Origin of the sequence: Streptomyces sp. NPDC018045 (assembly GCF_044327445.1) — a bacterium.
GTDB lineage: Bacteria > Actinomycetota > Actinomycetes > Streptomycetales > Streptomycetaceae > Streptomyces.
Genome location: NZ_JBIRFL010000005.1, coordinates 459,480 through 516,591 on the forward strand (window position 1 = coordinate 459,480; position 57,112 = coordinate 516,591).

Genomic DNA, 57,112 nt, shown 5'->3' on the forward strand with positions numbered 1-57,112 from the left:
TCTCAGCGGTGCGCTGCGTACGGAGGGGGAAGCGGAGGAAGGCGGTACGGACGCGGGGCGGGGCGGTCGGGCCGGGTAGGGCGGGCACGCCGACAGGGCGGGCACATCGGTCGGGCCGGGCACGCCGGTCGGCCGGTCGGCCGGTCGGGCCGGGCAGGTTCCCGCCTCCGTCCGAGCGCTCCCGACATGCGGACCCGTCCGGTCGCGCCAAGAGTGGTGTCAGACGCCCGTGCCCGGAGCAGGCGTACCGTGACCGATCTTTCCGAGCAGACCGCTGGAGCCGCAGTGATGGACGAGAACGTGCTGTTCATGGACCTCACCAGCGCCGGTGACGGCGCCGCGCGGCGCGCCTTGGACGCGCTGCGCCACGAGGACGCCGAACACCGGATCACGCTGCGCGAGGCCACCGTGATCGCCCGCGACACCGACGGCAACGTCACCTTCCCCGAGAACGAGGACCACACCGGCACCGCGCGCGGCTTCGCCGTCGGCGGGCTGCTCGGCGGGCTCATCGGCCTGCTGGGCGGGCCGCTGGGCGTCATGGTCGGCTTCGGCGCCGGCGGCCTGCTGGGCGGCGCGCACGACGCGCGCCGGGCCAGCGCGGACAACGCGGCCGTGGACATGCTGGCGGCGGAGGTGCCACCGGGCAGCACCGTCCTGGTGGCGGAGGTCTCCGAGCCGGCCAGGGGCCCGGTCGACGCGGCGCTGGCGGGCATCGGCGGGGAGGTCGTCCGCTATCCGGCCGCCGAGCTGCGCAAGCACGTGGAGGAGCTGATCGCGGAGCGCCGCTGAGCGGGGCGGGCCACGGAGCGCGGGGGCGGGCCGGACCGCTGAGTGAGGGCGGGCCGGACCGCTGGGAGCCGGGGCGCGCCGGGCCACGGAGCGGGACGGCCGCTGCCGGGGCGCTCAGCCGGCCGGATACCGCTCCTCCACCGCCGCGTTCAGCAGCGCCTGCACGTCCTCCCTGCTCAGGCCCTGTGTGCGGGCCTTCTCCAGCCACGTACGGAGTTCCTCGCGCAGCAGCGCGTCGGAGTCCGCGGCGGATTCGGGACGGGCCAGCGACCGGCTCACGAACGTGCCCACGCCGGGCCTCGGCTCCACCAGGCCGGCACGCTCCAGCTCCCGGTACGCCTTCAGCGTCGTGTTCGGATTGACCTTCGTCGTGGCCGCGACCTGCGCGGCGGTGGGCAGCCGGTCGCCCTCGACCAGGATGCCCAGCCGCAGGGCCTGCTGGACCTGCTGGACGATCTGGAGGTAGGTGGCGACGCCGCTGCGCCGGTCGATGCGGAACTCCACCGCGTTCACCACCTCCCGGTCTTCCGTGCTGCCCGGTCCGGCCGCCGTTCCGGCTTGATGATCGGCCCACCCGTACGGAGTGTCAAAGCGGTGCCGCTCAGAGTGGCCGCCGCCGTGCCCACCAGACGATGAACACGGTCACCGCCGCGGTCAGCGCCAGCAGGATGCCGGTGGCGAGCCACTGCATGGCCGCCATCTGGTCGTAGCCGTAGTAGTCGACGGCGCGGTTGACGATGCCGAGCTTCGCGCGGCACGCCGCCGTTCCGTCGGTGCAGTTCCCGATGCCGAGGACCTTGCCGTCGGCGGTGGCCAGCCAGTCGTCCATCCGCACGGCGCCACCGGGGAGCTGCGGGTCCCCCTGGTCGTACGGATACAGCTTGCGGCGCAGCGGGGCCAGCAGCGGCCAGATCCCCTCCGACCACACGGTGCTGAACCCGAAGCCGAGGACGAAGACCAGCGCCATCGAGGCGACGACACGGCGCAGGAGCATGCCGACGGCGATGCCGACGACCGTCAGGAACAGCGAGCGGGCGACCGGGACCGGGCCGGTGGCCTCCAGCAGGCCGCTGGTGTACCAGTCGCCGTACGCGGCCAGCTCGTGGGCCGGCTCCCACAGCCAGGTGAACGCGGCCGACATCAGCGACGTGCAGACGAACACCAGGGTCAACGGCACGCCCAGCTTCGCCGCGATCCACCGGCCGCGGGAGACGGACTGGGTGGTCGCCAGCCGGATGGTGCCCTGTTCCTGCTCGGAAGCGATCAGTGGGACGCCGACGAACACGCCGAGGAAGACCGGGACCCACTTCAGGAAGCCCACGTCCCTGTCGAACAGCGAGCTGAAGGAGTCCTGGAACCTCATCAGCAGCTCCCCGTCCTCGCTCGGCGAGTGGCCCATGGTGTGCGGATGGGCCGTGACGAAGTCCATGACGCTCATGCGCTGGTAGGCGAAGAGCGCGCAGGCCGCGGCGGTGATCGCGAAGCCGGCGAGGAAGGTGCCGCGGTGGCGGCGCCAGACCAGCCAGGTCACGCCGTGCAGTACGCCGCGGGGCGCGGCGGCGTCCTTGCCGGCGGTGCCGGTGGTACGGGTGAGCACGCTCATGCGGCGGCCTCCCGGTCGTCGCCCGTGCCGGGGCCGGTACCGGCGTCCGGTGCCACCCGCGCCTCCTCGGCGATCAGCGGCGGTGCTCCGGGGGAGCGCAGGTAGGCCAGCAAGACTTCCTCCATGCTCGGTTCGTTCGTCTCCCAGGCGTCGGGGAGCGGGCCGCCGGGGCGGATCAGGGCGGTGAACTGCCGCCCGGCGACCCGGGACTCGACGACGGTGTGGTGCCCGGCCAGTCCGGCGGGTACGCCGAAGGTCCCGGCCCCGGTGCCGTCCTGCTCCGCCAGCCCCGTCACCAGCAGGTGGCCCGGCACCAGCTCCTCGGTCCGCCCGGCCATCCGTAGCTGTCCTTCCGAGAGCATCAGCAGGTAGTCGCACATGTCCGCCATCTCGGAGAGCAGGTGCGAGGACATCACCACGGTCGTGCCGTGTTCGGCGGCCTCCGCCATCAGCAGCCCGGACAGCTCGTGCCGGGCGAGCGGGTCCAGGTCCGCCATCGGCTCGTCCAGCAGGAGCAGCTTCGGCCGCTTGCCGAAGGCGAGGGCGAGGGCGACCCGGGTGCGCTGGCCGCCGGAGAGCGTGGCGACACGGGCGTCGAGGGGGATCCGTCCGGCGCGGACGATCCGTTCGGCGGTGGCGTCGTCCCAGCGCGGGTTCAGTTCCCGCCCCATCCGCAGGGTCTCGGCGACCGTGAAGCGCTCGTACAGCGGCTTGTCCTGGGCAACGTAGGCGATGTGTTCCAGTACGGCCGGGTCGCTCACCGGCACCCCGAACAGCCGCAGGGTGCCGGTCGTGGGCCGCACCAGCCGGGTGGCGGTGCCCAGGAAGGTGCTCTTGCCCGCGCCGTTGGGGCCGACCAGTGCGCACACGTGACCCGCCGGGAGCCGGAAGGAACAGTCCCGCAGGGCCCAGCCGCGCCGGTACTTCTTCCCGAGGCGGTGCGCCTCGACCGCCCATGGGCTCGGGTCGCTCACCCGAATCCCCCCCTTTCACTAGTTCATTAGTGGAATGAGTATGCGGAGCTGCCCCGAACGATGTCAACGCGATCTTGTGCCCGGCCGTCCGCACCGGCCGCGACCGCCCCTACGCGCTGTGCGCCCGGCCCCGCGCCCCGGCCGGCGCTTCATCCCCTCCCACCAGCGACTTCGCCATGCACCGGCTGTCCTCGTACGTCCGGTACAGGCCGAACTTCGACACCATCCGATAGCCGGACGACGCGTACAGCGCCAGCGCCTCGGGCTGTTTGACGCCGGTCTCCAGCACCATCCGGGTCCGGCCCGCGGCGCGCGCGTCCGCCTCCAGCGCCGCGAGGATGCGGCGGGCCAGACCGCGCCCCCGGGCCTCCTCCACCACGAACATCCGCTTGATCTCGGCGTCCCCGTCCGCGTACCCCTCGGGGTTGGCGTCCTGCGACCGCCAGCCGCCGGTGGCCAGCGGGCGGCCGTCCTCGTAGGCGAGCAGATACCTGCCGTGCGGCGGCCGGAACATCGCCGGGTCGAGCGGGGTCATGTCGCCCTCGCTGTCGTACCGCTGCGCGTACTCGCGCTGCACCAGCCGGTCGAGGGCGACGGCGTCGGCGTGGTCGTAGGGGACGGGACGGATCTCCATCCACCGCATCGTACGGACGCGCGGGCGGCGGGACGAGGCCGCGAGGTGAGAAGGGGCGCGGAACCCGGCCGCCACGGCCGCCCCTCCTCTACCGGACCCCGCCCCCGCCCTCCCGCCGCATTCGGCGGTTCGGCGGAGCCAAAGCACCCGATGGGGGTGTGTCGGTACGGAATCGGACAATACGGGCCGCCGGCGGGGAACGGCTGCTGCGCCACTGACGCCGAACCGAAGGAGAAAGCCATGCGTCTGCGTCCTGTGCTGGCCACTGCCGCCGCCGTCCTCTCCCTGTCCGCCACCGGTCTGACCGGAGCCGCCCTCGCGGCTGCCCCGGCCGACCCCGCGCCGCCGGTCACCTTCGGCAACAACTCGGGCAACGACGGCCGCGGCGAGCAGGACCACCCCGGCACCATCGGCTGGGGCCACAAGCCGTACCAGTTGCTCGGCGACCGCGACGGCAGGTATGTGATCACCGCGGTGAACAAGACCGACAGCGACCGGCTGCCGACCTGCTACCGCGACCTGTACGCGACACCGTCCTCCTCGATCTGCCACTGACCGGGGCGGCGCACCGCGATGCCCGGCGCTCGTCGCGCCGGGCATCCGTGCGTCCACCGAGCCGGGCCCTCGCGCCCTCGGCGCCGAATCGTTTCCGTCTCCTGTCATCGCGTAGGCTGCGCTGCCGCCAGCGCGATGAGGGAGCAAAGAGTGCTAACTGTGACAACCGTCAACGTCAACGGCCTGCGCGCCGCGGCCAGGAAGGGCTTCCTTCCGTGGCTGGCGGAGACGGACGCCGACGTGATCTGCCTCCAGGAGGTGCGCGCCGAACCCGGCCAGCTCCCCGCCGAGGCCCGCGAGCCCGACGGCTGGCACACCGTGCACGCCCCCGCGGCCGCCAAGGGCCGGGCCGGCGTCTCGCTCTGCACGCGCCGCGAGCCCGACCGCGTACAGGTGGGCTTCGGGTCCGCCGAGTTCGACACCAGCGGCCGGTACGTCGAGGCGGACCTGCCCGGCGTGACGGTGGCCTCCCTCTACCTCCCCTCCGGTGACGTGGGCACCGACCGGCAGGACGAGAAGGAACGGTTCATGGCCGAGTTCCTCCCGTACCTCGCCGCGCTGCGCGAGCGGGCCGCCGCGGCCGGCCGCGAGGTCCTGGTGTGCGGCGACTGGAACATCGCCCACCAGGAGGCCGACCTGAAGAACTGGAAGGCCAACCGGAAGAAGGCCGGCTTCCTCCCGGAGGAGCGCGCCTGGCTCACCCGCGTCCTCGACGAGCGCGACGGCGGCTACGTGGACGTCGTCCGCGCCCTGCACCCGGAGGCCGAGGGCCCGTACTCGTGGTGGTCCTACCGCGGCCGCGCCTTCGACAACGACGCGGGCTGGCGCATCGACTACCACATGGCCACCCCCGGCCTCGCCACCCGCGCCATCAAGGGCTTCGTGGAACGCGCCGCCTCCCACGACACCCGCTGGTCGGACCACGCGCCGGTAACGGTCGCCTACGATCTCGGCTGACGCCTGAGCCGATGGGGGCGGGGGCGTCGCCTCGCCCTGGCGTCCGGCTGCCGGCACCGGCGGGACAGGGACTACGCGGGAGCGTCCGCCGGCTCTGAGCAGCGCGGAGCGACCTCGCCGGTGACTGCGCAGCGTCACGCTTTCGGCGTATGGGCAGTACCGATGTCACGTGACGTGGGCATATTGCGTCATATGTGCGTACGACCGTGCAAGAAGCGTTCGACGGCCCCTGGTGTGCGGCCGCCCCGTCGGCCAGTGGTCGCGCCGTACGGGCTGGATGAGGCTGGTCCCGGGGCGCGCCCGGTGGTGTCGTGATCTCGCCGGAAGGCGCCCGGGTGGCGCGGATCTTCGACGGCCTCGGCATGGAGTTCGAGCATGCCTTCGCCGGCCGGAAGCAGGCGCAGACCGACGCCGTCGAGGACCTGGCGCGCCGTCTCGCTCCCGGCGCACGGGTGCTGGACGTGGGCTGCGCCACCGGGCGCCCGACCACGGAGCAACTGGTCGCCAAGGGGCTGGACGTCACGGGTACCGACGTCTCCGAGGTGATGCTGGCCCACGCGCGGCGCCAGGTGCCCCGAGCGCGCTTCGTGCTGGCCGATCTCTTCGGCGAGGTCCCTGCCGAGCTGGGGTTGTACGACGCCGTCGTGTGCCTGTTCTGCTTCGTCGACCTGCCCGAGCCCTCCTTCGTGGAAGGGCTGCGACGGCTCGCGGCCCGCACCGTGCCGGGCGGCACCCTCCTGCTCGCGGTCCTGGAGCGCCGGGACGCCGAGGAGGCGCGGTTCCTCGGCCGTACCTACCGCGCCGCGCGCTGCCTGCGCGAGGACGTCGACCACTACGCCCGGCTCGCCGGGCTGGAGGTCGAGCGCGTGGAGGTCCGTGTCGAAGCCCCGGCGCGCGGCCCGGCGCCGTCCGAGCCGGAGAACAGCCTGTACCTGTGGGCGAGGAGGCCGGTGTGAACGCGCATGCGGACGTGGACGTGGAATGGCCCCTTTCCCGGCGGGGCGACGTGGTCCCGGACGTCTGTACCTGGCTGCGCGAGCACAAGCCCGTCGCCCGGGTCCGTACCTTCACCGGCGACCCGGCATGGCTGGTCTCCACGCACGAACTCGCCACCCGCGTACTACAGGACGACGCCTTCAGCATGTCGGCCCTGGCCGCACCGGGCGGGCGCCTGCAATACGCGCCGCTCTTCCCCGCGTCCAACCGCAGCAGCGTCAAGGACATGGTGGGCGTCGGACTGCGCGACACGGTGATGCAGACCTTCTCCCCGCACGCGGTGAAAGAGGCCATCGGCGCTTTCCGCCGCAAGGCCGGTGAACTGCTCGACGACATCACGGCCGAGGGTCCGCCGGTGGACTTCCGGGCCCGTTTCACCCAGCCCTACACCGCCTCCGTCATGGCCACCGTCATGGGCCTCTCCGAGGACCACGGGCGGCTGCTGATGGACGGATTCGACATCAGCATCATGACCGTGCCGCGCACCTTCGAAGGCGCACAGGTCAACCTGGAGAAGTGCCTGGCCCGCACCCGGGCCCGCCTGCTGGAGCCCGACGCCGTCGACGCGCCGGGCCTGCTGGGCGCGCTGGCCCGGTTCCGTACCGAGCACGGCACGACACCCGAACTGGACGACGAGATCGTCCTGATGCTCAACAATCTCTTCGTCGCGGGCGGACTGAGTACGGCCGCGTTCCTGCTGCTTTCCCTCCTGCAACTCGCTCTCCACCGCGACCAGGCGGAATGGTTGCGCACCCACCCCGAATCCATGGACCGGGCGGTGGAAGAACTCCTCCGTTACAGCCTCGCCATCGGCGACGGGCTCCCGCGTATCGCGGTCAGGGACACCGAACTGGGCGGTCAGCCCATTTCCGAAGGCGACCTGGTCCTCGTCCTCGTGGAAGGCGCCAATTACGACCCCGCCGTATTCGACGACCCGAACCGACTCGACCTGACCCGCAACCCGAAAGAACACGTCACCTTCGGCGCGGGCCGCCACTACTGCGCGGCCACCTGCCTCGCACGCACCCACGCCACCGTCGCCCTGTCCGCCGTTCTGGAACGTCTGCCCGGCCTGCGCCTGGCCATCCCGCCGGAGGAAATCAACTGGCGGTCGGGCTGGATCAAAAGGACACCGGAACGCTTGCCGCTTCTGTGGTGAGGGGGTGGGGGGCACCGCCCGTTGACGCCGAGATCGACTCCGTCGCGATGTCCGGGACGGCCTGGGAGATCACCGCCGCGTGCCGCCGGCAGCTTTCCTGGTCCTCGGCGCGGGCGGGGCGGCTCGCGCAGTGCAGTCCGGTTGTGCCGGTCCGCAGCCGTGCGTACCGGCGTGGCGACCTTGCGCAGGGTCGCGAACCCGCGCTTTCCCTCGACGTCGCGCAGCGCCGTATCGGCAAGCGCGGACATGTCCTTGGCCATGGCCGCGCACGATGCCGTGAAGAGGCCCGCTTTCCCCGCACTGCACGGCGACTTGACGCCCGCCCGGCACACCCTAGGAGGCGAGTCGCCACACAAAGGCCGGTAGAACCACCCAAAGGGAAGAGGGAGGCCAGGCCCCATATGGTGGATGAATCACGGGTGTGCCGACCGGCCCCGTGCCCCACCGCCCTGTCACTGGTGGCAGCCCCCGTCTCCGTACTCGGGGCTCTTCCCGGCCGAGGACGGGGGCCGCCCCGAGTGACCCGAGCGGCCGGGCACCGTGAAATAGCAGGTGACCATCTGCCACCTGCCACCCCAGGGGAACCATGCGCATTCAGCGGTCCTTATGCGTCCTCGCGCTCGTCACGGCGCTCACCGGCACGAGCGCGCTGCCGTGGGCTGCCGCCGCACCGGCGGACGGCCCGCCCGGCGCCGGGGACGACAGCCGAGTACGGGTACGCCGGCACCTTCTCGAACTCGCCCGCAGTGGTGCCGTCGGAGTGCAGGTACGGGTGACCGACCGGCGCGGCACGTGGACGGCTCGCGCGGGGAAGGCGGGGACGGGTGGCGGCGCGCCCGTGCCGGCCGGCGGACAGTTCCGCGCGGGCAGTGCCACCAAGATGTTCACCGCCGTCACCCTGTTGCAACTGGTGGGAGAGGGCAAGGTGTCGCTGGACGCGCCCCTGAACCGCTACCTCCCGCCGGGACTCGTCCCCGCCGCCGAGAAGATCACGGTGCACATGGTCCTCCAGCACACCAGCGGCCTCCACGACATCGCGGAAGACCTCCCGCAGAAGGAGGAACTCGTTCGCACCCGCTTCCGCCACTACGACAAGGCCGCCCTGATCAGCGAGGCCACCTCCCACCCGGCCGCATTCCCGCCCGGCACCGGCTACAAGTACTCCAACACCAACTACCTCATAGCCGGCCTCATCATCGAACGGGTTACGGGCCACGCGTACGCCGAGGAGGTGCGCAACCGCATCATCAAGCCTCTCGGGCTGGGCGACACCTCCGTACCCGAGGACAGGACGACCATCCCGGGCCCGCACGCCCACGGCTACATCAAGCTGGGCGAGCCTGATGACCCTTCGGCGGCGCAGCGCCACGTGGACATCACGGACCTGAACCCGTCGATGGCGAGTTCCGCCGGGGAGATCATCTCGTCCACACGCGACCTGGACACCTTCCTCACCGCCCTCACCAAGGGAAAACTCCTGCAACCGGCCGAACAGAAGGAGATGAACCGCACCGTCCCCACGGGCAGCGCGGGCGAACGCTACGGACTCGGCCTCAAGCACCGCCGATTGAGCTGTGGTCGCACGGTCCTCGGCCACACCGGAGGAATACCCGGCTACGCGACCCTGGCCTTCACCACCCCCGACCGCGCCCACCGCGTCGTCCTCTCCGCCAACCTCGCCGACTGGCCCGCCGATCCGGCCATCGGCGACCCCATCGACGGGGTCCTGGAGGACGCGGTGTGCGGCTGAGGGGAGGGTGACGGAAACGGGAGCGGGGCCCCTGGGGGCCGTGCGGCCCGGCGTCAGCGCGCGGATCGCGAAGGCGATCCGCGAGGCCCCGTCCCTACAGGCTGATCCCCGAGAGCTCGGCCAGGCGGAGCGGCTCCGGCTTGCTGCGCCGGTGGAGGGACGACAGTACGCGGAAGACCTACCGCGCGGTGGGGTGGATGCGGGCCATCTGCGGGGCCGCATCCCATGGCGTGGTGTCGAGACGAAGGGGGCGGCTCAGCCTGAGAACGCGCCGCCCTTGACGCCCGCGATGAACTCCGCGAACGCGCTGGGGGAGAGGGTGAGTATGGGGCCCTCCGGGTTCTTGCTGTCGCGCACCGGGACGCTGCCGGTCGCTAGGCATGCGGCGGGGGACCACTCCAGGCAGTTGCCGCCCTCCGGACTGCTGTAGCTGGATTTGACCCACCGGGTCGGAACGTTCTTCACGTCAGCTTCTCCATCTGCTCAGCGATCAGACGCGCACTCTCCCGTGCGGACAGAGCGTCGCCGGTCAGTTCATCGTAGGTTCGCAGCGCCGTTCGAACGTAGTCCGGGTCGTCCACGATGCCAGCGGTTCGATAGTTCTCCACACAGACGGAAACGGTGTGGCTGGGGGAGGTGATGAGCGTTACCGGCCAGTCGATGAACAGGTGCGCAGGGGCGTCCAAGGGGAGGATCTGTACACGAACGCTGGGCCGCGATCCGGCGTCGAGCAAGGCTTTCAACTGTCGCCGCATGATGTCGGGAGGGCAGAAGTGGCGGTGCAGCACTGACTCGCACAGCACCACGCGAACGTCCGGAGGCATGTCCCCGTCGAGTAGGGCTTTCCTCGCCAGTCGGTCGTTCACGAACGCCGTTACCTCCTTCGCGCCGGCTCGCGGGGAAGCGCCTTTGAACAGGTAGCGCACGTAGTCAGCGGTCTGGAGCAATCCCGGAACGAGGGTCGGCGACCATTCCCGGATGGCCACAGCGGCGCGTTCCAGAGCCATGCGCCGCCGGTAGAGCGTGGGGAAGGAGGCGGCCACTGCCTCCTCGTACAGCCGCTTGAACTTCCCGTCCGTGCCGAATACTTCGTCCAGCAGGGGCGGGATGGCTGGAGGAATCGGGCCCTGGCACGTCTCGATGCGCGAGATCGTGCTTCTGGAGGTGCGTAGCAGTCTGGCCAGGCCGTCCTGTGTCAGTGCGTGCGGTCCGTACAGTTCCCGCGCGCTTCGGCACTCTTCGGCGAACACTCGGCGTGGATCCTTCGAGCTGTCAGCTTCTTCGTCCGCGATGCCCACGATTCCCCCGACTCAAGGTCTGGTCATGGCTGTCGGCGAGGCCGTTTCCGGTGGTCAACGGCGCGCGCATATGCCGGGCCGGTCAACTCTCAGGTTGGTCGTCCGAACACTCCCCAGACTACTGGTGGTTGCGCCACTCTGTGACCAGTTGGCCGCACTGAGTAAGTGTGCGGACCGGGAACAGGTGAAGGGCTCTCCATGGGCATCAGAGAAAAGGCCGGCGTGGCCACAGCAGGGCCGGGCGCCGACGCGGAGTTGGAGCCGGTACCCGTACCGGGCTGTGACGTGTGCGCGTCCGCCCACGGCGACCGGGAGCCCGCTCGGGCCGACGGCCGACCGCTGGCCGTACTGAGCTGCAACGGCGTCATCGCCGGTCATCCGCACGGGCGAGAGGGCCGGGTATGACGGCCTCGCCCCGGGCCCGGGATGCCACCGTGGAGTGTGCGGGGTGCGCGGAGCTGGCGCGCGCCCTGGCCGTCGCGCTGAAGGCCGGGGACCGGTCCAGGGCGACGGACTGCCGGGTCCTGATCCGGCGGCATCCCGACCACGGTGTCCCGCCGGTCGGCACCGATGACCGGCCGCAGTAAGACGCATTCGTGAACCCGCAGTAAGACCCGTTCGTGAACCCGCGGCCGCGGACCGCACAACCGCCTGGAGGTACCCGCATGATGACGGCGATCACCCACAGCCACGGGGGCGACAATCTCCCCGGCGAGCCTTGTCCCGGGCCTCACCAGCCACCCATCCCCGACGGTGGTCCCGGTGTGCCCAATCCGCCCAAGGTCGCGTGACCATGGGAAACGCACGTCAGGAGCGCCCCGCCCGCATCGAGTTGGGGCGGGCCCTCAGGGCGGGGGGTGCGATGTCCGACGACTGGGCGGGCGCGTTCGTGGCGGTGCCCCGGGCGGCCTTTCTGCCGGAGCTCATGTGGCCGTGGGACATGGAGGCCGGGCGCAGTGTGGCCGTATCCCGGGCGGACGAGCCGGAGCGGTGGCAGGCGTATGCCGACGCCGACTGCCCGGTCGTGACGCAGTGGGACGACGGCCGGCACGCCGGTACGGAACCGGGGAAGGTTTCCAGCAGTTCGGCGTCCATGCCGTCGGTGGTCTTCCGGATGCTCCGGGATCTCGACGTCCGTACCGGTGACCGGGTGCTGGAGGTCGGTACGGCCACGGGGTGGAACGCCGCCCTGCTGGCCCACCGGGCCGGGGAGCGGCGGGTGGTCACGATGGAAGTGGACCGGGCCCTGGCGGACCGGGCCCGTACGGCCCTGGAGGCGTTCGGCAGCTCGGTCCGGGTCGTCCACGGCGACGGGTTCCGGGGGTATCCGGAAGGCGCCCCGTACGACCGGATCATCGGGACCTGCGGGCTCCGCCGCTTCCCGTGGGCCTGGGTCGAGCAGTGCCGGCCCGGCGGGGTCGTCGTGGCGCCTTGGGGGACGCACTTCAGCAACGCGGACGGTGTGGCCCGCCTGGTGGTCGCGGAGGACGGGCGGAGCGCTTCGGGGCGGTTCACCGGGCCGGTGGAGTTCATGAAACTGCGGACGCAGCGGCTGCCGCCGGTGGTGCACGGCGAGTACGTACGGGGGAGTGTGGCCGAAGGCTGGGAGACCTCGACGGATGTCACGGAGGCGGAGTTCCTCGGCGGGAGATTCGGACCGCAGCGGTTCGCGGTGGGGCTGCGGGTGCCCGACTGCCTGCTGGTGGAGGCGGAGAAGCGGGACGGGGTCCGGCCGGTGTGGTGCTACGGGCTGCGCGACCGGTCGTGGGCGTGCACGCAGTTCCGGGACGGCGCGAAGGCCCGCGTCCGGCAGTACGGGGCCCGTCGGCTCTGGGACGAGGCGGAGGCGGCGTACCGGTGGTGGGTGGCACACGACCGGCCCGGCCACGAGCGGTTCGGGCTGACCGTCACCGCGGCGGGTGAACGGGTCTGGCTGGATGGGTCGGGGGAGTCCTGGGAACCGTGAGGGGGCTTCCCGGCGCTCCCGCGTCCTCCCGGTCAAGGCTCGTCCTCCGTTCAAGACTCGCCCTTCCGTTCAGGACCCGTCCTCCCGATGGGACTCGTCCCCCCGCTCCCGGTGCCAGGTCTCCAGTTCCGCCCGGACCCGGCGGTCCATCGCCATGGAGAGTTCCGCGTCGACGATGCCCTTGGAGATGGGGCGGAGTTTTTCGATGGTCCGGGTGATGCGGGCCACCTCGGTGGGGTCCAGGGGCTCGCCTGCCGCGGCGCGGCTGAGGACGTCGGAGAGGACGTGGGTGCGGATCACGGTGATGAACAGGTCCGCGAGGGCGTCGGCGTGGGTGCGGACCTCGCGGCCCGCCGCGAGGACGACGGCCAGCGGGACGCCGTTGGCGACGAGTTCGGTGGAGGCGTCGAGGAGGCGGCGGCTGATGTGCACGAACTCGTCGCCGTCCACGGCCAGGTAGCCGATGTCGAGGGAGGCGGCGAGGTTCTCCGGGGTGACGTCGTCCTTGAAGTGGTCGGCGAGTTCCTCGGGGGTGAGGCGTACGGGGGTCTCCTCGGACCAGGGGGTGACGAGGGTGTCCTCCAGGCCGAGCAGTTCGCCGACGTCGCGGCCGTTGTCGAAGGCGGAGAGGAGTTCGGCGATGCCGCCGAGGGTGTGGCCGCGGTCCAGGAGGCCGGCGATGGTGTGCAGCCGGGCGAGGTGGTGTTCGTTGTACCAGGCGATGCGGCCTTCGCGGCGCGGTGGCGGGATGAGTTTGCGCTCGCGGTAGAAGCGCAGGGTGCGGACGGTGATGCCGGCTTCCCTGGCCAGGTCGGCCATGCGGAATTCGCGGGGGCCTGGACCGGAGCCGGGGTGGCCGGTGGTGTCCGGGGCCGCGTCGTCCGGGGCGGGGGCGCCGTTGCTGTTCTCTGCCACGGGTTCACCCTATGGGGCCCGCCCGGGACCCGGCCGAGGGGCAACCAGCGGTAACTTCCCGCCGCGTACCCCCTACCGCTCGGTACGTACGTGTCCTACCCTCCAATCGTGCCAGTGATTGCTGGCGCGATTAAGGCAGCGGTTTGACGTTCCGACGGTCGAGAACTCGGGAGGCGGCGGCATGGCCGAGCGCGAACACGAGCACGTACGGGTGGCGGTGATCGGATCGGGGTTCGGTGGTCTGGGGGCGGCCGTACGGCTGCGACGCCAGGGCATCACCGACTTCGTGGTCCTGGAGCGGGCCGGCTCGGTGGGCGGCACCTGGCGTGACAACAGCTATCCGGGATGCGCGTGCGATGTGCCCTCGCACCTGTACTCGTTCTCCTTCGCGCCCAACCCCGAGTGGCCGCGCAGCTTCTCCGGGCAGCCGCACATCCGCGCGTACCTGGAGCGGGTCACCGACACCTTCGGGCTGCGGCCGCACATCCGGTTCGACTCGGAGGTGCGCAGTCTGCGGTGGAACGGGGAGGAGCTGCACTGGGAGGTGGAGACGGCGCGGGGCGCGCTGACCGCGGATGTGGTCGTCTCGGCGACCGGGCCGCTGTCGGACCCCAAGGTGCCGGACATCCCGGGGCTGGACTCCTTCCCGGGCAAGGTGTTCCACTCGGCGCGCTGGGACCATGACTACGACCTGCGCGGCAAGCGGGTCGCGATGATCGGCACGGGCGCCTCGGCGATCCAGATCGTGCCGTCCATCCAGCCGACGGTCGACCGGCTCACCCTCTTCCAGCGCACCCCGGCCTGGGTGCTGCCGCGCGCCGACCGGAAGATCAGCGGCCTGGAGCGCCGGCTGCACGCCAGGCTCCCGGCGACCCGGGCCGTGCGCCGCGGGCTGCTGTGGGGCATCAGGGAGTTGCAGGTCAGCGCCTTCACGAAGCGTCCCGGCGAACTGGGCCTGATCGAGGGCCTGGCCAAGGGCCACATGAAGCGGGCGGTCAAGGACCCGGCGCTGCGGGCCAAGCTGACGCCCGACTACCGGATCGGGTGCAAGCGGATCCTGCTGTCCAACACGTACTATCCGGCGCTCACCCGGCCGAATGTGGACGTGGTGGCGAGCGGGCTGACGGAAGTCCGGGGGAACGTGCTGGTCGCCGCGGACGGTACGGAGACCGAGGCGGACGCGATCGTCTTCGGTACGGGCTTCCACGTCACCGACATGCCCATCGCACACCGCGTCACCGGCGCCAACGGCACGACCCTCGCGGAGGAGTGGAAGGACGGGATGGAGGCGCTGCGCGGCGCCACCGCGGCCGGCTTCCCCAACTTCCTCACCATCATCGGGCCCAACACGGGCCTCGGGAACAGCTCGATGATCCTGATGATCGAGTCGCAGCTCAATTACCTGGTCGACTTCATGCGGCAGTTGGACGTGCTGGGCCGGAAGATCGCCCTGAACGCCCGGCCCTCGGCGGTGCACGCCTGGACGCGCGGCGTCCAGCGGCGGATGGAGCGCACGGTGTGGAACACCGGCGGCTGCGACAGTTGGTACCTGGACGCCAACGGCCGCAACACCACCGTCTGGCCCGGCACGACGGCCGAGTTCCGCAAGGTGACGCGGGAGGTGGACCTCGCGGAGTACGAGGTGCTGCGCGTCCCGGCGGCCCGTGCGGGCGAGCGGACCGGGCAGAGCGCGAAGGCGGTGGCGTGATGGCACCGACGCCCATGACCCACGGACGGTACGCGCCGCCCGCACCGCGCCGGGAGCTGACCGCGACCTCGGCCGACGGGTCCCGCCTGCACGTGGCGGTCCACGGGCCGGACACCCCGGGCCTGCCCGCCGTCGTCCTGTCGCACGGCTGGACCTGCTCGACCGCCTTCTGGGCCCCGGTCGTACGGGACCTGGCCGCCGACCACAAGGTCGTCGTCTACGACCAGCGGGGGCACGGCCGTACCCCGGCGGTGGGCCCGCGCGGCTACAGCACCACCGCGCTCGCCGACGACCTGACGGCCGTCCTCGGCGCCGCGCTGGAGCCGGGGGAGCGGGCCGTCCTGGCCGGGCACTCCATGGGCGGCATGACGATGATGGCGTCCGCCGAGCGCCCGGAGTTCCGGGAGCGGGCCGCCGCCGTCCTGCTGTGCAGCACCGGCAGCGCGAACCTGACGGCGGAGTCCCTGGTGATCCCGCTGCGCTCGCCGGGCGGACGGCGCGTCGCGCACCAGGTCGTCCTCGGGTCGCGGGCGCCGCTCGGCCCGGTCACCGCGCTTGCCAAGCGAATCCTGAAGTACGCCACGATGGGTCCGGCCGCCACCCCCGAGCAGGTGGAGGCGTGCGCGCGCATCGTGCACGCCTGTCAGGTGGGCGTGCGGTCGAAGTGGGGCAAGGTCCTCGCCGGACTGGACCTGACCGGCGGCGCGGCGCGGCTGGACGTGCCGACCGCCGTCATCGCGGGCACCGCCGACCGGCTCACCCCGATCGTGCACTCCCGGCGGCTGGCCTCCGTACTGCCCCGGTTCCTGGGGCTGACCGAACTGCCGGGCGCCGGGCACATGACGCCCATCGAGGAGCCGGACGCGGTCATCGGCCGCATCCGGGAACTGGTCCGGGACCACCTGACCGACACGGAGGCGGCCGCCGGGAGCAGGGCCGAGGCCGCCACCGGGGCCGTCGCCGGGACCCCCGCCGAGGCCACCACCGGGACCACCGCCGGCGCGGCCGCCGAGGCCACCGCCGGCACGACCGCCGAGGAGAAGACCGCATGAGCACACGCACCAGCCTGGAAGGGCAGGTCGCCGTCGTCACCGGCGCGGCCCGCGGCGTCGGTGAACTCCTCGCCCGCAAACTGTCCGCCCGTGGCGCCACCCTCGCCCTGGTCGGCCTGGAGCCGGAGGAACTGGCCCGGGTGGCCGCCTCCTTGCACGGCGAGGCGGCGCACTGGCACGCCGACGTCACCGACCACGAGGCGATGGCCGAGGTGGCCCGCGAGGTCAAGGCGCGGTTCGGCAAGGTGGACATCGTGGTGGCCAACGCCGGGGTGGCCACCGGCGGCCCGTTCGTGGACTCCGACCCGGTGTCCTGGCGGCGGGTCATCGAGGTCAACCTCATCGGCGGCGCCGTCACGGGGCGGGCGTTCCTGCCGGTCCTGATGGAATCGCGCGGCTACTTCCTCCAGATAGCCTCGCTCGCCGCCATCACCCCGGCGCCGATGATGACCGCGTACTGCGCCTCCAAGTCCGGCGTCGAGGCGTTCGCGCACAGCCTGCGGGCCGAGGTCGGCTACAAGGGCGTACGGGTCGGCGTGGGCTACCTGAGCTGGACCGACACGGACATGGTGCGCGGCGCCGACCAGGACGACCTGATGCGCGAGCTGCGCCAACGGCTGCCCTGGCCGACGAACAGGACGTACCCGCTGGGCCCGGCCGTGGACCGGATCGTGGCGGGGATCGAGCGCCGTTCCCCGCACGTGTACGGGCAGTGGTGGCTGCGCGGAATGCAGTCGGTCCGCGGCTGTCTGCCGTCCCTCATCGGGACGGTGGGGCAGCGCGAGATGCGCCGCTTCGGTGACCGGCTGGACGGGATGCGCATGGGGCTGGTGGGCGCGGGTGGCGAGGCGGACGAGAAGGTGCGCGCGGATCACTGAGCCGGCCCCGGACGGCCTCGTGCCGCGGTGCGGGGGGGGCGCGACCGCGAGGAGCGGGGCCGTCAGCAGGCCGCGGACGCCGGGCGGGGCGCCCGGACGCCTTCGGGGGTCGACCGCCCACCGCGTGGGTGAGGGGCGCGCCCGTATCGGCGGGCGCACCCCTCGAAATCGTATGTACAGGCGGCTACTTGACGACCTTCAGGGACGTCGGCCGGCCGTACCGCCGCGCCTCCGCGAACAGGTGCTTGATGTCCGCCGGCGCCAGCTTCACACAGCCCAGCGAGCGGTAGTCGACGTCGCCGTCCCAGCGGTACGGGTTGTCGCGGCCCGGCTGCGCGGCGGCCTGGGTGCCGTCCGGGCGCATCTCGCTGTGCAGGAACAGGGCGGTGCGCTGGGTGCGGCCGTCCCGGCACACCTTGTCCGCGATCCGGATCGCGTACCCGTTGATGCCGTCGCGCCCGCCCTTCTTGCGGGTGGTGTGCGAGAGCACGGGGTACGTGCCGTCCGGCAGCCAGCCCTGGTTCCTGGCGCACTCGTCCCGGCCCGCCGCACCGCCCTGCCCGGAGCCGGCGCGGTATTCGGCCAGCACCCGTCCGGTGCCGGACTGCACCAGGCGCAGCCGGGAAGCGGACGGATCGCGGCGGTTCTTGTCGAAGACCAGGTGGGTCGTCTCGGCCCGGCCGGGCGGCGCGGAGGGGGCGGAGGGCACGGGCCGGGCGGCGGCAGCGGGTGCCGCGGCGGTGGCGAGGGCAGTGGTGGCGAGGGCGGCGGTCACCAGGCCGGTGACGAACGGTGACGCGGTGCGTATGTGGGTAGCCATAGGGGTTGCCATGCAGGTGCTCCTGTCGGTGTGCGGTCTCGCTCCTGTCGGCGGCCGTTCCCCGGGCCGGCCGTCAGCCGCTGCGGGGCGGCAGTTCGGGGCGCCGCCGGTCCGGTACGCCGGACAGGTCGGGCGGCGTCGCGGCGGGATGGCGTTCCAGCAGGTCCAGCGCGGTACGGACGGCGACACCGAGCTGCGGGTGGCGGCCCTCCGCCCAGTCCAGCGGGGAGCGCGGCGCCTCGATGTCCGGCTCCACGCCGTGGTTCTCCACGCCCCAGCCGTACGCCTCGAACCACGCGGCGTTCATCGGCACCGTGATGTACGTACCGTCGCCCAGCCGGTGCCGCCCGGTCATGCCGACCACGCCGCCCCAGGTGCGCAGGCCCACCACCGGCCCGATGCCCTGGAGCTTGAACGCCGCGGTGATCATGTCGCCGTCGGAGGAGGTCATCTCGTCGGCGACGGCCACGACCGGGCCGCGCGGCGCGTTGCTCGCGTAGCTGACCGGCTGGGCGTCGCGCGTCAGGTCCCAGCCGACGATGGTGCGGGTCAGCTTCTCGACGACCAGCTCGGAGATGTTGCCGCCGGCGTTGCCCCGCACGTCCACGATCAGCGCGGGCCGCGAGACCTCCATGCGCAGATCGCGGTTGAACTGCGCCCAGCCGGAACCGCCCATGTCGGGGATGTGCAGATAGCCGCACCTGCCGTCGCTCAGCTCGCGCACCACCGCGCGGCGCTTGGCCACCCAGTCCTGGTAGCGCAGCGGCCGCTCGTCGATCAGCGGGACCACCGCCACCCGCCGCGACGGACCGCCGCCCTCCCATTGGAAGGGGCCCGCAGGGCCTTCCCCTGAAGGGTGGTGGTGGGCGACGGGTTGGGAGAAGGTCAGCTCGACGGTGGTGCCGCCGGCCGCGGCCAGCAGCGGGCCGGGACCGGCCACCGGGTCGACCCGGCGGCCGTCCACGTGCGTGAGCGCGGCGCCCTCGCGGATGCCCGTACCGGCCAGCGGGGAGCGGGCCCGGGAGTCGGAGGAGTCGCCGGGCAGGATGCGCCGCACCACCCAGTAGCCGTCCCGGAGCACGAAGTTGGCGCCGAGCAGGCCGATCGCGCGCTGGTAGTGCGGCGGCCCCTCGTTGCGCTTGCCCGCGGTCACGTACGCGTGCGAGGTGCCCAGCTCGCCCAGCACCTCGCGCATCAGGTCGGCGAACTCGTCGGGGGAGGCGACCCGTTCGACCAGCGGCCGGTACTGGGCCAGCACCGCGTCCCAGTCGACGCCGCTCAGCCCCGGGTCCCAGAAGTACGCGCGGATGATCCGGCCCGCCTCGTCGTACGCCTGGCGCCACTCGGCGGGCGGGTCCACGTCGTGCAGGATGCGCCGCGGGTCCAGGTGGACCGTCGAATCGCCGTCGGGCGGCTCGGTCGCGGGCACCGCCCGCAGGTCGCCCTCGTCGTTGACGACCAGCCGGGTGCCGTCGCCGCTGAGCGCGTACGAGTCGATGGCGCCGGTCAGTTCGGTGCGCTTGGCCTTGACCAGGTCGAAGTGTTCCAGCGTCGGCTGGCCCGAGGTGTTGTCGGGGTTGGCGAAGGTCTCGCCGAGCGCGCCGGAGATCGGCCAGCGCAGCCAGACCAGCCCGCCGCCCGCGACCGGGCGCAGCGCCGAGTACTTGGACGCCGAGACCGGGAACGGCGTCACCCGGCTCGCCAGGCCCTCCACCTCCACCAGCGCCGTGCCCTCGGCCGTCACCGGGGCCTCCGCCGGGTCCAGGCCGCCCGCGGCGGGCCGCCCGTCGGCGGAGAGCTGGAAGGGGGAGGGCGTCGCGGAGGACAGCGGTACGAGGTAGGGGCGGCAGCCGAGCGGGAAGGACAGGTCGCCGGTGTGCACGTCGTAGACCGGGTCGAACCCGCGCCAGGACAGGAACGCCAGATAGCGGCCGTCGCGGGTGAAGACCGGCTGCTCGTCCTCGAAGCGGCCGTTGGTGACGTCCACGACGGTACGGGCGGCGCCCTCGCCGTCCCCGCTGCCGCTGCCGGGCAGCCGGGCGATCTTGATCTGCCGCAGGGCCCGGCCGATACCGGGATGGGACCAGGTCAGCCAGCCGGAGTCGGGAGAGAACGCCAGGTCGCGGACCGGGCCGTTGGCCGACCTGATCAGCTCGGTGACCTGCCCCGCGCCGTCGCCGTCCGGCGAGACGTCGACGAGCAGCAGCCGTCCGTCGTGCGCGGCCACCGCCAGGCGTTCGCCGTCCGGCGCGGAGACCAGCTCGTGGACGCGGCCGAGCCGGCCGGCCGCGAGGCGGCGCGGCTCGCGCGGGATGCCGGCCTTGGGCAGGTCGGCGATCTCGATCGCGTCGTCGCCCGCGGCGGACGTGATGTAGGCGATGCGGCCGGTGGAGCCGAGCATCTCGGGCAGCCGGACGCGTACCCCGGGCTCGTCGTGGATGGTGCGCGCCGGGCCGTCACGGTGGGTGAGCCAGTACAGGCTGCCGCGGACGCCGACGGCGCTGGCCCGCCCGGTGGTGTCCACGGCCAGGGAGGTGATGTGCGATCCGGCCGGGATCTGGTACGTCCGGCGTCCGGCGCGCGGGCCGCCCAGGCGCACCTGGAGGCGGCGCGGCTCGCCGCCGGGGCTCAGGTCGTCCACCAGCCACAGGTCGCCGCCGCACTGGTAGACGACACGATGCCCGTCGGTGGCGGCGTGCCGGGCGTAGAAGTCGGCGTGGTCGGTGTGCCGCCGCAGGTCGGTGCCGTCCGGCGCGCAGGAGTAGACGTTGGCGATGCCCTCGTGGTCGGAGAGGAACGCGATCCGGTCGCCGACGAACATCACCGCGTCCAGGTGGCCGCGGAGGTCCGGCAAGAGCCGGGTGCCGTGCAGCCACATCCGGCCCATCGCGCCACCGCGGTAGCGCTTCCAGGAGGCGGGTTCGTGCGGTGGCTTGCCGGTCAGCAGCAGCGTCTTGCGGTCCACCGAGTCGTCGTGGCCGCCCCAGGCGCCGCCGTCGCCGACGTTTCCGTACGGATGGCCGTCGCCCTCCAGCCGGTGCCCGTCCGCGTCGAAGTCGGCGACCGCGATGTCGGAGACCGGCCCCCAGGGCAGCCGGCCGCCGGGGCTGCCGTCGGTCGGGACGCTGTAGGCCCAGGAGTAGTACGAGAAGGGCTGGCCGTGTGAGGAGACGGCCAGGATCTGGCCGTCCGGGGACCAGCCGCAGACCCGGGCGTCGGTGCTCCCCCAATAGGTGAGGCGGCGGGCCGGGCCGCCCTCGACCGGGGCGAGGTGGATCTCCGGGTCGAGGCTGCGCCAGGTGGTGAAGGCGATGTGTCTGCCGTCCGGGGAGAACCGCGGGTGGCTGATGCGGGTGCGGTCGACCGTCAGCCGCCAGGCCCGCGGCGTACTGCCGCCGTCGGTGGTCAGCGGTGCCACCCAGAGGTCGTCCTCGGCGGCGAAACACAGCATCTCGCCGTGGAGATGCGGGAACCGGAGATACGCGCCGTCACTCACGCACCCATGTTTTCGGCGTGGGCGGGCCGGGGCAACTCGGCCGCGCCCGGCGACCCCGTGACGCACACCACCATCGAAACGTTTCCGTTTCGCTGCGGCCGGGAGTACGGTCGAGCCGTACCGAAGCTGTACGAAACCGTTTCGTTCACCGGAACGCGCCGAGGAGGTGTGCCGCGATGGGGCGCAGTCGGCTGACCCCCGAGCGCGCGGCCGAGCTGTACGCGGCCGTGCTCGACCTGCTCCGCGAGGTCGGCTACGACGCCCTGACCATGGACGCCGTCGCCGCCCGCACCCGCGCCAGCAAGGCCACCCTCTACCGCCAGTGGCAGGGCAAGCCCGAACTGGTCGCCAAGGCGCTGGACCACCACAAGCCCGTCCGGCTCGCGGACATCGACACCGGCAGCCTCCGCGGCGACCTGCGCGCGATGGCCACCCGCGACGACGACTGCCGGATGGAACAGGACTCCGCGCTGATCCGGGGCCTGGTACGGGCCGCGCACGACAACCCGGACCTCCACCGGGCGCTGCGCGATCTGCTCATCGGGCCCGAGATCAACGGGCTGGACGCGATGCTGGCGCGCGCCGTCGCGCGCGGCGAGATCCCCGCCGACCGCCCCGCGCTCGGCTACGTCCCGCACATGATGATCGGCGCCTTCGTCGCCCAGCAGCTCATCGAGGACCGGCCCCCGAACCGCGCCTTCCTCACCGATTACGTCGACGCCGTGGTTCTCCCCGCCCTCGGCGTCTGACCGGGCCCGGCCGCCCCCAGGCCGGACCCCGCCGTCCCCGCCCCCCCCACAATTCCCCCCTCACGGCAGCACTCGACGCGCCGCTCTCGTCGTCGGGCCGGCTCCGTACGCCCTTGTACGTCCCTCACCCGACGGGAGCGCCCCTTCTCGTGGCCACATTCCTCTACAAACTCGGACGGTTCGCCTTCCGGCGACGCCGCTTCGTCGCCCTCATATGGGTGGCGCTGCTGGCCGTCGCCGGAGTCGGCGCCGCCACGGCCTCCTCGCCCGCCGCCGACTCCTTCTCCGTACCGGGGACGGAGTCCCAGAAGACCTTCGACCTGCTGGGCGAGCGCTTCCCCGGCACCAAGGCGGACGGCGCCACCGCGCGCGTGGTCTTCAAGGCGCCCGACGGGCAGCAGGTGACCGCGCCCGCGCAGAAGCAGGCCGTCGAGAAGGTCGTCGGCGAGCTGAAGTCCTCGTCGCCGCAGGTCGCCTCGGTCTCCGACCCGTACCTGGCCAAGGGCGTGGCCCAGGACGGCAAGATCGCCTATGCCCAGGTCACCTACAAGGTCTCCGGCTTCGAGCTGACGGACGACGCGCGCGACGCGCTCCAGGACGCCGCCCGGCACGGCCGGGACGACGGACTGACCGTCGAGATCGGCGGCAACGCGCTCCAGGCGATGCCGGAGACCGGCGCCACCGAGGTCATCGGCATCGTCATCTCCGCCGTCGTCCTCGTCATCACCTTCGGCGCGCTGACAGCCGCCGGCCTGCCGCTGCTCACCGCGCTGATCGGGGTGGGCATCGGCGTCTCGTCGATCACCGCGCTCGGCAGCGTCCTGGACCTGTCCAGCACGACGTCCACCCTCGCCATGATGATCGGCCTCGCCGTCGGCATCGACTACGCGCTGTTCATCGTCTCCCGCTACCGCTCCGAACTGGCCGAGGGCCGCGAGCGGGAGGAAGCGGCCGGACGCGCGGTCGGCACCGCCGGATCCGCCGTGGTCTTCGCCGGACTGACCGTCGTCATCGCGCTCGTGGGCCTGTCGGTGGTCAACATCCCGATGCTCACGAAGATGGGCATCGCGGCGGCCGGCACGGTCGTCATCGCCGTCCTCGTCGCGCTGACCCTCATCCCCGCTCTGCTGGGCTTCGCGGGCAAGCGGGTCCTGAGCCGCAAGGCCCGCAAGGGCGCCCCCGCCGCGGGGGAGGCCGAGGGCGGCAAGCCCAACATGGGCACCCGCTGGGCGCGCTTCGTGCTGCGGCGGCCGGTCGCCGTGCTGCTGGCCGGAGTCGTCGGCCTGGGCGTCATCGCCCTGCCCGCCGGTTCGCTGGAGATGGGCCTGCCGGACGACGGCGCGCAGCCCACCAGCACCACTCAGCGCAAGGCGTACGACCTGCTCTCCGACGGCTTCGGGCCGGGCTTCAACGGCCCGCTGACGCTGGTCGTGGACGGGCAGGGCGGCAAGGACCCGAAGGCGGCGGCCGCCCAGGTCGCCACCACCGTCGCCGAGTTGGACGGCGTCGCGGCCGTCACCCCGCCCACCTTCAACCAGGCCGGGGACACGGCGATGCTGGGCGTCGTCCCGAAGTCCAAGCCGAGCAGCACCGAGACCGAGGACCTGGTCCACGAGATCCGCGGTACGGCGGGTGACGTGGCGCGGGCCGCCGACGCCCGGGCGCTGGTCACCGGCACCACCGCGATGAACATCGACGTCTCCGAGAAGCTCAACGACGCCCTGCTGCCCTACCTGGCGCTGGTGGTCGGCCTGGCCTTCCTGCTGCTGATGGTCGTCTTCCGCTCGGTCCTGGTGCCCTTGAAGGCGGCCCTCGGCTTCCTGCTGTCCGTCGTCGCGGCGCTCGGCGCGGTGGTCGCGGTCTTCCAGTGGGGCTGGCTGTCCGGCCTCTTCGGCGTCGAGCAGACCGGTCCGGTCATGAGCATGATGCCGATCTTCATGGTGGGTGTGGTCTTCGGACTCGCCATGGACTACGAGGTCTTCCTCGTCACGCGGATGCGCGAGGCGTACGTCCACGGGGAGCGGCCCGGACAGGCGGTCGTCACCGGGTTCCGGCACGGCGCGCGGGTGGTCACGGCCGCCGCGGTCATCATGATCTCGGTCTTCGCCGGCTTCATCGGCTCCTCCGAATCCATGATCAAGATGATCGGCTTCGGGCTGGCGGTCGCCGTCTTCTTCGACGCGTTCGTGGTCCGCATGGCCCTCGTCCCCGCCGTTCTCGCCCTCCTCGGCCGCGCGGCGTGGTGGCTGCCCAAGTGGCTCCAGCGCGCCCTGCCCAACGTGGACGTGGAAGGCGAACAGCTCCAGAAGCACCTCGCACCCGAACCGGCCGAGCAGCCGGCACCCGTCAAGGTGTGACGACCCCCGGGGCGGCCGCGTGAGCGGCGCGTCCGCCCCGGCCCGCGCCGCCCCGTGGGGACGGGGCGCGGCGCGGCGCACGGCCCGGCGACGGGTCCCGCCGGAAACGGGACCGCCGCCGGGCCGTGCCGTATCCGTATCTCAGCCGGTGCGCCGGGCCGCGCCACGTCCGCGTCTCAGCCGGTGCGCCGGGCCAGTTCGGGGGACGCGTACACCGCTTCGACCAGCGCGAGGTTGCGGAGGTCGCCGCCGGTCGTGCTGCCCCCGAACTTGTTCATCACATACGCGTACGACAGCCGGTTCTCCGGGTCGGCGAAGGCGAGCGAGCCGCCCGCGCCGCCGTGCCCGAAGGCGGCCTTGTTGGGGCCGAAGTAGCCGAACGCGTTGAGCATGAAGCCGCCGGCCCAGGCGAACGGCAGGGACCCCGGCGCCGCCGCGTCGAGCACCAGGTCGGGCTCGTCGGGCCGGCTCTGCCGTTCCCGCAGGGCCGCGAGGCTGCCGGGGCCGACCAGCTCGCCGTCGGCCAGGGCGCGGTAGACCGTCGCCAGGCCGTGGGCGGTGGCGTTGCCGTTGGCGGCGGGTATCTCGGCCGAGCGGCAGGCGGCGCTGTTCACGTCGCCCATGGGCAGGTGGCCCATGGCGATCGCCAAGGGGGCGAACGGGTGGGCGTCCAGGGACCGTACGGGCCCGTCCGGCAGCCCCGGAAACGCGCCGCTGAGGGTGCCGCCGCCGTCCGGGCCGATCAACTGGGCGCAGCGGCCGTGTTCCGAGGCGGGCGTGCCGATGTAGAGGTCGGCGCCGAGCGGTTCGGTGATCTCCGTACGCAGGAAGGTGCCGAGCGGGACGCCGGTGACGCGGCGTATCACCTCGCCGACCAGGAAGCCGAAGCTGACGGCGTGGTAGCCCTGCGCGGTGCCCGGCTCCCACCACGGTTCGGTGGCGGCCAGGACCGCGCAGGTCTTCTCCCAGTCGTACACGTCCTCTGGCGTCAGCCGCTCCCGCGGGCCGATGAGGCCCGCGCGGTGGGAGAGCAGCCAGCGCACCGGCAGGTCGCCCTTGCCCGCCTGCGCGAACTGCGGCCAGTAGCGGGAGACCGGTGCGTCCAGGTCCAACTCGCCCCGGTCGGCCAGCAGGTGGGCGCAGAGAGCGGTCATACCCTTGCTCGTCGAGTAGACGTTGACCAGCGTGTCGCGCTGCCACGGACGGGCGCCGTCGGCGTCGGCGTGCCCGCCCCACAGGTCGACGACGGACTCGCCGTCCAGGGTCACCGCGAGCGCCGCGCCCACCTCGCCACGCTCGGCGAAGTTGCGCTCGAACTCGGCCCGTACGTTCTCGAATTCGGGGGCACAGGTGCCCTGAACGGCTGCTGTCACAGTGGCCGGCTCCTCACACGGGCAGGACAGTTGCCCTGGCAACCTAACCTCGGCCCGTGGCCCCGTCCAGGGCGGACCTCGCGCACTTGGACGGCCGTGGTCCGTACCGGCGTCAGACCGCGGTGCGCTCCCGGTGCGAGGAGTCCTCGTCCAGCAGCCGCGCCGCCATGCTGTCCAGCGCCCGCGCCAGGCGGGCGCGGTCCTCGGGGTCCTCGGCGGTCCAGCCCTCCAGCCGCTCGTCCAGCCACTCCCGCCAGGCGACGATCAGCCGGTCGGTCTCCCTGCGGCCCGCTTCGGTCGGCTCCAGCCCGCCGTCGTCGCCGTAGCGCGCGTACCCGGACGCCACCACCCGCGAGAAGACCGGCTCCAGCACCTCGTCCGGCATCCGGTGCGCCTGCGCGACGGCGGTCAGCGACGTCCGGCCGTGGATACGCGTACGCCAGTGGATCTGGCCCAGCGCCCACGCCTGGCCGGGCGTGAGCGGACTGCCGGACGCGGCCAGCACCTCCAGGCTCACCGGCCCCTCCGCCTTGCGCATCACCCGCGCCACCGCACGCTCCAACTGCTGGTCGGAGTCGGTGGAATCGGGCGCGGCGAACCCCTCGCCGAGATCACCGGCGGCCGCCCGCGCGCTGTCGCGCAGCGGCACCTCCTTCAGGAACCACGCCACCAGGAACCCGGCCAGCGCGACCGGCACCACCCACTGGAAGACGTGGTTGACGGTGTCCGCGTACGCGTCGATCACCGGCCTGGCCTGCGCAGTGGGCAGCCGGTGCAGCGCCTGCGGGCTGGCGGCGGCCTCCGGGGGCACGCCCGGTGACTTCGCCAGGGCGGCCTTCAGATTGGGGTCGAGGCGGTTGCTGTAGAGGGTGCCGAAGACGGCCGTGCCGAACGACGACCCGAGGGTACGGAAGAAGGTCACACCGGAGGTCGCCGAGCCCAGCTCGTGGTAGTTCACCGTGTTCTGCACGGCGATGGTCAGCACCTGCATGGCCAGGCCGATGCCGAGGCCGAGCACGAACATGTACAGCGACTCCAGCCACACGCCGGTGTCCGCGCCCATGGTCGACATCAGATACAGGCCGAGCGCCATCACCCCGGTACCGGCGATGGGGAAGACCCGGTAGCGGCCGGTGCGGCTGACGACGACGCCGGAGAGCATCGAGGTGCCCAGCAGCCCGGCGACCATCGGCAGGGTCCGTACGCCCGACATGGTCGCCGAGACCCCGTCGACGAACTGGAGATACGTCGGCAGGTACGTCATCGCGCCGAGCATCGCGAAGCCGACGATGAAGCTGAGCACCGAGCAGACGGTGAAGACCGGGTTGCGGAACAGGTGCATCGGGAGCATCGGCTCCTTGGCCCGCAGCTCCACGAACACGAAGGCCGCCAGCAGCAGCACCGATCCCACGAACAGGCCGATGATGACCGGCGAGCCCCAGGCGTACTCATTGCCGCCCCACTCCAGGCCCAGCACCAGGCCGGAGGCGCCCAGCGCGACCAGCACGATGCCGATGTAGTCGATCACCGGGCGCACCGCGGCCCGGACGACCGGCACCGTCCGCGCCGCCATGACGACCATGACGATCGCGACGGGGATGTTGACGTAGAAGCACCAGCGCCAGGAGGCGTGGTCGGTGAACAGGCCGCCCAGCGTGGGCCCGACGACCGTCGTCACCCCGAAGACGGCACCCAGCGCGCCCTGGTACTTGCCGCGTTCGCGCAGCGGGATGACGTCCGCGATCAGCGCCATCGCCGTCACCATCAGCCCGCCGCCCCCGATGCCCTGCACGGCGCGGGCCGCGACCAGCATCAGCATCGAGGTCGAGGCCCCGGCGAGGATCGAGCCGCCGACGAAGACCACCGCACTGACCTGGAAGACGATCTTCCGGCCGAAGAGGTCGCCGAACTTGCCGACCAGCACCGTCGAGACGGTCTCCGCCAGCAGGTACGCCGTCACCACCCACGCCATGTGCCCGCCGCCGCCCAGGTCCGCCACGATCGTGGGCAGCGCGGTGGACACGATCGTCTGGTCCAGGGCGGCCAGCAGCATGCCGAGCACGATCGTGGTGAAGACGAGGTTGGTACGGCGGCGGCCGAGCGCGGGCGGCGTGCTCCGCGCCTCGGGGGAGGGGGCTTGCGCGGCGGCCGTGGTCATGGACCCAAGCCTTTGCGCCCCTGCCCGGGTTCGCCACCTTTTGCCGCTGTGGGGGTGACGCGCCGTAGCCTTTTGGCGCTACGGGCGCTCTTGCGACCCGTTTGCAGTACGGCCACGATGAAGAGGTTGCGCGGCTGAGCGGAGACCCTCATGCACGTACCCGACGGATTCATCGACGCCCCCGTATCGGCCGCCACCGGCGTCCTCGCCGCTGCCGCCGTCGCCGTCAGCCTGCGCGGCGCCCGCCGCGAACTGGGCGGCGCCGGGCCGCCCGCCGCGCTCGGCGCCGAGCGCACCGCACCGCTCGCCGGCCTGGTCGCCGCGTTCGTCTTCGCCGTCCAGATGCTCAACTTCCCCGTCGCCGCCGGGACCAGCGGGCACCTGCTCGGCGGCGCGCTGGCCGCCATCCTCGTCGGCCCGTACACGGGCGTGCTCTGCGTCTCCGTCGTCCTGCTCATGCAGGCCGTGCTCTTCGCGGACGGCGGGCTGACCGCGCTCGGCGTCAACATCACCGACATGGCGGTGGTGACCACCGTCGTCGCGTACGGGATCTTCCGCGGCCTGGTGAAGGCGCTGCCGCGCGGCCGCCGCGCGGTGACGGCCGCCGCCTTCGTGGCCGCCGTGGTCTCCGTACCGGCCGCCGCCGTCGCCTTCACCGGCCTGTACGCGCTGGGCGGCACCACCGACGTACCGATCGGCACCGTCCTCGCGGCGATGACCGGCGTGCACGTCCTCATCGGCATCGGCGAGGCCGCCATCACCGCACTCACCGTCGGTGCGGTCCTCGCCGTGCGCCCCGACCTCGTGTACGGGGCGCGCGGGCTGGCCAAGCCGCTCCAACTGCGGACTTCCCCCTTGGCCGGACCCGCGCCAGGAGCGGAGGCAGGAGCGGGGGAGCGGAAGCCCGGCGGCGGGTCTGCGGCGGCGCCCGGCGCCGGACCGCGGGACGACCGGGCGGCCACCCCGCGGCCGGGCGCGGAGGCCGGGGAGGCCGCCGCGGGTGGCGCCCCGCGGCCCGCCGCCGCCCGGCGCTCCACCCGCCGCCTCTGGCTGGCCGGGGCCGCCGTCGCGCTCGTCTGCGCGGGCGGCGTCAGCTACTACGCCTCCACCAGCCCGGACGGCCTGGAGAAGGTCGCCAGGGACAAGGGCATCGACGCCAGAACCGAGGAACACGCCGCGAAGGACTCCCCGCTGGCCGACTACAGCGTCAAGGACATCGCGGACCCCCGCCTCTCCGGCGGGCTCGCCGGGGTGATCGGGGTGGGCGCGACGCTCGCCGTCGGCACCGGCGTCTTCGTCGTCGTACGGCGCCGCCGGGGCGCGGCCCGGGACGCCGCCGCCACGGACCCCCCGGCGCCCCCGCGGCACACCCCGGAATCGGCCTGACATGGGCGCCGGGCACGCCCACAAGCTCTACCGGCACGGGCACTCGCCGGTGCACGCCCTGCCGCCGCACTGCAAGATCGCGGCCGTGCTCTGCTTCGTCCTGACCGTCGTCGCCACCCCGCGTACCGCCGTCTGGAGCTTCGCCCTGTACGCGCTGCTGCTCGCCGGGGTGGCCGCGGCGGCCCGGGTGCCCGCCGGGTTCCTGCTCAGGCGGCTGCTCATCGAGGTGCCGTTCGTGGCCTTCGCCGTGCTGATGCCGTTCGTCGCCACCGGGCCGCGCGTCCACATCCTGGGGACGGCGCTGAGCGAGCCCGGACTCTGGGGCGCCTGGAACATCCTCGCCAAGGGCACGCTGGGCGTCGCCGCCTCCGTCCTGCTCGCCGCCACCACCGACCTGCGCGGCCTGCTGCTCGGCCTGCAACGGCTGCGGATGCCGCCGCTGCTCGTCCAGATCGCCTCCTTCATGATCCGGTACGGCGACGTCATCGCCGACGAGCTGCGGCGGATGCGCGTCGCCCGCCTCTCCCGCGGCTTCGAGGCGCGCGGCGTACGCCACTGGGGAGTCCTCGCCAAGTCGGCGGGCGCCCTGTTCATCCGCTCCTACGAACGCGGCGAACGCGTCCACCTCGCCATGATCAGCCGCGGCGGCACGGGCCCCCTGCCCGTACCGGACGCCGCCGCGGCGACCGGCGCCCAGTGGACCCGCGCCGCCGCCCTGCCCACCGCCGCCCTCGCCGTATGCCTGCTGGGATGGACCCTGTGAACGACCCCGCGCGCACCCGCGCCACCGCACCCGTACCGGCGGCTGCCGCGCCGCCCCCGGCCTCCGCCTCCGCACCGGCGGCTCCCGCCTCCGCACCGGCGGCCCCCGCGCCGTCCCTGGAGGTCGCCGGGCTCGCCTACGCCTACCCCGACGGGCACCAGGCCCTCTTCGGCGTGGACCTGACCGTGGCCCGCGGCGAGCGGGTCGCGCTGCTCGGCCCCAACGGCGCCGGCAAGACCACCCTCGTCCTGCACCTGAACGGCATCCTCACGCCCGGCGCCGGCACCGTCACGGTCGCCGGGCTGCCCGTGGGCCGACGCCATCTCGCCGAGATCCGCCGCCGCGTCGGCATCGTCTTCCAGGACCCCGACGACCAGCTCTTCATGCCCACCGTCCGCGAGGACGTCGCCTTCGGGCCCGCCGCGGCCGGACTGCGCGGCGCCGAACTGGCGGCGCGGGTCGCCGAGGCACTCGGCCGGGTCGGCATGGCGGACCACGCCGACCGCCCGCCGCACCACCTCTCCTTCGGGCAGCGCCGCCGGGTCGCGGTCGCCACCGTCCTCGCGACGCACCCCGAGATCCTCGTCCTGGACGAGCCGTCCTCCAACCTCGACCCCGCCTCGCGCCGTGAACTCGCGGACATCCTGCGGGCATTGGACGTGACGGTGCTGATGGTCACGCACGACCTGCCGTACGCGCTCGAACTGTGCCCGCGCGCCGTCGTCCTGTCCGAGGGCGTCATCGCCGCCGACGGGCCCACCCAGGACCTGCTGGGCGACACGGAACTGATGGCCGCGCACCGACTCGAACTGCCCTTCGGTTTCGATCCGCGCTCTGTGACGATCCCCACGCCCTGACGGCACCCCCGCACACCGCGTTCGCCGCCGCCCCTGGTCACCAGCACTGATCCGCGCGTTGCACCATTGATAGGTCACAAACGCGACGGATGAGTGGGAAGCGGGAAACAGTGGTGGACGTCCAGGGCACGGTCGCGGACGGCTTCGAGCCGGTCCGGGACGCCTTTGCGGCCAACTTCGCGCGGCGCGGCGAGCGCGGCGCGGCTGTCGCCGTCTACCGGCACGGGCGCAAGATCGTCGACCTGTGGGGCGGCAGCAGGGACGCCGACGGCCCCGCGGACGGCGCCGCCCCCTGGGAGGCCCGCACCGCCCAGATCATCCGCTCCGCCACCAAGGGCGTCGCCGCGATCGTCCCGCTCCTGCTGCACCAGCGCGGCCTGCTCGACCTGGACGCGCCCGTCGGCACGTACTGGCCCGAGTTCAAGGCCGCCGGCAAGGAACGCGTCCTGGTCCGCCACCTCCTCTCGCACCGCGCCGGCCTGCCCGTCCTGGACACCCCGCTCACCCCCGAACAAGCCGTCGACGGCGTCAGCGGCCCCGCCGCCCTCGCCGCCCAGGCCCCCGCCTGGACCCCCGGCGCCGAACACGGCTACCACGCCCGGACCTATGGCTGGCTGCTGGCCGAACTGGTCCGGCGGATCACCGGCCGCACCATCGGCACCTGGATAGCCGACGAGATATCCGGGCCCCTCGGACTGGACCTGTGGGTCGGCGCACCCGCCGACGCCCGGGCCCGGGCCGGCCGCCTCGCCGGCGTCGAGGCACCGGCCCCGCCGGCCGCGGCCGGACTGCGCGTACGCCCCAAACGCGCCGTCACCGACGCCTACCGCGACCCCGCCTCCCTCACCCGGCGCGCCTTCGACGTCATCACCCCGGCCCCCGACGAGAACGCCGACGCCTACCGCGCCGCCGAACTCCCCGCCTCCAACGGCATCGCCACCGCCCGCGCCCTGGCCCGCTGTTACGCGGCGCTCATCGGCCCCGTCGACGGCCACCCCCGCCTCTTCGCGCCGGCCACGCTCACCCTGGCCCGTACGGAGGAGTCGGCGGGCCCCGACCGCACCCTCGTGGTCACCACCCGCTTCGGCCTCGGCTACATGCTGCACGGCCCCGCCTCGCCGCTCCTGGCCCCCGGCTCCTTCGGCCACCCCGGCCGCGGCGGCTGCCTGGCCTTCGCCGACCCGGAGTCCGGTACGGCCTTCGGCTACGTCACCAACGGGATGCAGCAGAACGTCACGGCCGACCCCCGCGCCCAGGCGCTGGTACGGGGCCTGCGGGCGGCGCTGGAAGGCTGAGTCCGGTCTTCGGGGCCCGCCTCGGTTCCGCGTCGGTGACGCTCCCGGGGCACTGCACGGGTGTGCCCCCGCACGACCGTCCGCCCACGACAACGCGTCCACCAGGTCGGACAGTTCATCCCCGCGCGCTGTCGCCGTGCGGAGAGACCGAGCGCTCGTTCAGGGGGCGCCGAGCTTGCTCACCACGGCGCGCGTGGCGGAGCGCGCAGTGCGCGCGGTCTCGATGGCACGGGTGCGTGCTCGGAAGCCGGCTCGCCGGCCCAGGCCGATCGAACGGCGACCGGGCCCGCGCCGGAGCAGGTCCTGGTAGAGGTCCTGGTGCCGCTCGGCTATGAGGGAGGGGTCGAAGCGGGCCGCGTTCCGCAGCGCCGCCTCGCCCATGCGCCGGCGCAGCCGGTCGTCGTCCACGAGGGCGAGCAGCGCCGCGGCCATGCCGCCGACGTCGCCGGTGGGCACCAGGCAGCCGTCGACGCCGTCCTCGATGATCTCGCGCGGTCCGACGGGGCAGTCCGTCGAGACGACGGGCAGACCACAGCGCATCGCCTCGACGAGGGTCATGCCGAACGACTCGCGATCGGAAGCCGAGGCGGCGATCGACCCCTTCACCCATTCCGGTTCGAGGGGGTCGGCCTTGCCCATGAGATGCACCTTGCCGCACAGCCCGAGTTCACTGATCAGACGGGTGAGGGGTTCCTTCTCATTGCCCGTGGTGTCGCCTTCGCCGAAGATGCGGAGTTGCCAGTCCGGGTGCTTGTCGGCCACTTCGGCGAATGCCCTGACCAGAATGTCGTATCGCTTGAGCGGAATCAGCCGCCCCGCCGCGATGATGACCTTGCCGCTGCCGTCGGCAGGCTCGACGGAAACCGGCGGGACACTGTTCGGTATCGCCTCCACCCGCACTCCCGGGAAATGGAGCCGCCGATACGATCGGGCGTCGGACTCGGACACCGTGGTGATGGCGTCCAGCAACCGATAGCGATGGCGTATCTCGTGCCGCAGCCGGAAACCATGACCCGAGAACGTCAGATGCTCCTGCCCCACACGGATACCGGCCGCGCGCGTCTGGCGAGCGATGTGCGTGTTGAGACCGGGCCGGGTCCCGACGACCACGTCGGCCTCCAGCCGCGACAGGTAGTGCCCGATACGGGAATCCGTGAGACGGCTGTACTGCCTGTGCCGTCCGTCCGCGCGAGGGAAGATCCTGGCGGGCTCCGCGTGCCGGGGGTCCGCGCCCTCGAAACCGGCGGACGCGGCACGCAGGTCCACCAGAGGGTTCAGCCGCACCTTCGCCGGCACATCCATCACCGGCACATCGCGGTGCCGGAACACCGACGTGATCTCCACATCATGCTGCTCGGCCAACACCGCGGCGAGATTGTACGTGGCCCGAATCGTGCCGCCGATGCCGTAGGCGTTGTGAATGAGAAAGGCAATGTGCATGGCCGGACAACCTTCGAGCATCGTGAGTTCGGGCCTTTTCCGCTTCCGCGACGGCCAGGCCGATGGGACGGCACCGATACGCGCAGCGGGGCTTTCCGGCGCGGCGCCGGATGAGCTGGACGGCCGCATTCTGCGCACACCGTCCCGAAGAAAACCTGAAGATCCGCCGCCGGTGTCCGGCCCTGCCGGGACCCTGAAGATTCCTTAAGAAACCAAAAGGGGAAAGTGTGCCAGGCTTGCCGGTGTGCACCGCATTCTGCTCGTCGAGGACGATCCCCAGGTCGGCCCCGCCATTCGGCGGGGCCTGACCGCCGAGGGCTACACCGTGGAGGTCGCCACCGACGGCGCCACCGGACTGGACATCGCGCTGGCCGGGGAGCACGACGTGATCATCCTGGACGTGATGCTGCCCCGCCTCCACGGCTACGGGGTGTGCGGCCGGCTGCGGGCCGCCGGCATCACCACACCGGTACTGATGCTGACCGCGAAGGACGGCGAGTACGACGAAGCCGAGGGACTGGACACCGGAGCCGACGACTACCTCACCAAGCCGTTCTCCTACGTCGTCCTCCTCTCCCGGCTGCGGGCCCTCCTGCGGCGCGGCGGCCGCACCGGCACCTCACCCGTGCTGTGCCACGGCGACCTGTGGATCGACCTGGCCACCCGCCGGGCCGGCCGCGGCGCCACCGCCGTGCACCTCACCGGCAAACAGTTCGGCGTGCTCGCCGCGCTGATCCGCGCCGAGGGGCGGGTGCTGTCCAAGGGCGAGATCCTCGACGAGGTGTGGGACCCGGCCTTCCGCGGTGACGCCTCGATCGTCGAGGTGTACGTCTCCGCGCTCCGCCGCAAGATCGACACCCCTTTCGGGACCCGTTCGATCGAGACCGTCCGCGGTTACGGCTACCGCCTGGCTCCCCTGGGGAGCTCCGGTGAGTGAGCGCGCCGTTCCCCCGGGAGGCCCGGGAAGCCCGGGCCGGACGGCGGCGCACGGGCCGCGGGCCGGGGTGCTGCGACGGGTACCGACCGAGGCCCGGGCCGCGATCCTCGCGGGGCTCGCCGCCTGCGTCGTCTTCACCGCCGGAGCGTGGTGGCTGCGCGGCCACGTCTACGACGAGACCCTCCGGCAGACCGCCGGCCTCGCCGCGGTCCAGGCCCGCACCACCGCGGCGACCGAGGCGACCACGGACCAGAGCCACGTCTTCGAGCAGGGCTTCTGGCCCAAGATCGAAATCGACGACAGCGGACGCCTCCACCCCGCCGCCGGCATCGCCGTCGCCCTGGACGGCCTCGATGAACTACTGCCGCCCGCCCCACCCGACGCCGGCTCCGACTGGACCCGCACCGCCACCCTCGACGTCGAGCGGACCCGCGGCCTCGCGCACCGGTGGCACGCCCAGGTCGAGGCCGCCCTCCCCCGGGGCGACGACCCCGCCGCCGCGACCCTCCGCAAGCAGGCCCACCAACGCATCGAACGCCTGCTCCACCGAGACGTCACCGCCGTCGCCGCCCGCTACACCCTCTCCGCGCACCGCTGCACCGACCCCGCCGACGCACCGGGCAGGTGCCGACGCACCGTCTACCACCTGGTCCTGCCCGACGACGCCGACGCGGCCGTCGCCTCGCTCGATGCGCCCCTGAAGGCCGGCGTCCCCGCCGCCGCCCTGGTCGTGGCGGCCACCGCCTGGATCACCACCCGCCGGTCCCTGCATCCCGTCGAGGCCATCCGCGCGCAGGTGGCGGACATCACCGACACCACCGACCTGCACCGGCGGGTTCCCGTACCGGTGGCCCGGGACCGTATCCGTGCTCTGGCCGAGACCACGAACACCACCTTGAACCACCTCGAAGAAGCCGCCGAACGGCAACGCCGCTTCGTCGCCGACGCCTCCCACGAACTCCGCTCCCCCCTCACGGCCCTGCACACCCAGCTCGAAATCGCCCTCGCCCACCCCGAACACCTCACCGAAGCCGTCCTCGACGCCCTCAAGGCCACCGACCGGCTCCGCCGCGTCACCGACGACCTCCTCTATCTCGCCCGTCCCGACACAGCCGAGCCCCGGGACGTCGTCGACCTGGTCGAGATCGCCCACGAACTCGCCCACGAATACGGCCACCACGGCCACCCGATCACCCTCGGGTCCTTCCCCGAGGAAGCGCCCGCGAGCGGTGACGCCCTCCAGCTCCACCGGCTCCTGCGCAACCTCCTCGACAACGCCCACCGGCACGCCGCCGACCGTGTCACGGTCACCATCGCCCCCCACGAGGACGGCTGGGACGTCTCCGTGCACAACGACGGCGCCCCGCTCGCCCCCCAGGACCTGGAACGGGTCTTCGAGCGCTTCACCCGCCTCGACGAGGCCCGCGCCCGCGACACCGGCGGCAGCGGCCTCGGCCTGGCCATCGCCCGCGACATCGCTCACCGCCACCACGGCACACTCACCGCCCACACCCACCACCCCGGTCCCGGCACCACCTTCACCCTCCACCTCCCGGCGACGGACACCTCACCGTGACAGCCGCCTCGCCCCCACCAGGCAGCCCGCCGGCTCCACGGATGACGTAGCCGTTGTCCCGTCCCCTCCCGCCTGCACACGGTGCGGGCCGACGGCGACTGCCGCGCCACCTCGGCCACGCCGCGGTCTGTTGCTCGCGGGGCCCGTGCGTCAGGGTGGGCGCATGAGGCGATTCGACGGTTACCGCGTCCTGATCACCGGTGCGGGCCAGGGCATCGGCGAGGCCACCGCCCGGCGGCTCGCCGCCGAGGGAGCGCGGGTCCTGGTCACCGACCTGGACGGGGAGCGGGCCGAGAAGGCGGCCGCCCGCATCCGGGACCACGCCGACGTACGGGAGCACGGCGGCACCGCCGAGGCGCTCGCCTGCGACGTCGCGGACCGCGCCGCCGTCGAGGCGGCCGTCACGCACGCCGTGCGGCGCTTCGGCGGGCTCGACGTGCTGGTCAACAACGCCTGCCGGTGCCTGCCCGACCCCCCGCTCTTCGAGGACCACCGGGACGACGACTGGGCCGGTGACCTGGACGTCACCCTCAACGGCGCCTTCCGCTGCGCCCGCGCCGCCCTGCCCCACCTGGCCGCCGCCGGCGGCCGCGGCGCGATCGTCAGCGTCGGCTCGGTCAACGGCGAGCAGGACTTCGGCAACCACGCCTACAGCGCCGCCAAGGCGGGCCTGGCCTCCCTCACCCGCACCCTCGCGGGCGAGGCGGCCGGGCGGGGCGTACGGGTCAACCTGGTCGCGCCCGGCACGGTCGACACCCCCAACTGGGGAGACCGCCCCGAAGCGCTGGAGCGCGCCGCGGCCGAGTACCCCCTGGGCCGCGTCGGCCGCCCCGACGACATCGCCGCCGCCGTGGCCTTCCTGGCCTCCGCCGACGCCGCCTGGATCACCGGCGTCACCCTCCCGGTGGACGGCGGCATCCTGATCGCCAACACGCCCCTGCGCCGGGCGCTGCGCGGCGAGCCGGACCCGGGCTGAGCCGGACCCGGGCCGACCCGGAGGGCGGGACCTAGCGCAGCATCAGGGCGATTCCCGCGACCATCAGCCCCGCCGCCGCGAGGCGCGGGGCGCCGAAACGTTCCTTGAAGAACAGGGTGCCGATGGCCGCGCCGACGATGATCGACGACTCGCGCAGCGCGGCGACCGGCGCCAGCGGGGCCCGCGTCTGGGCCCACAGCACCAGGCCGTACGCGAAGACGGACAGCACGCCGCCGGCCGCGCCGCGCAGGGCCACCGGGCGGAGCTGGGCGAGCAGCAGACCGCGGCGGGTGGCCAGCGCGTACGCGGGGATCGCCACGCCTTCGAGGATCATCAGCCAGGCGATGTAGCCGAGCGGGGTGCCGGAGGCGCGGACGCCGACACCGTCCACCGTCGTGTACGAGGCGATGGCCAGCCCGGTGGCGAGGGCGGCCACGATGGCCGGCCAGTGCGGCTTCGTACCGGAACCCCGGATGCCCCACAGGGCCACGCCGACCAGGCCCACCGAGGCGAGCACGACGCCGGCCAGCGCCCAGGCGTCGGGCAGCTCCCCGACGAAGACGGCGGCGAGGACCGTGACGACGAGCGGTGCGGTGCCCCGGGCGATGGGATACATCTGCCCGAACTCGCCCAGGTGGAAGGACCGCATCAGCAGTACCTGGTAGACGACGTGCAGCACGGCGGAGGCGGCGAGCGGTAGCCAGGCGCCGGCCGCGGGCAGCGGCGTGCAGCAGGCCAGCACCGCGCCGCAGACCGCACCGCCGCCGCCGACCAGCGTGAAGGCGACCAACTGGTCCTTGATGTGGTGCGCGATCGCGTTCCAGCTCGCGTGCGTGACGGCGGCGACCAGGACCGCCGCGACGACCCAGGGGCTCATGCGGTCCGCCCGCGCGCGTGGACGGACCGGTTGCGGGCGTACGGGGCCGGGAACCCGGCGGCGCCGGGGGCCGGTGGGCGGGTGGCGTGGTGACCGTACGGGGAAGGGCACATGGCCCGCACGCTAGCTGTCGCTGTACGGGCCACGCGATGGCCGGCGGGAGGGGTGTGCGAGATCACTCCGGGGCGGCCGCCGCGGAGCGGCGGCTCAGCCCGCCGAGAGGATCGAGCGGACGACCGGGCCGGCGTTCGAGCCGCCGTGGCCGCTGGCCGGGACGACGGCCGCCGCCGCGATGTCGCCGCGGTAGGCGGTGAACCAGGCGTTCGGCTTCTCCTGCCCGTCGACCTCGGCCGAACCGGTCTTCGCGCCGATGTCACCGCTGAGCCCGGACATCGCCTCCGCCGCCGTACCGGAGGTGGCGGTCAGCTTCATCAGCGACTTCAGCGCGGACGCGGTGGCCGGCTTCATCGAGCGCGGGGCCTTGGCCAGGGCGCGGCCGTCCAGCGAGGGCGCGACGATGTACGGCTGGTGGAAGCCGCCGTTCTGCACGGTCGCCGCGACCGAGGCGACGGTCAGCGGGTTCATCCGCACCCCGCCCTGCCCGATCAGCGAGGCGGCCATCTGCGCGTCGCTCTGCACCGGCACCGCGCCGTCGAAGGTCGGGATGCCCGTCTGCCAGTTCAGGCCGATGCCGAAGACGTCGCGGGCCTGCTTGGTCAGGTCGTCGTTCGCCAGCTTCTCCGCCATCGAGATGAAGGCGTTGTTGCAGGACGCGGCGAAGCTCTGCGCGAAGGTGCCGTTCTTGATCTCGGTCTTGTTCAGGTTCTGGAACTTCCAGCCGCCGACCGTCACGAACTTCTCGCACGGGTGCGGCTTGTCCGGCGCCGTCAGTCCCTTGTCGATGAGCATCGACGCCGTGACGACCTTCATCGTCGAGCCGGGTGCCAGCGAGCCCTGGGCTGCCGTGTTGAAGCCCTTCTCCGGCGAGTTGGCGAGGGCCAGGATCTCGCCGGTGCTCGGCTTGAGGGCGACCGCGGACGCCTTCGGCTTGCCCTTGACCGCCTTCTCCGCCGCCGCCTGCACCTTGGCGTCCAGGGTGGTCTTCAGGGTGCCCGGCTTGCCCTTGGAGAGCACCTTGAGCGTCTCGTCGGGCTTCTGGGTCGCCTTGTCGCCGGCGGCCCGGTGGATAAACAGCTCCACGCCGGGCTTGCCGTCCGTCTTCCTGCCGTACTTGTCGCGCAGGCTGTCCAGCACCCCGGCCAGCGCCGGGTGCGCCTCCTTGGTCAGCTCGGTGCCGTTGCGGTCCACGGCTCTGATGGGCGGCGCCTCGGACTCGCCGGTCCGCAGCACGTCGCCCTTGCCCAGCTTCGGGTGCAGGACGCCGGGCGCCCAGGCGACCCGCGGTTCGCCGGTGCGCTGGTCGCGCTTGACGGTCAGTGAGGTGCCGTACGAGACGGGAGCCTTCAGGCCCTTGTACGAGATCTGGGCGGCGACGGTGTAGGCGACCTTGTCACCGGTGGCCTTGCCCGGGGTGAGCTTCAGGTCCGTGAAGTGGGTCTGCTTCGGGAACGCGGCCAGCCCGGCGGTGGCCGACTTCACGTCGTCGGTGAGGGCGGCGGCCCGGTCGGCGGCGCCCGCCTTCCAGGCGTCGAGGAACTTCCCCGCGGTGCCGGTCACTTCCTCGGCGGACAGCGGACCGGACTTCACCTCGGGCGCTCCGTCGCCGGGCTTGCCGTCCCGGGCCGCGCGGACCTCCTGGGCCTGGTCGTCGCCGGACCCGCCGAGCAGCGTGTAGCCGCCGACGCCGCCCAGGACCAGGGCGACCGCCCCGCCGATCAGCCCGTACCTCACCTCACGGCGCATGTCACCGATCCCCTCCCGAATCCTCGTTCTTCAGCACGCACACAAGAACGTGCAGCGCACTCTATGGGACACGGGGTGTTGGAGTGAGTCTCGGCCCTGTGACGCGTGCGACGCGGGCGCCCCACGCGTCCCTTCAGATGGCCGGCTGCTGCGACGGGGGCCGGCGCTGCCCGGCACTGCCCGGCGATCACCTCCACCGCCGTCACGCGGAAGACCACCGTCTTCTGCCCGTCGACCTCGGTCGTGGCCTGGAGGCCGGTCGCGTTGCCGAGCAGCGGGTTGTCGCTCTCCTGCCAGGTCAGACCCGGGTAGTGCTGCCGTCCGCCCCAGATCCCGGCTTCCTCTCCGGCCTGTTCGATGTCGAGGAAAGTCGAGACAGTCGAGGAAAGTCGAGGAAAGTCGAGGAAAGCGGCGAGCGCCGGCTCCTTGCAGGCGGGCGCGACGGTACGCAGCGCACCGTGGTCCTCGGCCTGTTCCGGCTTGTTGTGCTCGACGACGTACACGGTCTTCGGGGTGCTCAATGGGTCCCTCCCTGGCCGCCCGGGGCCACAGGATGACGATCGGCATTGACCGGCATCGCTCGATGACGGCCAAGTATGACCACCGTTGCTGCGCGGACGGCGCTTTCGGTGTACGGGTCCGGGGCGTGTCGAGTGCCGTGGCCTAGACCCAGGTGTCGAACCACATCCGGTTGTGCCAGGCGCTCTTGGGGATCGGCTGGCCCGTGTAGATCGGGTAGAAGTAGATGAAGTTCCAGATGATGAGCAGGACGAGTACCCCGGCACCGACCGCGCCGACCGCGCGCCGCCGCTCGCTCGACCCCGGCGGCCCGAGGATCGCGCCGATCATCATGGCCAGCGCCAGGCACACGAACGGCACGAACACCACCGCGTAGAACAGGAAGATGGTCCGGTCCTGGTACAGGAACCAGGGCAGGTACCCCGCGGCGATGCCGCAGGCGATGGCGCCCGCCCGCCAGTCCCGCTTGAACAGCCAGCGGTAGAGCACGTACAGGATCGCGAAACAGCCCGCCCACCACAGCAGCGGAGTACCCAGCGCGAGCACCTCCCGCGCACAGCCCTCGGCCGCCGTACAGCCGTCGTGCCCCATCTTGGGGTCCTCGTAGAAGTACGAGACGGGACGGCCCTGCACCAGCCAGCTCCAGGGGTTGGACTGGTAGGTGTGCGGCGTGGACAGGCCCTTGTGGAAGTCGTAGACCTCCGTCTCGTAATGCCACAGGCTGCGCAGCCAGTCCGGCAGCCACTGCCAGCCGCCCGCCCGCCCCTCGGGCGTGGCGGTGGCCCAGTCGCGGTGGTAGCCGCCCTTGGTGACCAGCCAGCCGGTCCACGTCACCAGGTACGCGGCCAGGCCCACCACGACGGTCGAGACGAAGGCGGGCAGGACGTCCCGGCGCAGCACCGCGCGTACGGGGTGCCGGGCACCGGCCGTGCGCCGCGCGGCCACGTCCCACAGCACCGACAGCACGGCGAACGCCGCCAGGTAGTACAGGCCGTTCCACTTGCTCGCGGCGGACAGCCCCAGGCACACCCCGGCCGCCAGCCGCCACGGCCGCCACCCCAGCCGCAGCCGGTCGCCGGCCTTCTCGTCCGGCCGTGCCAGCCCGTCCGCGCCGACCGGCAGCGCCGCCGCCAGCCGCGCCCGGGTACGGTCCCGGTCCACCAGCAGACAGCCGAACGCCGCCACCACCCAGAACATGACGATGAGGTCCAGCAGCGCGGTACGGCTCATCACGAAGTGCAGGCCGTCCACCGCCAGCAGGACGCCCGCCAGGCAGCCCAGGGCGGTGGAGCGCGTCAGCCGGCGGCCGATACGGCAGATCATCAGCACCGACAGGGTGCCGAGCAGCGCCACCATGAAGCGCCAGCCGAAGGGGTTCATCCCGAACGCCCATTCGCCCAGTGCGATCATCCACTTGCCCAGCGGCGGGTGGACGACGTACGAGTGCTCGGGCGAGAGCAGGATCTCCGGGGGGTTGGCCACCAGCGCGTCGTTGGCGTTCTTCGCCCAGGTCCCCTCGTACCCGTACTGCAACAGCGACCAGGCGTCCTTGGGGTAGTACGTCTCGTCGAATATCACCTTCGCCGGGCTGCCCAGGTTCCAGAACCGCAGCAGACCGGCGAAGAGCGCGACCAGCAGCGGACCGCCCCAGCCCGACCAGCGCGCCAGCCGGCCGGCGGCGGCCGGGCCCAGGCCCAGCACCGTCCACACCCGCGTCCCCGGCCCGGGGAACGCCGGCACCAGCCGCTCGCGGGCGTCGGCCTGCGGCTGACCGGCGTATCCGAACCGGCGCAGCCTGCGCTGCCACCGGCCGGGCCGGCCGGCGGGCTCCTCGGCGCGGGGGGCGTCTGTCGCGGTGGTGTCACTCGTCACCGGCCCATCGTAGGGAAGCGGTCTGTGCGGGACGCGGGGGCCGCGCTGCCGGGCCCCGGCGACCGGCGCCGACGGGGCGTACGGGACCCGTGCGGCGCGTGCGGCTGCCGCCACCGGAACGCGCCCCGCCGTACGGCTGGGAGGATGGGGGCGTGACTGGAACGCTGGTACTTGCAGGGACGCCCATCGGCGATGTCGCGGACGCGCCGCCGCGGCTCGCCGCCGAACTGGCGGCGGCCGAGGTGATCGCCGCCGAGGACACCCGGCGGCTGCGCCGCCTGACCCAGGCGCTCGGCGTGCACACGACCGGCCGCGTCGTGTCGTACTTCGAGGGCAACGAGGCCGCCCGCACCCCCGAGCTGGCCGACGCCCTCGAAGGCGGCGCCCGCGTCCTGCTCGTCACCGACGCCGGCATGCCCTCCGTCTCCGACCCCGGCTACCGCCTGGTCGCCGCCGCCGTCGAGCGCGGCATCAAGGTCACCGCGGTGCCCGGCCCCAGCGCGGTGCTCACCGCGCTCGCCGTCTCCGGCCTGCCCGTGGACCGGTTCTGCTTCGAGGGTTTCCTGCCCCGCAAGCCCGGTGAACGCCGCTCCCGGCTGCGCGAGGTGGCCGACGAACGCCGCACCCTCGTCTACTTCGAGGCCCCGCACCGCCTCGACGACACCCTCGCCGCCATGAGCGAGATCCTCGGCGCGGACCGCCGCGGCGCGGTCTGCCGCGAGCTGACCAAGACGTACGAGGAGGTCCGGCGCGGGCCGCTGGCGGAGCTGGCCGCGTGGGCGGCGGACGGCGTACGCGGCGAGATCACCATCGTCGTCGAGGGCGCCCCCGAGACCGGCCCGCAGGACCTCGGCCCGGACGAGCTCGTCCGTCGCGTACAGGTCAGGGAGGAGGCGGGGGAGCGCCGCAAGGAGGCCATCGCCGCCGTCGCCGCGGAGACCGGGCTGCCCAAGCGCGAGGTGTTCGATGCCGTCGTCGCGGCAAAGAATGCGGCGCGGACGGGACCGGCGGAAGGTAAATGACTAGCCTGGAAGGTAAAACGTGGGCCGCGCAGCGGGGGCTGAGTCTTTGCACCTCGCCAAATCTGCGCCAATAGCTGGAAGGCCCTGCTGCGCCACCGCCGGGAAAGGCGTCCACTGAGAGGTGGGACGTCCGTCCCCGGAGACCTTGTCCAGCGGGCAAGAGGAGCGGCTATGAGTGACATCGCGCGTACGCCGGGCATCACCACCGGCGCCCACCCCACCCCCCGGACCGACCCCCCGGCACACGAGGCCTACGCCTTCGCGTGCATGAGCTGCGGCTACGGCTGGGAGCAGTCGTACGAGATAAGGCACCACGTCGACGCGGACGGGCGCGTGCACTGTGTCTACCACGCCGACGGCGAGCGCGTGCCTTCCCCCCTGACCCGGCCCACCTGCCTGAACTGCGGCGGCCACGTCGTCCGCATCATGCGGGCCGGACAGGTCTCGATGATCTCCAGGGCGATGGCCGGTCTGTACGAACAGCCCTCGGCGGGCGCCGCCGAGGGCAACGCGGGCGCGGCCGCGGGCACCGTGCCGCAGCAGGGCGACACCACCGGCGACGGCGCCACCGCCGACGGTCACCGCGAGCGCCACCACTGGCACCTGGCCGACCTGCTGCACCCCTTCCAGCACCACCGCAGGTGAGGAGACGGCCGCGGTCGTGCGGGGACGGGCCTCCTGGAGGCGTGGCGTTCACCCGTCCCTCGTAGGATCGCGGCCATGAGCAGTACGACCAAGGACACGCCGCCGCCGCTGCCCGAACCGCTTCGGGTGCCGGTCGCCGACTCGCACACCCACCTGGACATGCAGGCGGGCTCGGTGCAGGACGCCCTCGCCAAGGCCGCCTCGGTGGGCGTGACCACCGTCGTCCAGGTGGGCTGCGACGTGAACGGCTCGCGCTGGGCCGCGGAGACCGCCGCCGCGTACGAGGCCGTGCACGCGACGGTCGCACTGCACCCGAACGAGGCGCCGCGCATCGTCCTGGGCGACCCCGAGGGATGGTCGCGGCAAGGGGCCCGCGCACCGGGCGGCGACGCCGCGCTCGACGCCGCGCTCGCCGAGATCGACGCCCTGGCGGCCCTCCCGCACGTCCGCGGCGTCGGCGAGACCGGACTGGACCACTTCCGCACCGGCCCCGACGGCATGGCCGCCCAGCAGTACTCCTTCCGCGCCCACATCGAGATCGCCAAGCGGCACGGCAAGGCCCTGGTCATCCACGACCGCGAGGCCCACGACGACGTGTTGCGGATCCTGCGCGAAGAGGGCGCGCCGGACACCGTCGTCTTCCACTGCTACTCGGGCGACGCCGAGATGGCGAAGATCTGCGCCCAGGCCGGTTACTTCATGTCCTTCGCGGGCAACGTCACCTTCAAGAACGCCCGGTCGCTGCGCGACGCGCTCGCCGTCGCCCCGCCCGAACTGGTGCTCGTCGAGACCGACGCGCCCTTCCTCACCCCCGCCCCGTACCGCGGACGGCCTAACGCCCCCTATCTCATTCCGGTCACGCTGCGGGCCATGGCCGAGGTCACGGGGATGACGGAGGACGCGCTGGCCACCGCCGTGGCCGCGAACACGGCGCGCGCCTTCGGCCACTGAGCGGCACCCGGACGCGGGCGCGGCACAATAGCGCGACGACACTGCGTAGCGGGTCCGCTTTGGAGAGTCACCGGCGCTCCGCTACATTCCGGCCCGAGAACCCGGATCCGTGGCACGTGGAGCGTCGTGACTCATTCGCAGGGCAGCCACCACGTCGCGCACGGCGGACACGGACCGAGCACCGAGCCGCCGCGTGACGCAGCCGTCGAGACCTCCGACCCGTACGGGAGGTACGCGACACACGGCGAGTACGGGGGGTACGGGGCCCACAGCGCGTACGGCGAGTACGCGGCCCATGGGGCCTACGGGGCCTACGGCGCCTACGGCCCGTACGCCGCCTCCGACCGGCCCGAGCCCGCCCGGGACAGCGGCGCCGGATACGGCCCGGCCCCGGCGTACCCGTACCCGGCACGCGAGACCGACGACGCCCGGCAGCCGCAGGAAACGCCGGGCGGACCCGCCGACCCCGGTGAGAACGAGCCCTGGGAGCCATCCGCGCCCGCCGCCCCTCAGACGCCCGGACGCGTGCCCCACCAGGGACCGCTGGTGCCGCTGCGCGACGACCTCGCCGGCGTCCCCGCCCCCCGCGCCGGCGGCCGGGCCGCCGCCCGCCGGGCCTCCCGCGGCACCGCGCACCGCCGCGGCATGACCGGCCGGCTGGGCGCGGTGGACCGCCGCGGCGCCGACGGCACCGAAACCCGCCGCCGCCTGCTCCCGCAGGCCCTCGTCGTGGCCTTCCTCGCCGGCGGCACCTCCGCGTTCATCGCCCACGACAAGGCCGTCCGCATCGACGTCGACGGCGAACCCCGCACCCTGCACACCTTCGCCGCCGACGTCGGCGACCTGCTCGCCGACGAAGACGTCGAGGTCGGCGCGCACGACCTCGTCGAACCCGCCGCCGACGCCGCGCTGACCAGCGGCGACGAGATCGTCGTCCGCTACGGACGGCCGGTCCGCCTCACCCTCGACGGCGAGCGCCGCCAGGTCTGGACGACCGCCGAGACCGTCGGCGGGGCTCTGCGCCAGCTCGGCGTACGCGCCGAAGGCGCCCACCTGTCCGCCGACCCCGGCCGCCGCATCGGCCGCAACGGCCTCGACCTCGACGTCCGCACCGAACGCAGCGTCACCTTCGTCGCCGACGGCCGCGAACACACCGTCCGCACCAACGCCGCCACCGTCAGCGAGGCGCTCGACCAGGCGGGCATCGTGCTGCGCGGCGAGGACACCACCTCCGTCGCGCCCGAGTCCTTCCCGCGCGACGGACAGACCGTCTCCGTCCTGCGGATCACCGGCGCCGAGAAGGTCCGCGAGGTGACCATCCCGTTCGAGACGGTCAAGAAGGCCGACCCGACGCTCTTCAAGGGCACCGAGACGGTGGTCCGCCAGGGCCGGCCCGGCATCCGCCGCCTCACCTACGAGGTACGCACCGTCAACGGCGTCCAGCAGCGGCCGAGAAAGGTCGGCTCCGAGGTCGTCCGCGAACCGCGCGACCGGATCGTGCACATCGGCACCAAGCCGATGCCGGTACGGGTCTCCGGCGCCGACCACCTGAACTGGGGCGCGCTCGCCCAGTGCGAGGCGGGCGGACGCCCCGACGCGGTCGACGCGTCCGGCACCTACGGCGGCCTCTACCAGTTCGACACCGGCACCTGGCGCGGTCTCGGCGGCAGCGGACGCCCCCAGGACGCCCCGGCCGGGGAACAGACCTACCGCGCCAAGAAGCTCTACATCAGCCGGGGGGCGAGCCCATGGCCGGTCTGCGGGCGCAGGCTGCACGACTGAGCAGGCCCCGGCGGCGGGGCGCGGCGGGCGTCGTCGTCGGCCCCGGGCCGGCGCGCCGTAAGCTGCACGGGTGAGCAACAGCAGCCCCACCGACGAGCCCGGCCCCCTCCTGGGCGCCGCCGACATCCGCGAACTGGCCACCGCGCTGGGCGTACGCCCCACCAAGCAGCGCGGCCAGAACTTCGTCATCGACGCCAACACCGTCCGCCGCATCGTGCGCACCGCCGGGGTCCGGCCGGACGACGTCGTCGTCGAGGTCGGCCCCGGGCTCGGGTCGCTGACCCTGGCGCTGCTGGAAGCCGCCGACCGGGTCACCGCCGTCGAGATCGACGACGTACTGGCCGCCGCGCTGCCCGCCACCGTCGAGGCCCGGCTGCCCGCCCGCGCCGACCGCTTCGCGCTCGTGCACAGCGACGCCATGCTCGTCCGGGACCTGCCGGGCCCCGCGCCCACCGCGCTGGTCGCCAACCTCCCGTACAACGTCGCCGTGCCCGTCCTGCTGCACATGCTCGCGACGTTCCCCACCATCGACCGCACCCTGGTCATGGTCCAGTCCGAGGTCGCCGACCGGCTCGCGGCCCGGCCCGGCAACAAGGTGTACGGCGTGCCGTCGGTCAAGGCCAACTGGTACGCCGAGGTCAAGCGGGCCGGCGCGATCGGGCGCAACGTGTTCTGGCCCGCGCCCAACGTCGACTCCGGCCTGGTCTCGCTGGTCCGCCGCGAGAAGCCGGTCGAGACCACCGCCAGCCGCGACCAGGTCTTCGCCGCCGTCGACGCGGCGTTCGCCCAGCGCCGCAAGACGCTGCGCGCGGCGCTGGCCGGGTGGGCCGGGTCCGCCGCCGCCGCCGAGGCCGCCCTCGTCGCCGCGGGCGTCTCGCCGCAGGCGCGCGGCGAGGCACTGACCGTCGAGGAGTTCGCCCGCATCGCCGAGCACCGGCCCGACCGTGAGGGGAGCGCCGCGTGACCGGCCGGCCCGCCGTCACCGTACGGGTACCCGCCAAGGTCAACGTCCAGCTCGCCGTCGGCGGCGCGCGCCCGGACGGCTTCCACGACCTGGCCAACGTCTTCCTGGCCGTCGGCCTGTACGACGAGGTCACCGCGGCGCCCGCCGAGTCGCTCCGCGTCACCGCGACCGGACCGGACACCGACCGCGTCCCCCTCGACCGCACGAACCTGGCCGCCCGCGCCGCGGAACTCCTCGCCGCGCGGCGCGGCATCGCGCCCGATGTGCACCTCCACATCGCCAAGGACATTCCCGTCGCGGGCGGCATGGCCGGCGGCAGCGCGGACGCGGCGGGCGCGCTGGTGGCGTGCGACGCGCTGTGGGGCACCGGGGCCTCGCGCGAGGAGCTGCTGGAAATCTGTGCCGAGCTGGGCAGCGATGTGCCGTTCTCGCTGGTGGGCGGTGCGGCGCTGGGGCGCGGACGGGGGGAGCTGCTGACGCCGCTGGAGGTGGGCGGTACGTTCCACTGGGTCTTCGCGGTGGCCGACGGCGGGCTGTCCACACCGGCCGTCTACGCCGAGTTCGACCGGCTCACGGAGGGGGTGGACGTGCCGGCTCCCGAGGCGTCTCCGGCGCTGCTCGACGCTCTGCGCGCCGGGGACGCGGTGGCTCTGGGTGCGGCCCTCTCCAATGATCTCCAGCCTGCGGCTCTCTCCCTGCGGCCGTCGCTGGCCGCCACACTCGCGGCGGGGGGTGCCGCGGGGGCGTTGGCGGGGCTGGTTTCCGGGTCGGGGCCCACTACGGCGTTTCTTGTCGAGGATGTTGAGGCGGCTGGTGCTGTGGCCGATGCCCTGGTGGGCTCTGGGACGTGTCGGGGGGTGCGGGTGGCTGCGGGGGCGGTTCCGGGGGCTGTGGTCGTTTAGGGGGCGGTGTGGGGGGGGGCGTGTGGGGGGGCGCGTCTTGCGCGGTTGGTCCGGTGGTGGGGGGGCTCGGGGCTCCGCAGGGGCCACTCTCCCCCAGCCTCCGGCCGGGGGTACCCCCACGGCACCCTTGAGGCGACGTGAGGTCATCCGTGAACCCTGGCGCCGGGCTGCCTGCGGGGAGACCCCTGCGTGGCCCCGAGCCCCGGCCGGTGGGCGGCTTTCCCGGCGTCGTGGTTGAGGCCGTTCGCACGACTAGGCTGTCGGGAGGACCCGACCGATGGAGTGAAGAGTGGCCGCCAACCTCGTCAATCTGGAAGCCGTGGGCAAGGTGTACGGGACCCGTGCGCTGCTCGACGGTGTTTCCCTGGGTGTCAATGAGGGGGACCGGATCGGTGTCGTGGGGCGTAACGGCGACGGCAAGACGACCCTGATCCGGATTCTCGCGAAGCTGGAGGATGCCGACAACGGGCGGGTGACGCACAACAGCGGGCTGCGGCTCGGTGTGCTGACGCAGCACGATTCGCTGGATCCGGCCGCGACCGTGCGCCATGAGGTGATCGGTGATCTCGCGGATCACGAGTGGCGGGGCAACGCGAAGATCCGGGACGTGCTGACCGGGCTGTTCGGCGGGCTGGACCTGCCGGGGCTGGGGCAGGGCCTGGACACGGTGATCGGGCCGCTGTCGGGTGGTGAGCGCCGCCGTATCGCGCTGGCGAAGCTGCTGATCGCCGAGCAGGACCTGATCGTGCTGGACGAGCCGACGAACCACCTGGACGTGGAGGGGATCTCGTGGCTCGCGGGGCATCTGCGGGCGCGGCGGTCGGCGCTGGTGTGCGTGACGCACGACCGGTGGTTCCTGGACCAGGTGTGTACGCGGATGTGGGACGTGCAGCGTGGGGACGTCCACGAGTACGAGGGTGGGTACAGCGACTACGTCTTCGCTCGTGCCGAGCGGGAGCGGATCGCGGCCAGTGAAGAGGCCAAGCGGCAGAATTTGATGCGCAAGGAGCTGGCCTGGCTGCGGCGGGGTGCTCCGGCGCGTACGAGCAAGCCGCGGTTCCGTATCGAGGCGGCCAATGAGCTGATCGCGGACGTGCCGCCGCCGCGGGACACCGCCGAGCTGATGAAGTTCGCCAACTCGCGGCTGGGCAAGACGGTCTTCGAGCTGGCGGATGTGACGGTGCAGGCCGGGCCGAAGGTCCTGCTGAAGCACCTGACGTGGCAGCTCGGGCCGGGGGACCGGATCGGGCTGGTGGGGGTGAACGGGGCCGGCAAGACCTCGTTGCTGCGCGCGCTGGCCGAGGCGGCGCGTACGGAGGGTGAGGCGCAGCCGGCGGCGGGGAAGATCGTGGTCGGCCGGACCGTGAAGCTGGCCTATCTGTCGCAGGAGGTCACGGAGCTGGACCCGGCGCTGCGGGTGCTGGAGGCCGTGCAGCGGGTGCGGGAGCGGGTGGATCTCGGCAAGGGCCGGGAGATGACCGCGGGGCAGTTGTGCGAGAAGTTCGGGTTCACCAAGGAGAAGCAGTGGACGCCGGTCGGTGACCTGTCCGGTGGCGAGCGGCGGCGGTTGCAGATCCTGCGGCTGCTGATGGACGAGCCGAACGTGCTGTTCCTGGACGAGCCGACCAACGATCTCGATATCGAGACGCTGACGCAGCTAGAGGACCTGCTGGACGGCTGGGCCGGGTCGCTGGTGGTCATCAGCCACGACCGGTACTTCGTCGAGCGGACCACGGACCGGGTGTTCGCGCTGCTGGGTGACGCGACGCTGCGGATGCTGCCGCGCGGTCTGGACGAGTACCTGGAGCGGCGGCAGCAGGTGATCGACGCGGCGGCGCCCGCGCCGGGTCCGGCCGAGGCCGCGCCGAAGCAGAAGCCGGCCGCGGTGACGCGGGCGGCGCAGAAGGAGCTGCAGAAGATCGAGCGGCAGCTCGACCGGATCGGCGAGAAGGAGGCGAAGCTGCACGCGCGGATCGCGGAGCACGCGACGGACTTCGAGAAGGTGGCGGGGCTGGACGCCGAGCTGCGCGGGCTGGCGGGGGAGCGGGAGGAGCTGGAGATGCGGTGGCTGGAGTTGGCGGAGGACGCGTAGGGGTCCGGCCGTCACTGCCGGAGACGACCGCAAGCGATCGTCTCCGGGGCCCCTTCTGTCACATTCGGCCAAGAAGCTGGGTGTAACTAACCCCGATTGGCCGGGATTTCAGCGTTGCGGCAGGCTTCTTCCCCTGAGGGGGCGCGCAATGTCGAACAAGCGTGTAGCTTCCGGGGGCAAGGGGCCTGGCGGGGGCCGGGGGGCTGGGCTCGCCGGGGAATTGGGGGGTTGCTGCAATGGGCGTGCGGCTGATGGTGGTCGACGATCACCGACTGCTCGCCGAGGCACTCGCCTCGGCCTTGAAACTGCGCGGGCACCGCGTGCTCGCGGCGGCCGCCCCGAGCGCCGGGGCGGCGGATCTGGTGGTGAGCCGGGCACCCGAAGTGTGCCTGCTGGGCACGGCGTCCCCGGCCGAACCGGGCGCCTTCGACCCGGTCGTACGGATCAAGAAGGAGCGGCCGCAGGTCGCGGTGGTGGTGCTCGGGCCGGTGCCCAATCCGCGCGGGATCGCGGCCGCCTTCGCCGCGGGCGCCTCCGGTTACGTACGGCACGACGAGCGCATCGAGGGCGTGGAACGCGCCATGATGAAGGCGCGGGCGGGCGAGGCGGCGATCGCGCCGCAGTTGCTCCAGCAAGCCTTCGAGGAACTGCTGCATCCGGCCGCGCAGCCCGACGACGAGGGCGCCCGGCTGCTCCAGATGCTCACCCCGCGCGAGGTGGAGGTGCTGGTGCGGGTCGCGGAGGGCGAGGACACCCGGTTGATCGCGGCGGGGATGGGCATCGCGCCGAGCACCGCCCGTACGCATGTGCAGCGGGTCCTGATGAAGCTGGGCGTGGGCTCGCGGCTGGAGGCGGCGGCGCTGGCGGCCCGTACGGGGCTGCTGGACCGGGCGGCGACGCGGGGTGCGGGGGCGCGCGAGGCGGCGGGGGCCGAGGCGGTCCCGCCGCCGTGACGGGCGCCGGTCAGTCGGTGTCGTCCCGGAGGGCCGCCAGGTCCTCGGCGGTCGGCGGGACGGCCGGGCGGAGCTTGAGCCAGGCCAGGAAGAACAGGCCGAGGAGCAGCATGCCCAGGCCCGTCCAGAGGTTGATGTTGATGCCCTCGGCCTTTTTCAGGTCCGCCTCGGTGGCGGCGCATCCGGCGATCATGACGATGACGCCGTAGAGCGTGAACAGGCCGCCGATGATGAGCCGGATGTCGAAGAGCCGGGCGGCCGTCGCCGACCTGCGTTCGAGCTCGACCTCGTGCTGGTAGTCACTCATGGTGCTGTTTCCTTCGGCAGGTGCGGGCGTCAGAAGGAGTACGGGAGGTAGCAGAGCGCGGCGATGACGACCGCGCCCCAGCCGAGCAGGGCCGGCTTGCGGTACCAGGCGTCGTCGCCCTCGGCGGGCGGCTCCGCCAGGCCGGGGGACCTGGTGCCGTAGACCAGGCCGGCGAGTTCCGCGGCGGGCTTGGGCTCGGTGAACAGGGTGACACCGACCATCACCACGGCGCCGACGACGAAGGCGACGATCGCGGAGACGAAGTTGGCGCCCTGGTCGGTGGGGATCGCGATGATGCCCTGCTTGTAGATCCAGAAGTAGTTGACCATCGCTGCGGTGGTGCCCGCGACCAGGCCCCAGACCCCGGACTTCATGGAGGCCCGCTTCCAGAACATGCCGATGATGAAGACCACGAACATCGGCACGTTGAAGAAGGAGAACAGCGTCTGGAGGTAGCCCATGATGTTGCTGAAGCTGGCGGCCAGGAAGGCCGTACCGATGCTGCACAGCACGCCGATGGCGGTGATCAGCCGGCCGAACCGCAGGTAGTAGCGGTCCTCGCGGCCGGTCTTCACGTACTTCGCCCAGATGTCGGAGGTGAAGACGGTGTTGAACGACGAGACGTTGGCGGCCATGCCCGCCATGAAGGCGGCCAGCAGACCGGTGACCGCGACACCCAGGACACCGTTGGGCAGCAGGTCCTGCATCAGCAGCGGGATCGCGTCGTTGTACGTCAGGCCGGAGCCCTCGGTGCCGATGCGCGGCGCGACGACGGCGGCGACCAGGCCGGGAATCATCACCAGGAAGACGATGAAGATCTTCGGGAAGGCGGCGATCAGCGGGGTCCGCTGCGCGGCGGAGAGGTTCTTGGCGGACAGGGCGCGCTGCACCTCGGCGAAGTTGGTGGTCCAGTAGCCGAAGGAGAGCACGAAGCCCAGGCCGAGGACGATCGTCAGCCAGTTGGCGCCGAGCGCGTTGGCCTCGCCGATGCCGGTGCCGTCCCAGGCCGTCAGAAAGCTGTGGCCGTGGCTCTTCTCCAGCGACGCGGTCAGCCCGTCCCAGCCGCCGACCCGCTTGAGGCCGATGACGCAGATCGGGATGAGTGCGGCCAGGATGACGAAGAACTGCAGCACCTCGTTGTAGATCGCCGAGGACAGGCCGCCGACGGTGATGTACGCGAGCACGAACAGGCCGGCGACGACGATGGCCACCCACTGCGGCCAGCCCAGCAGCGCCTCGACGACGATCGACAGGGCGTAGAGGTTGACGCCCGCGATCAGGATGGCGGCGAAGGCGAACAGCACCGAGCTGAGCAGGTGCGCCGACCTGTCGAAGCGCTGGAGCAGGAACTCCGGTACGGAGCGGACCCGCGAGCCGTAGTAGAACGGCATCATCACCAGGCCGAGGAACACCATGGCGGGGATGGCGCCGATCCAGTACCAGTGCACGACGGCGACGCCGTACTGCGCGCCGGTGGCGGCCATGCCGAGGATCTCGGTGGCGCCCAGGTTGGCGGCGACGAAGGCCAGGCCGGTGACCCAGGCGGGCAGCGACCGCCCGGACAGGAAGAAGTCCAGGCTGGTCCGCACGCTGCGCCGGGCGGCGAAGCCGATGCCGAGGACGACGACGAAGTAGAGGGCCAGAATCGCGTAGTCGAGCCCGTTGGTGGGCAGCCGTAGCCCTGCGGCCAAGGTGATCATGGGAGCACTCACTTCTCTGTGCGTGATGAACGCACAGGAACCTACGCGCGGTCCTTCAGAAACTGAAGACTTTTGTTCGTTCTCGTGGCCCCATCGTGATGGGCGCGGGCGCTTTGCGGCGCATTCTCCCGATGGCGGGCCGGCCGAAAGCCCGGCGTTGACGAGGTTGTTTAGTTGTGCTTCATTGTGTGTGATTGTGTTTGATGGGTGTGACGGTGTGCCCGAGGAGTGCTCCAGTGAAGAAGACGACGACCCGGCTCGCCGACGGCCGGGAGCTCATCTACTACGACCTGCGCGACGACGCGGTGCGCGACGCCACCGACCGCCGCCCGCTCGACCCGGTCTCCACCGCCTCCGAGATCCGCCACGACCGCCTGCTCGGGGACGCGGTCGCCGTCGCCTCGCACCGCCAGGGCCGTACGTACCACCCGCCGGCCGACGCCTGCCCGCTGTGCCCCTCCCGCGACGGCCGCGCCACCGAGATCCCCGCCGCCGACTACGACGTCGCCGTCTTCGAGAACCGTTTTCCCTCCCTGGCCGGCGACACCGGCCGCTGCGAGGTCGTCTGCTTCACCCCCGACCACGACGCCTCCTTCGCCGACCTCACCGAGGAGCAGGCCGCTCTCGTCCTGGAGGCGTGGACCGACCGCACCGCCGAACTCTCCCAACTGCCCGGCGTCCGGCAGGTCTTCTGCTTCGAGAACCGCGGCGCGGAGATCGGCGTCACCCTCGGCCACCCGCACGGCCAGATCTACGCCTACCCCTTCACCACCCCCCGCACCGAACGCATGCTCGCCTCGCTCACCGCCCACCGCGAGCGCACCGGCGGCCGCAACCTCTTCGACGACGTCCTCGCCGACGAACGCGCCGACGGCCGCCGCGTCGTCCTGGACACCGCCCACTGGACCGCCTTCGTCCCGTACGCCGCCCACTGGCCGTACGAGGTCCACCTCTACCCCAAGCGCCGGGTCCCCGACCTGCTCGCCCTCGGCGAGGACGCGCGCACAGAGTTCCCACAGGTCTATCTGGAAGTTTTGCGGCGCTTCGACCGGATCTTCGGCCCCGGTGAGCCGCCGACCCCGTACATCGCCGCCTGGCACCAGGCGCCGCTGTACGCCGCCGAACGCGGCGAGTTCGCGCTCCATCTGGAGCTTTTCACCGTCCGCCGTACTTCCGGCAAGCTGAAGTTCCTCGCGGGTTCCGAATCCGGCATGAACGTGTTCATCAACGACGTGCCGCCGGAGGCTGCGGCCGAGCGACTGCGAGAGGTAGCGAGCGAGTGAGCAACAAGTACCTGGTCACCGGCGGCGCGGGATACGTGGGCAGCGTCGTGGCGGCACACCTGGTCGAAGCCGGGCACACCGTCACGGTCCTCGACGACCTGTCCACCGGACACCGCGAGGGCGTCCCGGCCGGCACCCGCTTCATCGAGGGCCGCGTCCAGGACGCCGCCCGCCACCTGGACCCCTCCTACGACGCGGTGCTGCACTTCGCCGCCTTCTCCCAGGTCGGCGAGTCCGTCACCGACCCCGAGAAGTACTGGCGCAACAACGTCGGCGGCACCATGGACCTGCTCGCCGCCATGCGCGGCGCCGGCGTGCGCACGCTGGTGTTCTCCTCCACCGCCGCGACCTACGGCGAGCCCGAGCGCACCCCGATCACCGAATCCGCGCCCACCGCGCCCACCAGCCCGTACGGCGCCTCCAAGCTCGCCGTCGACCACCTGATCGCGGGCGAGTGCGCCGCACACGGTCTGGCCGCCGTCTCGCTGCGCTACTTCAACGTCGCGGGCGCCTACGGCGACTGCGGCGAGCGCCACGACCCCGAATCGCACCTGATCCCCCTCGTCCTCCAGGTCGCCCAGGGCAAGCGGGAGGCCATCTCCGTCTACGGCGACGACTACCCCACGCCCGACGGCACCTGCGTACGCGACTACATCCACGTCGCCGACCTGGCGCAGGCCCACCTGCTCGCCCTGGAGGCGCCCGCCCCCGGCGAGCACCTCATCTGCAACCTCGGCAACGGCAACGGCTTCTCCGTACGCGAGGTCATCGAGACCGCCCGCAAGGTCACCGGCCACCCCGTACCCGAGATCACCGCGGGCCGCCGCGGTGGCGACCCCGCCGTCCTGGTCGCCTCCGCGCAGACCGCGGCCGACCGGCTCGGCTGGCGCCCCAGCCGTACCGGCCTGGCCGACATCGTCGCCGACGCCTGGGAGTTCGCCCGGCGCAGGGAGGCCGGCACCCCATGACGGACACCAGCGGCCCGGCCGCGGACCGGGAGCAGCGCGCCCGGCGCACCGCCGAGCGCTTCCGCGAGGTGTACGGCGCCGCCCCCGCCGGGGTGTGGGCGGCGCCCGGCCGCGTCAACCTGATCGGCGAACACACCGACTACAACGACGGCTTCGTGATGCCGCTGGCGCTGCCGCACACCACCCTCGCCGCCGCCGCGCCCCGCGCCGACGGCGTCCTGCGGGTGCACTCCGGCGACGGCGGCGGCAACGGCCGGATCGCCGAACTGCGCCCGGCCGCCCTGCGCCCGGCCTCCGGCGGCGGCTGGGCGGACTACCCGGCGGGCATCGCCTGGGCCCTGCGCGAGGCCGGACTGCCCGTCGGCGGCGCCGATCTCCACTACGACAGCACCGTCCCGGTCGGCGCCGGGCTGTCCTCGTCGGCCGCCCTGGAAGTCGTCACCGCGCTCGCCCTCGACGAGCTGTACGGACTCGGGCTCACCCGGCAGCGCCTGGCGCGGCTCGCGCAGCGCGCCGAGAACGCCTTCGTGGGCGTGCCCTGCGGCATCATGGACCAGACCGCGGCGGCCTGCTGCACGGACGGCCACGCGCTGTTCCTGGACACCCGCGATCTCGTACAGCGGCAGGTCCCGTTCGATTTGGCGGGGGCGGGGCTGCGGCTCCTGGTCGTCGACACCCGGGTGCGGCACGAGCTGGGGGACGGCGCGTACGCACAGCGCCGCGCCATGTGCGAGCGCGGTGCGCGGGCGCTCGGCGTACACGCGCTGCGTGACGTGCCGTACGCACACCTGCCCGCGGCCCTGGACGGACTGGCGGCGGAGCGGGGCGGTCCCGACGCCGACGGTCCCGATGTCCGGGCCGCCGTCCGGCACGTCGTCACCGAGAACCGGCGGGTCGAGGACGTCATCGCCCACCTGGACGCCGGCGAGCCCCGCGCCATCGGCCCGCTGCTGACCGCGGGACACGCCTCGCTGCGCGACGACTTCCGGGTC

At 72.8% G+C, this 57,112-nt stretch carries 51 protein-coding genes (2 of these 51 only partly in view); 33 read left to right on the top strand and 18 right to left on the bottom strand.

From position 1 onward, the window contains the following. Both ACH4EB_RS15745 and ACH4EB_RS15750 read left to right on the top strand, forming a co-directional pair. Positions 1-79, top strand: partial view of an ATP-binding protein gene (locus tag ACH4EB_RS15745; RefSeq protein WP_398347995.1) — the 3' end only. It extends 1,190 nt beyond the left edge of the window; 79 of the gene's 1,269 nt are visible here — the last part of the coding sequence; the start codon falls outside the window, past its left edge; its stop codon occupies positions 77-79. A 170-nt stretch (positions 80-249) separates the two neighbouring features. Next, positions 250-792, top strand: coding sequence for a DUF1269 domain-containing protein (locus ACH4EB_RS15750; protein ID WP_398347996.1), 543 nt, complete (start codon positions 250-252; stop codon positions 790-792). A 114-nt stretch (positions 793-906) separates the two neighbouring features. Here ACH4EB_RS15750 and ACH4EB_RS15755 read toward each other — a convergent pair whose 3' ends face one another. From ACH4EB_RS15755 to ACH4EB_RS15770, 4 genes are all read right to left on the bottom strand, one after another. Further along, on the bottom strand, positions 907-1,308 hold the full coding sequence (locus ACH4EB_RS15755; protein WP_398347998.1) for a GntR family transcriptional regulator: 402 nt from the start codon (positions 1,306-1,308) through the stop codon (positions 907-909). A gap of 85 nt (positions 1,309-1,393) precedes the next feature. Next, positions 1,394-2,395, bottom strand: a complete 1,002-nt coding sequence (locus ACH4EB_RS15760; RefSeq protein ID WP_398347999.1) for an ABC transporter permease — start codon at positions 2,393-2,395, stop codon at positions 1,394-1,396. After that, a complete protein-coding gene (locus ACH4EB_RS15765; RefSeq protein WP_398348000.1) occupies positions 2,392-3,369 on the bottom strand; it encodes an ABC transporter ATP-binding protein in 978 nt (325 codons plus the stop codon). Before ACH4EB_RS15765 ends, ACH4EB_RS15760 begins: the two co-directional genes overlap by 4 nt. Positions 3,370-3,478: 109 nt before the next feature. Then, complete coding sequence (locus ACH4EB_RS15770) at positions 3,479-4,003, bottom strand: GNAT family N-acetyltransferase (RefSeq protein ID WP_398348001.1); 525 nt, start codon at positions 4,001-4,003, stop codon at positions 3,479-3,481. 240 nt (positions 4,004-4,243) lie between these two features. Here ACH4EB_RS15770 and ACH4EB_RS15775 point away from each other — a divergent pair, with 240 nt between their 5' ends. From ACH4EB_RS15775 to ACH4EB_RS15795, 5 genes are all read left to right on the top strand, one after another. Further along, on the top strand, positions 4,244-4,558 hold the full coding sequence (locus ACH4EB_RS15775) for a hypothetical protein (protein WP_398348002.1): 315 nt from the start codon (positions 4,244-4,246) through the stop codon (positions 4,556-4,558). A gap of 150 nt (positions 4,559-4,708) precedes the next feature. Then, a complete protein-coding gene (locus tag ACH4EB_RS15780; protein WP_398348003.1) occupies positions 4,709-5,515 on the top strand; it encodes an exodeoxyribonuclease III in 807 nt (268 codons plus the stop codon). A 311-nt stretch (positions 5,516-5,826) separates the two neighbouring features. Next, complete coding sequence (locus ACH4EB_RS15785) at positions 5,827-6,471, top strand: class I SAM-dependent methyltransferase (protein WP_398348004.1); 645 nt, start codon at positions 5,827-5,829, stop codon at positions 6,469-6,471. Next, positions 6,468-7,670, top strand: coding sequence for a cytochrome P450 (locus tag ACH4EB_RS15790; RefSeq protein WP_398348005.1), 1,203 nt, complete (start codon positions 6,468-6,470; stop codon positions 7,668-7,670). Before ACH4EB_RS15785 ends, ACH4EB_RS15790 begins: the two co-directional genes overlap by 4 nt. Positions 7,671-8,256: 586 nt before the next feature. Continuing rightward, positions 8,257-9,420 carry a serine hydrolase domain-containing protein gene (locus ACH4EB_RS15795; protein WP_398348006.1) on the top strand — a complete coding sequence of 388 codons (1,164 nt, stop codon included), beginning with the start codon at positions 8,257-8,259 and terminating at the stop codon, positions 9,418-9,420. Between the two features lie 255 nt (positions 9,421-9,675). Here the strand turns inward: ACH4EB_RS15795 and ACH4EB_RS15800 are convergent, their stop codons facing one another. Together ACH4EB_RS15800 and ACH4EB_RS15805 are read right to left on the bottom strand one after the other, a co-directional pair. Then, positions 9,676-9,885 carry a DUF397 domain-containing protein gene (locus tag ACH4EB_RS15800; RefSeq protein ID WP_398348007.1) on the bottom strand — a complete coding sequence of 70 codons (210 nt, stop codon included), beginning with the start codon at positions 9,883-9,885 and terminating at the stop codon, positions 9,676-9,678. Further along, complete coding sequence (locus tag ACH4EB_RS15805) at positions 9,882-10,718, bottom strand: Scr1 family TA system antitoxin-like transcriptional regulator (protein WP_398348008.1); 837 nt, start codon at positions 10,716-10,718, stop codon at positions 9,882-9,884. The genes ACH4EB_RS15800 and ACH4EB_RS15805 overlap by 4 nt, the downstream gene beginning before the upstream one ends. 198 nt (positions 10,719-10,916) lie before the next feature. Here ACH4EB_RS15805 and ACH4EB_RS15810 point away from each other — a divergent pair, with 198 nt between their 5' ends. From ACH4EB_RS15810 to ACH4EB_RS15820, 3 genes are all read left to right on the top strand, one after another. Then, entirely contained in the window at positions 10,917-11,123 is a 207-nt protein-coding gene (locus tag ACH4EB_RS15810; RefSeq protein ID WP_398348009.1) for a hypothetical protein, read from the top strand. Further along, on the top strand, positions 11,120-11,305 hold the full coding sequence (locus ACH4EB_RS15815; RefSeq protein WP_398348011.1) for a hypothetical protein: 186 nt from the start codon (positions 11,120-11,122) through the stop codon (positions 11,303-11,305). Before ACH4EB_RS15810 ends, ACH4EB_RS15815 begins: the two co-directional genes overlap by 4 nt. Before the next feature lie 206 nt (positions 11,306-11,511). Then, positions 11,512-12,684 carry a methyltransferase domain-containing protein gene (locus ACH4EB_RS15820; RefSeq protein WP_398348012.1) on the top strand — a complete coding sequence of 391 codons (1,173 nt, stop codon included), beginning with the start codon at positions 11,512-11,514 and terminating at the stop codon, positions 12,682-12,684. Positions 12,685-12,753: 69 nt separating this feature from the next. Here the strand turns inward: ACH4EB_RS15820 and ACH4EB_RS15825 are convergent, their stop codons facing one another. Next, positions 12,754-13,503 carry a MerR family transcriptional regulator gene (locus ACH4EB_RS15825; RefSeq protein ID WP_398348134.1) on the bottom strand — a complete coding sequence of 250 codons (750 nt, stop codon included), beginning with the start codon at positions 13,501-13,503 and terminating at the stop codon, positions 12,754-12,756. A gap of 277 nt (positions 13,504-13,780) precedes the next feature. Here ACH4EB_RS15825 and ACH4EB_RS15830 point away from each other — a divergent pair, with 277 nt between their 5' ends. The 3 genes from ACH4EB_RS15830 to ACH4EB_RS15840 are packed head-to-tail and all read left to right on the top strand — an operon-like array spanning position 13,781 to position 17,237. After that, positions 13,781-15,307: a flavin-containing monooxygenase gene (locus ACH4EB_RS15830; RefSeq protein ID WP_398348013.1), complete on the top strand. Its 1,527-nt coding sequence runs from the start codon at positions 13,781-13,783 to the stop codon at positions 15,305-15,307. Continuing rightward, positions 15,307-16,359: an alpha/beta fold hydrolase gene (locus ACH4EB_RS15835; RefSeq protein WP_398348014.1), complete on the top strand. Its 1,053-nt coding sequence runs from the start codon at positions 15,307-15,309 to the stop codon at positions 16,357-16,359. The genes ACH4EB_RS15830 and ACH4EB_RS15835 overlap by 1 nt, the downstream gene beginning before the upstream one ends. Further along, complete coding sequence (locus ACH4EB_RS15840) at positions 16,356-17,237, top strand: SDR family oxidoreductase (RefSeq protein ID WP_398348015.1); 882 nt, start codon at positions 16,356-16,358, stop codon at positions 17,235-17,237. The genes ACH4EB_RS15835 and ACH4EB_RS15840 overlap by 4 nt, the downstream gene beginning before the upstream one ends. A gap of 184 nt (positions 17,238-17,421) precedes the next feature. Here the strand turns inward: ACH4EB_RS15840 and ACH4EB_RS15845 are convergent, their stop codons facing one another. After that, positions 17,422-18,057, bottom strand: coding sequence for a hypothetical protein (locus ACH4EB_RS15845; RefSeq protein WP_398348016.1), 636 nt, complete (start codon positions 18,055-18,057; stop codon positions 17,422-17,424). A 73-nt stretch (positions 18,058-18,130) separates the two neighbouring features. After that, positions 18,131-21,553 carry a S41 family peptidase gene (locus ACH4EB_RS15850; protein WP_398348017.1) on the bottom strand — a complete coding sequence of 1,141 codons (3,423 nt, stop codon included), beginning with the start codon at positions 21,551-21,553 and terminating at the stop codon, positions 18,131-18,133. Between the two features lie 176 nt (positions 21,554-21,729). Between ACH4EB_RS15850 and ACH4EB_RS15855 the strand changes: the two genes are divergently transcribed. Further along, a complete protein-coding gene (locus ACH4EB_RS15855; RefSeq protein ID WP_398348018.1) occupies positions 21,730-22,302 on the top strand; it encodes a TetR/AcrR family transcriptional regulator in 573 nt (190 codons plus the stop codon). A gap of 149 nt (positions 22,303-22,451) precedes the next feature. Continuing rightward, complete coding sequence (locus tag ACH4EB_RS15860) at positions 22,452-24,659, top strand: MMPL family transporter (protein ID WP_398348019.1); 2,208 nt, start codon at positions 22,452-22,454, stop codon at positions 24,657-24,659. Between the two features lie 176 nt (positions 24,660-24,835). Here the strand turns inward: ACH4EB_RS15860 and ACH4EB_RS15865 are convergent, their stop codons facing one another. Continuing rightward, on the bottom strand, positions 24,836-26,032 hold the full coding sequence (locus ACH4EB_RS15865; RefSeq protein WP_398348020.1) for a serine hydrolase domain-containing protein: 1,197 nt from the start codon (positions 26,030-26,032) through the stop codon (positions 24,836-24,838). Positions 26,033-26,144: 112 nt separating this feature from the next. Beyond that, positions 26,145-28,190 carry a DHA2 family efflux MFS transporter permease subunit gene (locus tag ACH4EB_RS15870; RefSeq protein WP_398348022.1) on the bottom strand — a complete coding sequence of 682 codons (2,046 nt, stop codon included), beginning with the start codon at positions 28,188-28,190 and terminating at the stop codon, positions 26,145-26,147. Between the two features lie 150 nt (positions 28,191-28,340). On the opposite strand from ACH4EB_RS15870, the gene ACH4EB_RS15875 reads away from it, so the two are divergent. The 4 genes from ACH4EB_RS15875 (at position 28,341) to ACH4EB_RS15890 (ending at position 32,491) form a co-directional block, all read left to right on the top strand. Continuing rightward, the gene (locus ACH4EB_RS15875; protein ID WP_398348023.1) at positions 28,341-29,576 is read left to right on the top strand and encodes an energy-coupling factor ABC transporter permease; all 1,236 of its coding nucleotides are present in this window, start codon (positions 28,341-28,343) and stop codon (positions 29,574-29,576) included. Between the two features lies 1 nt (position 29,577). Next, positions 29,578-30,339 (top strand): cobalt ECF transporter T component CbiQ, encoded by a 762-nt coding sequence (gene cbiQ / locus ACH4EB_RS15880; protein WP_398348024.1) that lies wholly within the window; start codon positions 29,578-29,580, stop codon positions 30,337-30,339. Beyond that, positions 30,327-31,196, top strand: coding sequence for an energy-coupling factor ABC transporter ATP-binding protein (locus ACH4EB_RS15885; protein WP_398348025.1), 870 nt, complete (start codon positions 30,327-30,329; stop codon positions 31,194-31,196). Before cbiQ ends, ACH4EB_RS15885 begins: the two co-directional genes overlap by 13 nt. An 89-nt stretch (positions 31,197-31,285) precedes the next feature. Beyond that, positions 31,286-32,491 (top strand): serine hydrolase domain-containing protein, encoded by a 1,206-nt coding sequence (locus tag ACH4EB_RS15890; RefSeq protein ID WP_398348026.1) that lies wholly within the window; start codon positions 31,286-31,288, stop codon positions 32,489-32,491. 159 nt (positions 32,492-32,650) lie between these two features. Here ACH4EB_RS15890 and ACH4EB_RS15895 read toward each other — a convergent pair whose 3' ends face one another. Continuing rightward, positions 32,651-33,931 carry a glycosyltransferase family 4 protein gene (locus ACH4EB_RS15895; RefSeq protein WP_398348027.1) on the bottom strand — a complete coding sequence of 427 codons (1,281 nt, stop codon included), beginning with the start codon at positions 33,929-33,931 and terminating at the stop codon, positions 32,651-32,653. Positions 33,932-34,175: 244 nt separating this feature from the next. Between ACH4EB_RS15895 and ACH4EB_RS15900 the strand changes: the two genes are divergently transcribed. From ACH4EB_RS15900 to ACH4EB_RS15910, 3 genes are all read left to right on the top strand, one after another. Then, on the top strand, positions 34,176-34,868 hold the full coding sequence (locus ACH4EB_RS15900; RefSeq protein WP_398348028.1) for a response regulator transcription factor: 693 nt from the start codon (positions 34,176-34,178) through the stop codon (positions 34,866-34,868). Beyond that, the gene (locus ACH4EB_RS15905; RefSeq protein ID WP_398348029.1) at positions 34,861-36,444 is read left to right on the top strand and encodes a sensor histidine kinase; all 1,584 of its coding nucleotides are present in this window, start codon (positions 34,861-34,863) and stop codon (positions 36,442-36,444) included. The genes ACH4EB_RS15900 and ACH4EB_RS15905 overlap by 8 nt, the downstream gene beginning before the upstream one ends. 163 nt (positions 36,445-36,607) lie before the next feature. Then, positions 36,608-37,420, top strand: coding sequence for an SDR family NAD(P)-dependent oxidoreductase (locus ACH4EB_RS15910; RefSeq protein ID WP_398348030.1), 813 nt, complete (start codon positions 36,608-36,610; stop codon positions 37,418-37,420). A 31-nt stretch (positions 37,421-37,451) separates the two neighbouring features. On the opposite strand, the gene ACH4EB_RS15915 is transcribed toward ACH4EB_RS15910, so the two are convergent. From ACH4EB_RS15915 to ACH4EB_RS15930, 4 genes are all read right to left on the bottom strand, one after another. After that, on the bottom strand, positions 37,452-38,297 hold the full coding sequence (locus ACH4EB_RS15915) for an EamA family transporter (RefSeq protein WP_398348031.1): 846 nt from the start codon (positions 38,295-38,297) through the stop codon (positions 37,452-37,454). A gap of 207 nt (positions 38,298-38,504) precedes the next feature. After that, positions 38,505-40,160, bottom strand: a complete 1,656-nt coding sequence (locus ACH4EB_RS15920) for a penicillin-binding transpeptidase domain-containing protein (RefSeq protein WP_398348032.1) — start codon at positions 40,158-40,160, stop codon at positions 38,505-38,507. Beyond that, positions 40,145-40,681, bottom strand: coding sequence for a hypothetical protein (locus tag ACH4EB_RS15925; RefSeq protein ID WP_398348033.1), 537 nt, complete (start codon positions 40,679-40,681; stop codon positions 40,145-40,147). Before ACH4EB_RS15925 ends, ACH4EB_RS15920 begins: the two co-directional genes overlap by 16 nt. Before the next feature lie 142 nt (positions 40,682-40,823). After that, positions 40,824-42,551 carry a dolichyl-phosphate-mannose--protein mannosyltransferase gene (locus ACH4EB_RS15930; RefSeq protein ID WP_398348034.1) on the bottom strand — a complete coding sequence of 576 codons (1,728 nt, stop codon included), beginning with the start codon at positions 42,549-42,551 and terminating at the stop codon, positions 40,824-40,826. A 152-nt stretch (positions 42,552-42,703) separates the two neighbouring features. On the opposite strand from ACH4EB_RS15930, the gene rsmI reads away from it, so the two are divergent. The 8 genes from rsmI (at position 42,704) to ACH4EB_RS15970 (ending at position 51,862) form a co-directional block, all read left to right on the top strand. Beyond that, entirely contained in the window at positions 42,704-43,573 is an 870-nt protein-coding gene (gene rsmI, locus ACH4EB_RS15935) for a 16S rRNA (cytidine(1402)-2'-O)-methyltransferase (RefSeq protein ID WP_398348035.1), read from the top strand. Between the two features lie 171 nt (positions 43,574-43,744). Beyond that, a complete protein-coding gene (locus ACH4EB_RS15940; protein WP_398348036.1) occupies positions 43,745-44,218 on the top strand; it encodes a hypothetical protein in 474 nt (157 codons plus the stop codon). 75 nt (positions 44,219-44,293) lie between these two features. Then, positions 44,294-45,169: a TatD family hydrolase gene (locus ACH4EB_RS15945; RefSeq protein ID WP_398348037.1), complete on the top strand. Its 876-nt coding sequence runs from the start codon at positions 44,294-44,296 to the stop codon at positions 45,167-45,169. Between the two features lie 126 nt (positions 45,170-45,295). Next, positions 45,296-46,951 carry a ubiquitin-like domain-containing protein gene (locus ACH4EB_RS15950; RefSeq protein WP_398348038.1) on the top strand — a complete coding sequence of 552 codons (1,656 nt, stop codon included), beginning with the start codon at positions 45,296-45,298 and terminating at the stop codon, positions 46,949-46,951. 70 nt (positions 46,952-47,021) lie between these two features. Then, complete coding sequence (gene rsmA, locus ACH4EB_RS15955) at positions 47,022-47,915, top strand: 16S rRNA (adenine(1518)-N(6)/adenine(1519)-N(6))-dimethyltransferase RsmA (RefSeq protein WP_398348039.1); 894 nt, start codon at positions 47,022-47,024, stop codon at positions 47,913-47,915. Beyond that, positions 47,912-48,817: a 4-(cytidine 5'-diphospho)-2-C-methyl-D-erythritol kinase gene (locus ACH4EB_RS15960; protein ID WP_398348040.1), complete on the top strand. Its 906-nt coding sequence runs from the start codon at positions 47,912-47,914 to the stop codon at positions 48,815-48,817. The genes rsmA and ACH4EB_RS15960 overlap by 4 nt, the downstream gene beginning before the upstream one ends. A gap of 289 nt (positions 48,818-49,106) precedes the next feature. Further along, entirely contained in the window at positions 49,107-50,909 is a 1,803-nt protein-coding gene (locus ACH4EB_RS15965) for an ABC-F family ATP-binding cassette domain-containing protein (RefSeq protein ID WP_398348041.1), read from the top strand. A 236-nt stretch (positions 50,910-51,145) separates the two neighbouring features. Then, on the top strand, positions 51,146-51,862 hold the full coding sequence (locus tag ACH4EB_RS15970; RefSeq protein ID WP_398348042.1) for a LuxR C-terminal-related transcriptional regulator: 717 nt from the start codon (positions 51,146-51,148) through the stop codon (positions 51,860-51,862). Positions 51,863-51,872: 10 nt separating this feature from the next. Here the strand turns inward: ACH4EB_RS15970 and ACH4EB_RS15975 are convergent, their stop codons facing one another. Beyond that, a complete protein-coding gene (locus ACH4EB_RS15975; protein ID WP_398348043.1) occupies positions 51,873-52,169 on the bottom strand; it encodes a hypothetical protein in 297 nt (98 codons plus the stop codon). Between the two features lie 29 nt (positions 52,170-52,198). Next, complete coding sequence (locus ACH4EB_RS15980) at positions 52,199-53,869, bottom strand: sodium:solute symporter family protein (protein WP_398348044.1); 1,671 nt, start codon at positions 53,867-53,869, stop codon at positions 52,199-52,201. A 236-nt stretch (positions 53,870-54,105) separates the two neighbouring features. Here ACH4EB_RS15980 and galT point away from each other — a divergent pair, with 236 nt between their 5' ends. The 3 genes in view from galT to galK are tightly spaced (each overlapping or abutting the next) and all read left to right on the top strand, a layout consistent with a single transcriptional unit that may run on beyond the window. After that, positions 54,106-55,152 (top strand): galactose-1-phosphate uridylyltransferase, encoded by a 1,047-nt coding sequence (galT, locus tag ACH4EB_RS15985; protein ID WP_398348046.1) that lies wholly within the window; start codon positions 54,106-54,108, stop codon positions 55,150-55,152. Continuing rightward, on the top strand, positions 55,149-56,120 hold the full coding sequence (gene galE, locus ACH4EB_RS15990; protein WP_398348048.1) for a UDP-glucose 4-epimerase GalE: 972 nt from the start codon (positions 55,149-55,151) through the stop codon (positions 56,118-56,120). Before galT ends, galE begins: the two co-directional genes overlap by 4 nt. Next, positions 56,117-57,112, top strand: partial view of a galactokinase gene (galK, locus tag ACH4EB_RS15995; RefSeq protein WP_398348050.1) — the 5' portion only. 225 nt of this gene lie beyond the right edge of the window; 996 of the gene's 1,221 nt are visible here — the first part of the coding sequence; the start codon lies at positions 56,117-56,119; its stop codon lies beyond the right edge, outside the window. The genes galE and galK overlap by 4 nt, the downstream gene beginning before the upstream one ends.

Coding starts and splice junctions, on each gene's coding strand:
- ACH4EB_RS15830 (WP_398348013.1), top strand. CDS start 13,781: ATGGCCGAGCGCGAACACGAGCACGTACGGGTGGCGGTGATCGGATCG.
- ACH4EB_RS15910 (WP_398348030.1), top strand. CDS start 36,608: ATGAGGCGATTCGACGGTTACCGCGTCCTGATCACCGGTGCGGGCCAG.
- ACH4EB_RS15870 (WP_398348022.1), bottom strand. CDS start 28,190: ATGACCACGGCCGCCGCGCAAGCCCCCTCCCCCGAGGCGCGGAGCACG.
- ACH4EB_RS15825 (WP_398348134.1), bottom strand. CDS start 13,503: ATGGCCGACCTGGCCAGGGAAGCCGGCATCACCGTCCGCACCCTGCGC.
- ACH4EB_RS15945 (WP_398348037.1), top strand. CDS start 44,294: ATGAGCAGTACGACCAAGGACACGCCGCCGCCGCTGCCCGAACCGCTT.
- ACH4EB_RS15855 (WP_398348018.1), top strand. CDS start 21,730: ATGGGGCGCAGTCGGCTGACCCCCGAGCGCGCGGCCGAGCTGTACGCG.
- ACH4EB_RS15775 (WP_398348002.1), top strand. CDS start 4,244: ATGCGTCTGCGTCCTGTGCTGGCCACTGCCGCCGCCGTCCTCTCCCTG.
- ACH4EB_RS15885 (WP_398348025.1), top strand. CDS start 30,327: ATGGACCCTGTGAACGACCCCGCGCGCACCCGCGCCACCGCACCCGTA.
- ACH4EB_RS15875 (WP_398348023.1), top strand. CDS start 28,341: ATGCACGTACCCGACGGATTCATCGACGCCCCCGTATCGGCCGCCACC.
- ACH4EB_RS15915 (WP_398348031.1), bottom strand. CDS start 38,297: ATGAGCCCCTGGGTCGTCGCGGCGGTCCTGGTCGCCGCCGTCACGCAC.
- ACH4EB_RS15845 (WP_398348016.1), bottom strand. CDS start 18,057: ATGGCTACCCACATACGCACCGCGTCACCGTTCGTCACCGGCCTGGTG.
- ACH4EB_RS15815 (WP_398348011.1), top strand. CDS start 11,120: ATGACGGCCTCGCCCCGGGCCCGGGATGCCACCGTGGAGTGTGCGGGG.
- ACH4EB_RS15820 (WP_398348012.1), top strand. CDS start 11,512: ATGGGAAACGCACGTCAGGAGCGCCCCGCCCGCATCGAGTTGGGGCGG.
- ACH4EB_RS15835 (WP_398348014.1), top strand. CDS start 15,307: ATGGCACCGACGCCCATGACCCACGGACGGTACGCGCCGCCCGCACCG.
- ACH4EB_RS15760 (WP_398347999.1), bottom strand. CDS start 2,395: ATGAGCGTGCTCACCCGTACCACCGGCACCGCCGGCAAGGACGCCGCC.
- ACH4EB_RS15795 (WP_398348006.1), top strand. CDS start 8,257: ATGCGCATTCAGCGGTCCTTATGCGTCCTCGCGCTCGTCACGGCGCTC.
- ACH4EB_RS15840 (WP_398348015.1), top strand. CDS start 16,356: ATGAGCACACGCACCAGCCTGGAAGGGCAGGTCGCCGTCGTCACCGGC.
- ACH4EB_RS15980 (WP_398348044.1), bottom strand. CDS start 53,869: ATGATCACCTTGGCCGCAGGGCTACGGCTGCCCACCAACGGGCTCGAC.
- ACH4EB_RS15770 (WP_398348001.1), bottom strand. CDS start 4,003: ATGGAGATCCGTCCCGTCCCCTACGACCACGCCGACGCCGTCGCCCTC.
- ACH4EB_RS15890 (WP_398348026.1), top strand. CDS start 31,286: ATGAGTGGGAAGCGGGAAACAGTGGTGGACGTCCAGGGCACGGTCGCG.
- ACH4EB_RS15970 (WP_398348042.1), top strand. CDS start 51,146: ATGGGCGTGCGGCTGATGGTGGTCGACGATCACCGACTGCTCGCCGAG.
- ACH4EB_RS15920 (WP_398348032.1), bottom strand. CDS start 40,160: ATGCGCCGTGAGGTGAGGTACGGGCTGATCGGCGGGGCGGTCGCCCTG.
- ACH4EB_RS15810 (WP_398348009.1), top strand. CDS start 10,917: ATGGGCATCAGAGAAAAGGCCGGCGTGGCCACAGCAGGGCCGGGCGCC.
- cbiQ (WP_398348024.1), top strand. CDS start 29,578: ATGGGCGCCGGGCACGCCCACAAGCTCTACCGGCACGGGCACTCGCCG.
- ACH4EB_RS15975 (WP_398348043.1), bottom strand. CDS start 52,169: ATGAGTGACTACCAGCACGAGGTCGAGCTCGAACGCAGGTCGGCGACG.
- ACH4EB_RS15895 (WP_398348027.1), bottom strand. CDS start 33,931: ATGCACATTGCCTTTCTCATTCACAACGCCTACGGCATCGGCGGCACG.
- ACH4EB_RS15940 (WP_398348036.1), top strand. CDS start 43,745: ATGAGTGACATCGCGCGTACGCCGGGCATCACCACCGGCGCCCACCCC.